Annotated in this window: 59 protein-coding genes, 1 tRNA gene and 1 pseudogene; 58 read left to right on the forward strand and 3 right to left on the reverse strand. The window is 72.6% G+C overall.

The features are described from left to right. The 3 genes and pseudogenes from A6V29_RS10435 to A6V29_RS10445 all read left to right on the forward strand — a co-directional run. Positions 1-212, forward strand: a pseudogene (locus A6V29_RS10435) (IS110 family transposase); the annotation flags it as partial. Positions 213-253: 41 nt separating this feature from the next. Next, a complete protein-coding gene (locus A6V29_RS10440) occupies positions 254-2,179 on the forward strand; it encodes a hypothetical protein (RefSeq protein WP_137160222.1) in 1,926 nt (641 codons plus the stop codon). A 183-nt stretch (positions 2,180-2,362) separates the two neighbouring features. Further along, positions 2,363-3,571, forward strand: a complete 1,209-nt coding sequence (locus tag A6V29_RS10445) for a site-specific integrase (RefSeq protein WP_137160223.1) — start codon at positions 2,363-2,365, stop codon at positions 3,569-3,571. Positions 3,572-3,654: 83 nt separating this feature from the next. Here A6V29_RS10445 and A6V29_RS10450 read toward each other — a convergent pair whose 3' ends face one another. Beyond that, positions 3,655-4,065 carry a hypothetical protein gene (locus tag A6V29_RS10450; protein WP_137160224.1) on the reverse strand — a complete coding sequence of 137 codons (411 nt, stop codon included), beginning with the start codon at positions 4,063-4,065 and terminating at the stop codon, positions 3,655-3,657. Between the two features lie 686 nt (positions 4,066-4,751). Between A6V29_RS10450 and A6V29_RS10455 the strand changes: the two genes are divergently transcribed. The 6 genes from A6V29_RS10455 to A6V29_RS10480 all read left to right on the forward strand — a co-directional run bounded on the left by A6V29_RS10455 (position 4,752) and on the right by A6V29_RS10480 (position 11,291). Continuing rightward, positions 4,752-5,801, forward strand: coding sequence for a DNA adenine methylase (locus tag A6V29_RS10455; RefSeq protein ID WP_137160225.1), 1,050 nt, complete (start codon positions 4,752-4,754; stop codon positions 5,799-5,801). Then, a complete protein-coding gene (locus A6V29_RS10460) occupies positions 5,798-7,972 on the forward strand; it encodes an Eco57I restriction-modification methylase domain-containing protein (RefSeq protein ID WP_137160226.1) in 2,175 nt (724 codons plus the stop codon). Before A6V29_RS10455 ends, A6V29_RS10460 begins: the two co-directional genes overlap by 4 nt. Positions 7,973-7,982: 10 nt before the next feature. Further along, entirely contained in the window at positions 7,983-8,621 is a 639-nt protein-coding gene (locus A6V29_RS10465; protein WP_137160227.1) for a hypothetical protein, read from the forward strand. Continuing rightward, positions 8,608-9,732, forward strand: coding sequence for an AAA family ATPase (locus A6V29_RS10470; protein WP_137160228.1), 1,125 nt, complete (start codon positions 8,608-8,610; stop codon positions 9,730-9,732). Before A6V29_RS10465 ends, A6V29_RS10470 begins: the two co-directional genes overlap by 14 nt. Before the next feature lies 1 nt (position 9,733). Next, positions 9,734-11,011 carry a 5-methylcytosine restriction system specificity protein McrC gene (locus A6V29_RS10475; protein ID WP_137160229.1) on the forward strand — a complete coding sequence of 426 codons (1,278 nt, stop codon included), beginning with the start codon at positions 9,734-9,736 and terminating at the stop codon, positions 11,009-11,011. 207 nt (positions 11,012-11,218) lie between these two features. Then, positions 11,219-11,291: transfer RNA gene (locus A6V29_RS10480), tRNA-Lys, on the forward strand. On the opposite strand, the gene A6V29_RS22155 is transcribed toward A6V29_RS10480, so the two are convergent. Then, the gene (locus tag A6V29_RS22155) at positions 11,253-11,570 is read right to left on the reverse strand and encodes a helix-turn-helix domain-containing protein (protein ID WP_137160273.1); all 318 of its coding nucleotides are present in this window, start codon (positions 11,568-11,570) and stop codon (positions 11,253-11,255) included. The two genes, A6V29_RS10480 and A6V29_RS22155, sit on opposite strands and share 39 nt — an antisense overlap. Positions 11,571-11,651: 81 nt before the next feature. Here A6V29_RS22155 and A6V29_RS10490 point away from each other — a divergent pair, with 81 nt between their 5' ends. From A6V29_RS10490 to A6V29_RS10600, 25 genes are all read left to right on the forward strand, one after another. Continuing rightward, positions 11,652-11,951, forward strand: coding sequence for a helix-turn-helix domain-containing protein (locus tag A6V29_RS10490; protein WP_137160230.1), 300 nt, complete (start codon positions 11,652-11,654; stop codon positions 11,949-11,951). Between the two features lie 87 nt (positions 11,952-12,038). Next, a complete protein-coding gene (locus tag A6V29_RS10495; RefSeq protein WP_137160231.1) occupies positions 12,039-12,278 on the forward strand; it encodes a hypothetical protein in 240 nt (79 codons plus the stop codon). Next, positions 12,275-12,418 (forward strand): hypothetical protein, encoded by a 144-nt coding sequence (locus A6V29_RS20900; protein ID WP_170977821.1) that lies wholly within the window; start codon positions 12,275-12,277, stop codon positions 12,416-12,418. Before A6V29_RS10495 ends, A6V29_RS20900 begins: the two co-directional genes overlap by 4 nt. A gap of 289 nt (positions 12,419-12,707) precedes the next feature. Next, positions 12,708-13,004, forward strand: coding sequence for a hypothetical protein (locus A6V29_RS10500; protein ID WP_137160232.1), 297 nt, complete (start codon positions 12,708-12,710; stop codon positions 13,002-13,004). Further along, positions 13,004-13,390, forward strand: a complete 387-nt coding sequence (locus A6V29_RS10505; RefSeq protein ID WP_137160233.1) for a hypothetical protein — start codon at positions 13,004-13,006, stop codon at positions 13,388-13,390. Before A6V29_RS10500 ends, A6V29_RS10505 begins: the two co-directional genes overlap by 1 nt. Further along, positions 13,387-13,797 (forward strand): hypothetical protein, encoded by a 411-nt coding sequence (locus tag A6V29_RS10510; RefSeq protein WP_137160234.1) that lies wholly within the window; start codon positions 13,387-13,389, stop codon positions 13,795-13,797. Before A6V29_RS10505 ends, A6V29_RS10510 begins: the two co-directional genes overlap by 4 nt. Then, a complete protein-coding gene (locus A6V29_RS10515) occupies positions 13,794-14,078 on the forward strand; it encodes a hypothetical protein (protein WP_137160235.1) in 285 nt (94 codons plus the stop codon). Before A6V29_RS10510 ends, A6V29_RS10515 begins: the two co-directional genes overlap by 4 nt. Positions 14,079-14,083: 5 nt before the next feature. Beyond that, the gene (locus tag A6V29_RS10520; RefSeq protein WP_137160236.1) at positions 14,084-14,362 is read left to right on the forward strand and encodes a hypothetical protein; all 279 of its coding nucleotides are present in this window, start codon (positions 14,084-14,086) and stop codon (positions 14,360-14,362) included. Then, on the forward strand, positions 14,359-14,946 hold the full coding sequence (locus A6V29_RS10525; protein ID WP_137160237.1) for a hypothetical protein: 588 nt from the start codon (positions 14,359-14,361) through the stop codon (positions 14,944-14,946). Before A6V29_RS10520 ends, A6V29_RS10525 begins: the two co-directional genes overlap by 4 nt. Positions 14,947-15,008: 62 nt before the next feature. Beyond that, positions 15,009-15,338 carry a hypothetical protein gene (locus A6V29_RS10530; protein ID WP_137160238.1) on the forward strand — a complete coding sequence of 110 codons (330 nt, stop codon included), beginning with the start codon at positions 15,009-15,011 and terminating at the stop codon, positions 15,336-15,338. Continuing rightward, positions 15,335-15,634 carry a hypothetical protein gene (locus A6V29_RS10535; protein ID WP_137160239.1) on the forward strand — a complete coding sequence of 100 codons (300 nt, stop codon included), beginning with the start codon at positions 15,335-15,337 and terminating at the stop codon, positions 15,632-15,634. The genes A6V29_RS10530 and A6V29_RS10535 overlap by 4 nt, the downstream gene beginning before the upstream one ends. Continuing rightward, on the forward strand, positions 15,631-16,284 hold the full coding sequence (locus tag A6V29_RS10540) for a 3'-5' exoribonuclease domain-containing protein (protein ID WP_137160240.1): 654 nt from the start codon (positions 15,631-15,633) through the stop codon (positions 16,282-16,284). Before A6V29_RS10535 ends, A6V29_RS10540 begins: the two co-directional genes overlap by 4 nt. Beyond that, a complete protein-coding gene (locus tag A6V29_RS10545; RefSeq protein WP_137160241.1) occupies positions 16,281-17,720 on the forward strand; it encodes a ParB/RepB/Spo0J family partition protein in 1,440 nt (479 codons plus the stop codon). Before A6V29_RS10540 ends, A6V29_RS10545 begins: the two co-directional genes overlap by 4 nt. Further along, positions 17,717-18,835, forward strand: coding sequence for a hypothetical protein (locus A6V29_RS10550; protein WP_137160242.1), 1,119 nt, complete (start codon positions 17,717-17,719; stop codon positions 18,833-18,835). The genes A6V29_RS10545 and A6V29_RS10550 overlap by 4 nt, the downstream gene beginning before the upstream one ends. Positions 18,836-19,040: 205 nt before the next feature. Beyond that, positions 19,041-19,370 (forward strand): hypothetical protein, encoded by a 330-nt coding sequence (locus tag A6V29_RS10555; RefSeq protein WP_137160243.1) that lies wholly within the window; start codon positions 19,041-19,043, stop codon positions 19,368-19,370. Next, entirely contained in the window at positions 19,367-20,179 is an 813-nt protein-coding gene (locus tag A6V29_RS10560) for a helix-turn-helix domain-containing protein (RefSeq protein ID WP_137160244.1), read from the forward strand. Before A6V29_RS10555 ends, A6V29_RS10560 begins: the two co-directional genes overlap by 4 nt. Before the next feature lie 106 nt (positions 20,180-20,285). Further along, the gene (locus tag A6V29_RS10565) at positions 20,286-20,612 is read left to right on the forward strand and encodes a DUF6085 family protein (RefSeq protein ID WP_212719234.1); all 327 of its coding nucleotides are present in this window, start codon (positions 20,286-20,288) and stop codon (positions 20,610-20,612) included. Next, entirely contained in the window at positions 20,609-20,833 is a 225-nt protein-coding gene (locus A6V29_RS10570; RefSeq protein WP_137160245.1) for a hypothetical protein, read from the forward strand. The genes A6V29_RS10565 and A6V29_RS10570 overlap by 4 nt, the downstream gene beginning before the upstream one ends. Next, positions 20,830-21,210, forward strand: coding sequence for a hypothetical protein (locus A6V29_RS10575; RefSeq protein WP_137160246.1), 381 nt, complete (start codon positions 20,830-20,832; stop codon positions 21,208-21,210). Before A6V29_RS10570 ends, A6V29_RS10575 begins: the two co-directional genes overlap by 4 nt. Before the next feature lie 187 nt (positions 21,211-21,397). After that, on the forward strand, positions 21,398-21,682 hold the full coding sequence (locus A6V29_RS10580) for a hypothetical protein (RefSeq protein WP_137160247.1): 285 nt from the start codon (positions 21,398-21,400) through the stop codon (positions 21,680-21,682). Positions 21,683-22,004: 322 nt separating this feature from the next. Further along, the gene (locus A6V29_RS10585; RefSeq protein WP_137160248.1) at positions 22,005-22,247 is read left to right on the forward strand and encodes a hypothetical protein; all 243 of its coding nucleotides are present in this window, start codon (positions 22,005-22,007) and stop codon (positions 22,245-22,247) included. Beyond that, positions 22,240-22,458: a hypothetical protein gene (locus A6V29_RS10590; protein ID WP_137160249.1), complete on the forward strand. Its 219-nt coding sequence runs from the start codon at positions 22,240-22,242 to the stop codon at positions 22,456-22,458. The genes A6V29_RS10585 and A6V29_RS10590 overlap by 8 nt, the downstream gene beginning before the upstream one ends. After that, on the forward strand, positions 22,455-22,964 hold the full coding sequence (locus A6V29_RS21265; RefSeq protein ID WP_212719237.1) for a hypothetical protein: 510 nt from the start codon (positions 22,455-22,457) through the stop codon (positions 22,962-22,964). Before A6V29_RS10590 ends, A6V29_RS21265 begins: the two co-directional genes overlap by 4 nt. Positions 22,965-22,971: 7 nt before the next feature. Beyond that, complete coding sequence (locus A6V29_RS21270) at positions 22,972-23,217, forward strand: DUF3263 domain-containing protein (RefSeq protein ID WP_212719240.1); 246 nt, start codon at positions 22,972-22,974, stop codon at positions 23,215-23,217. Then, positions 23,210-24,097, forward strand: coding sequence for a DUF7341 domain-containing protein (locus A6V29_RS10600; RefSeq protein ID WP_137160251.1), 888 nt, complete (start codon positions 23,210-23,212; stop codon positions 24,095-24,097). Before A6V29_RS21270 ends, A6V29_RS10600 begins: the two co-directional genes overlap by 8 nt. Before the next feature lie 5 nt (positions 24,098-24,102). Here A6V29_RS10600 and A6V29_RS10605 read toward each other — a convergent pair whose 3' ends face one another. Further along, positions 24,103-24,348 (reverse strand): hypothetical protein, encoded by a 246-nt coding sequence (locus tag A6V29_RS10605; RefSeq protein WP_137160252.1) that lies wholly within the window; start codon positions 24,346-24,348, stop codon positions 24,103-24,105. 836 nt (positions 24,349-25,184) lie between these two features. Between A6V29_RS10605 and A6V29_RS10610 the strand changes: the two genes are divergently transcribed. The 24 genes from A6V29_RS10610 to A6V29_RS10710 all read left to right on the forward strand — a co-directional run. Beyond that, positions 25,185-25,439 (forward strand): hypothetical protein, encoded by a 255-nt coding sequence (locus A6V29_RS10610; RefSeq protein WP_137160253.1) that lies wholly within the window; start codon positions 25,185-25,187, stop codon positions 25,437-25,439. A 23-nt stretch (positions 25,440-25,462) separates the two neighbouring features. Then, positions 25,463-26,908 (forward strand): hypothetical protein, encoded by a 1,446-nt coding sequence (locus tag A6V29_RS20905; RefSeq protein WP_212719241.1) that lies wholly within the window; start codon positions 25,463-25,465, stop codon positions 26,906-26,908. 11 nt (positions 26,909-26,919) lie between these two features. After that, a complete protein-coding gene (locus tag A6V29_RS20910; protein ID WP_170977823.1) occupies positions 26,920-27,093 on the forward strand; it encodes a hypothetical protein in 174 nt (57 codons plus the stop codon). After that, positions 27,090-28,328 carry a phage portal protein gene (locus A6V29_RS20915; protein WP_170977824.1) on the forward strand — a complete coding sequence of 413 codons (1,239 nt, stop codon included), beginning with the start codon at positions 27,090-27,092 and terminating at the stop codon, positions 28,326-28,328. Before A6V29_RS20910 ends, A6V29_RS20915 begins: the two co-directional genes overlap by 4 nt. After that, a complete protein-coding gene (locus tag A6V29_RS10620; RefSeq protein ID WP_212719243.1) occupies positions 28,325-29,119 on the forward strand; it encodes an HK97 family phage prohead protease in 795 nt (264 codons plus the stop codon). Before A6V29_RS20915 ends, A6V29_RS10620 begins: the two co-directional genes overlap by 4 nt. A gap of 81 nt (positions 29,120-29,200) precedes the next feature. Continuing rightward, on the forward strand, positions 29,201-30,457 hold the full coding sequence (locus tag A6V29_RS10625; protein ID WP_137160255.1) for a phage major capsid protein: 1,257 nt from the start codon (positions 29,201-29,203) through the stop codon (positions 30,455-30,457). Positions 30,458-30,570: 113 nt separating this feature from the next. Beyond that, positions 30,571-30,831, forward strand: a complete 261-nt coding sequence (locus tag A6V29_RS10630; RefSeq protein ID WP_137160256.1) for a hypothetical protein — start codon at positions 30,571-30,573, stop codon at positions 30,829-30,831. Between the two features lie 148 nt (positions 30,832-30,979). Beyond that, complete coding sequence (locus tag A6V29_RS10635) at positions 30,980-31,519, forward strand: head-tail connector protein (RefSeq protein WP_137160257.1); 540 nt, start codon at positions 30,980-30,982, stop codon at positions 31,517-31,519. Further along, positions 31,519-31,992 (forward strand): hypothetical protein, encoded by a 474-nt coding sequence (locus tag A6V29_RS10640; protein WP_137160258.1) that lies wholly within the window; start codon positions 31,519-31,521, stop codon positions 31,990-31,992. Before A6V29_RS10635 ends, A6V29_RS10640 begins: the two co-directional genes overlap by 1 nt. Next, entirely contained in the window at positions 31,989-32,420 is a 432-nt protein-coding gene (locus A6V29_RS10645; RefSeq protein WP_137160259.1) for an HK97 gp10 family phage protein, read from the forward strand. Before A6V29_RS10640 ends, A6V29_RS10645 begins: the two co-directional genes overlap by 4 nt. Before the next feature lie 12 nt (positions 32,421-32,432). After that, positions 32,433-32,732 (forward strand): hypothetical protein, encoded by a 300-nt coding sequence (locus tag A6V29_RS10650; protein WP_137160260.1) that lies wholly within the window; start codon positions 32,433-32,435, stop codon positions 32,730-32,732. 3 nt (positions 32,733-32,735) lie between these two features. Further along, positions 32,736-33,245 carry a hypothetical protein gene (locus A6V29_RS10655; protein ID WP_137160261.1) on the forward strand — a complete coding sequence of 170 codons (510 nt, stop codon included), beginning with the start codon at positions 32,736-32,738 and terminating at the stop codon, positions 33,243-33,245. After that, positions 33,242-33,760, forward strand: coding sequence for a hypothetical protein (locus A6V29_RS10660; protein WP_137160262.1), 519 nt, complete (start codon positions 33,242-33,244; stop codon positions 33,758-33,760). The genes A6V29_RS10655 and A6V29_RS10660 overlap by 4 nt, the downstream gene beginning before the upstream one ends. Positions 33,761-33,786: 26 nt before the next feature. After that, entirely contained in the window at positions 33,787-34,122 is a 336-nt protein-coding gene (locus A6V29_RS10665; protein ID WP_137160263.1) for a hypothetical protein, read from the forward strand. A 32-nt stretch (positions 34,123-34,154) separates the two neighbouring features. Beyond that, positions 34,155-37,148 (forward strand): phage tail tape measure protein, encoded by a 2,994-nt coding sequence (locus tag A6V29_RS10670; protein WP_137160264.1) that lies wholly within the window; start codon positions 34,155-34,157, stop codon positions 37,146-37,148. Beyond that, entirely contained in the window at positions 37,141-38,040 is a 900-nt protein-coding gene (locus A6V29_RS10675) for a phage tail family protein (RefSeq protein ID WP_137160265.1), read from the forward strand. Before A6V29_RS10670 ends, A6V29_RS10675 begins: the two co-directional genes overlap by 8 nt. Before the next feature lie 3 nt (positions 38,041-38,043). Then, entirely contained in the window at positions 38,044-39,210 is a 1,167-nt protein-coding gene (locus A6V29_RS10680; RefSeq protein ID WP_137160266.1) for a Gp37-like protein, read from the forward strand. A gap of 8 nt (positions 39,211-39,218) precedes the next feature. Further along, positions 39,219-39,395 carry a hypothetical protein gene (locus A6V29_RS20920; RefSeq protein ID WP_170977825.1) on the forward strand — a complete coding sequence of 59 codons (177 nt, stop codon included), beginning with the start codon at positions 39,219-39,221 and terminating at the stop codon, positions 39,393-39,395. Beyond that, complete coding sequence (locus tag A6V29_RS10685) at positions 39,382-39,648, forward strand: hypothetical protein (protein ID WP_137160267.1); 267 nt, start codon at positions 39,382-39,384, stop codon at positions 39,646-39,648. The genes A6V29_RS20920 and A6V29_RS10685 overlap by 14 nt, the downstream gene beginning before the upstream one ends. Further along, entirely contained in the window at positions 39,648-40,553 is a 906-nt protein-coding gene (locus A6V29_RS10690; RefSeq protein WP_137160268.1) for a hypothetical protein, read from the forward strand. The genes A6V29_RS10685 and A6V29_RS10690 overlap by 1 nt, the downstream gene beginning before the upstream one ends. A gap of 64 nt (positions 40,554-40,617) precedes the next feature. After that, complete coding sequence (locus A6V29_RS10695; protein ID WP_137160269.1) at positions 40,618-41,574, forward strand: hypothetical protein; 957 nt, start codon at positions 40,618-40,620, stop codon at positions 41,572-41,574. Between the two features lie 25 nt (positions 41,575-41,599). Then, positions 41,600-41,986 (forward strand): hypothetical protein, encoded by a 387-nt coding sequence (locus tag A6V29_RS10700; protein ID WP_137160270.1) that lies wholly within the window; start codon positions 41,600-41,602, stop codon positions 41,984-41,986. A gap of 15 nt (positions 41,987-42,001) precedes the next feature. After that, complete coding sequence (locus A6V29_RS10705) at positions 42,002-42,391, forward strand: hypothetical protein (protein ID WP_137160271.1); 390 nt, start codon at positions 42,002-42,004, stop codon at positions 42,389-42,391. A 42-nt stretch (positions 42,392-42,433) separates the two neighbouring features. Further along, positions 42,434-42,711, forward strand: a 278-nt coding sequence (locus A6V29_RS10710) for a hypothetical protein (RefSeq protein ID WP_137160272.1), incomplete at its 3' end; no start/stop codon positions are given.

Here is a 42,711-nt window from a genome sequence, read left to right on the forward strand (position 1 = left end):
CCCACCCCAGGACGATTCACTTCTGCGCGCTCACCGCCTCACCCGGCGCCCGCGCCTACTACGACACCATCCGCGCCCGCGGCGTCTCCCACCACGCCGCCCTCCGACAGCTCGGCAACCGGCTCGTGGGCATCCTCCACGGCTGCCTCAAGACCAAGACCCGCTACGACGAGGACACCGCCTGGCCCAGGCTCGCCACGGCCGCGGCTTGACGCCAAGGACCATGGGATGTCTGACCTGGAGCACCCTCACGATGCGTACTTCGACACCGCCCGCGACGAGGCCGCGCACTGCCGACGCCGCCTGCCCCGCCTCCCTCGATCCGCCAGGGTCCGTAGCCCGGCTGGTCCTCGCCGACGACACCGCCCCGGCCGAGGTAGCCGCGCTCCTCAACATGTCGGTCGCCGAACTGCTGGCGATGGACAACCTGCGCGCCGGCGAGCGCATCCGCGGCGCAGCGGCACCTGCCATCGACGTGGCCTGCGCGGTGCTGCAGTGGCCGGACCTGGCCTCCTTCGCGCCGGTGCTGCCGAAGCCGAAGTCGGCGGCGGGCACCGGCGGCCGGAAGATGGACTACCCGCCGCTGCTGATGCTGATCTACGCGGTCCTGGAGCGCGTCTTCCGCTCCGGCACGCAGGTCGACGCCGAGATGCGCTACCCGTTCAACTGGCTGCGCTTCCGGATGGCCTACCACCAGCTGACCGGGGTTTGGCTGCGCGAGGAGCCGATGGCCTGGGCGAACTACGAGTACTACAGGAACACGTACCTGGCGCCAAAGCACCGCAAGGGCGAGCCGATCGACACCGGCATCTTCCAGCCGGACAGGCCGACGGTGCTGCAGCAGCTCATCCACCACCTCGGTGTGGTGTCCGTCGAGCTGGTCCGCGCCTTGGGCGGCTTCCCCGACGAGGAGATCGACCTGCAGGACCCGAACCCGCTCAACGCCCTCCACGGGGACGGCTCGCAGAAGAAGTCCAACTCCGGCGTGCGCGAGTTCACCGACATCTTCGCCGACGGCACCACCGAGACCCGGCTGTACGGCTCGCGGGCCAGGAAAGGCAAGCCGCGAGTGCAGCGCGTCTTCACCGATACCGCCGCCGACGGCAAGACCGGTGACGGGCTGAACATGGTCGGCCTGTACTGGCGCCACCCCGAGCTGACCGACAGCCGGGTCGTGCTCTTCGTCGGCATGGCCCCGGGCGCCGAGGTCAACGTCGCGCTGCCGGCGGTGCGGCAGGTGCACGGCCTGATCGGCGACGCACTGCACTTTCTCGTCTACGACGGACTGTTCACCGGGGAGGCGCTCGACGAGCTGCTCGTCCGCTACGGCATCGTCGCGTTCAACAAGGCGCCGAAGGCCGACACCAGCGCCCGCGCCACTGGCCGCAAGGCCAACCCGACCCGGCGGCCGGACGTCGTCCTCGACGAGCTGAAGATCGCCACACACGACGCCGACGGCAAGCCGATCAAGAAGTCGTCGGACAGGGCGCGGCTGCGCACCGCGGAGTACCAGCGGGAGGTGAGTGCCGTTCTGGCCGATCAGAAGCACCGGGACCCGGTCGGTCAGCGCACCTACTTCACCAAGACCGGCAAGGCGGTGCAGAAGCCCACCGAGTACAGCTACCTCGCGCCGGCCCGGCACAAGCGTTCCGACGGCACGGTCTGCGAGCACCAGCTCGTGGCCGACGACACCGCGCTGTGGGAGTGGGAGTTCGACTCGGCCGCCGGGGAGAACGTGAAGCTCACCCGGGAGCCCGTCGAGCGGCTCGCCGCCTCACGCCTGCGTGACACCGCCGGGTACTACCTGCGGTTGGACTACCGCATGCCCTGTGAGCACGGCGACTTCTCGCACCGCATCGAGCTGCGCCCCGCGCTGGGCGCCGCCCGCCGCCCCAACGAGCCCAGCCGGCTGCTGCGGGCACTCCCGGAGGCCTACGCCGAGGCGTTCCACGCCATCTTCGACGTCCGCAACGACGCCGAGGGCGCCAACTCCGCCTACAACGCCACCCTCTACATCCAGGGCCGGGCACAGAGCCTCGACGCCCATGCCCAGCTGCTGGACTGGCTGGCGTGGGCGCTGCTGAACAACGCGCTGACCTACGTCCACCACCTCGGCGCCGGCCTGGAGGCCGGGCACAAGCCGAAGAAGACCCGCAAGCCGGTCCGCACCGCCGCCTGACCGGCACAACCCACGACGGCCGCGGCCGGGGACAGGCCATAGGGCTCCCCGGCCGCGGCCGTCGTGTAGGGCGATGGGGGGACGCCGAAACCGGGCCTGCGCCCGACGCGCGAGCAGGCCCTTCTCAAACAGGCTGAAGACGCCGCCGGGGACCGCCTCCGGCCAGCCCGAGGAGGCCCCATCATGACCGCCGCTCTGCCCGGTGCGCTCGCCACCGACGACCTGCGCCCGACGGCGGCAGCACGACCCCGTGCCCCCTTCACCCTGGTCGGCCTCCGTCCCGGTGCGCCCTCTGCCGCACAGCCCCTGCCCGCGCTGCGGGACATCAGCTACGCCCAGGCGATGACCGCCGCCGCCGGCCACCGCAGCGATCCCAACCAGCCGCTGGCGCCCGCCGACCTGCTGCCCCTCCTGCCCGCTGTGTGGCGCCAGCTTGGCCTGTTCCCCACCGAAGACGGTCGGGCCGCCGCGATCGCCACGCTGACCCGCTTCGCGGCCTGGCTGCCCGTCAACAAGGTCACCGACCTGCGCGACGTGGATACCGCCTGCGCCACTCGCTTCGTCAACGGCAAGTTCGACGGCGAGCCGACCCTCGAGCACAAGCACTGGCGGCGGATGACGCTGATCGTCAGCTGGCTCACCCTCGACCACCTCGGCATCGTCACCGCCGGCGCGGACGACGGCGAGGGCCCCGCGTGGCTGGCCACCGCCCGGTGCCGCCGCGGGCCCGCCGGAGAGATCCCCGCAGCGCAGCTGTTCCGGCTCACCGACCTGCAGCGCACCCGCGCCGCGAAGGCCCGCCGCGCCGGCAAGAAGCCGCAGCCGACCGACGTGCTGCCCGACCGCCCGCTCACCGAGATCGAGATCGTCGCCGGCCGGCTCACCGTCGCCGGCTGGAACCCGGCCAGCCGCGACCAGATCACCGTCTCCTGGGCGCTCGCCGAGGCCGGCGCCGGCACCGGCGAGATCCCCTGCGTGCGCGGCACCGACTTCGACGACCTGGCCGCGCCCACCCACGTGCACCTCGTCGGCACCCGCAACGCCGCTCCGCGAACCGTCGCACTCACCCCCTGGGCGCGCGCACAGGCCACCCGCGTGCTGCGCAGGCTCGAGCGCGCCGCCGTGCCCGCCGGCGCCACCGTCGCCTACACCGGTCGCAAGGACCCCGAGCACAAGGACGTGCAGGCCTCGATCAGCGGCAACCTCAACCGCGTCCTCGACGCCGCCGGCATCACCGGCGATGACGTCGCCCCGAACTCCATCCGCCACTGGGCCGCCCGCCACGCCTACGACACCACCGGCCGGCTGCGCGCGGCCGCCGGCGTCCTCGGCCGTGACTACGGCATCGACTGCCTTCACCAGATCGCCCTCGACCCGGTCGAGGTCGGGTAGCTGCCAGCGCGCCCCTACGCACACGAATCCCCGCCCATCGGTCAGGTGGCGGGGACTCGTGGCACTGCGGCTGTGATCCGGCCTCACTCCGGCGGCAGCAGGTGGCGGTTGACCTCCAGTCGGCGGCGGCCCTTGTCGGTCAGCACGCGGTATCCGCTGTCCGTGCCGCCCTCCCCGTGCTCCACCTGCACGAGATTCGCCTGCACGGTCGAGAAGCCGGCCAGCCCGCGGTTGTCGTACCCGACCGACTGTGCGATGCGGTAGAAGGCGTCCTTGTGCATGCGTCCGCCCGCCTGCTCAAGCGCGTGCAGCACGATCGCCTGCCGACGACGCCTTCCTTCGTTGGTGCTGCCCGAGACGTCGAGCTCGGTCTCCGCCTCGGGCGCCTCGGGCTCGATGCCCTCGGGGTCGCCCAACCGAGCCAGCGCCTGCGCCAGCTCGTGCCAACCCTCACCGATCTTCTGGGCGGCGTCCGCAAGTTCTTGCGTGTTCATCGCGTGTCTCCTTTCCTTCGATAGAGATCACCGGCGATCTCTCGTGAACACATCGTGCTCCCATACGAGTCCGCGTGTCAAGAGGTTGCATGTGTTCTCGTGTGATCGCTCGTAAGACTGGTGATTGGAGTAGGCGACTGACTGTTCCGCGCGGTGCCGCACGGTGCGTCGCGGCGGAACGGGAGCCTGGCGGCAACCGGCCGACCGCACGCACCTCGACAACTCCAGACCGCACATCACGCGCGGGCACCCGCCGTGCCACGCGGCGAGGGTCAGATCGGCACGACAGGAGGTGAACCAGCACCGCCGCGACCCTCGCCGCGGACACGACGGGGTATGAGCGCGTCCAGTAGCAACGCTGTCTCGCTGGCGGCCGCGCGCCTCGGTACGAGGCATGTGGGCGAGCCATGGTTCACGGGCGTGACGGGGTGCGTGCGAGGACGGGGGGTAGCGGCTGGACCCGCCGTGATTGTGTCGGCCCGGCCGTGTACAGGTACGCCGTGATTGCCTCGCAGATTCGCCAAGCTGGGCCGGACCCCCGCTCGGCCACCTCCCTGCATGTGACCCGTAGCCCAGCCGCGACACGTTCGCGGGCTGACCGACCGGCGGACCGCCCGGCCGTAGGGTTCAGTCGATTGCCGCTCGCAGGCCGCCGCGCACGGTACGGGTCGACGAAGGAGGTGGCGGTGGGCCTGCGATACATCGGTTCGAAGGCGCGCGTCGCGGCGGAGATCATCGACGAGCTCGGAGCGCCGGGGACGCCAGAGGGTGTGTTCGTCGACGCGTTCTGCGGGACCGGTTCGGTCGCCGTAGCCGCCGCCGAGGCCGGGTGGGGTGTGCGTCTCAACGACTCGTTGCGCAGCGCCGCGATTACCGCGACTGCGCGGCTCGTCAGCCGGGACCAGGCCCGATTCTCGGGCCTCGGCGGGTACGAGGCCGCGGTGGCGGCGTTGAACGGACTCGGGGGCACCGTCGGATTCATCGCGCGCGAGTACAGCCCCCTCTCGGTGGAGACCGCGGGAGTGGAGCGGAAGTACTTCACCGTCGCCAACGCCCGCAGGATCGACGCGGCTCGCGCTCAGATCGCCGCCTGGTACGGCGCCGGTGAGCTCACCGAGCTGGAGCATGTACTGCTCCTCGCCGACCTGATGGTCGCGGTGAACCACGTCGCCAACACCGCGGGCACCTACGGGTGCTTCCTGCGGGACTGGACGGCCACGGCGATGCGGCCGTTGCGGATGGCGCCTCGACAGCTCGCTGAGCAGACCTTGCGGCTCGAGGTCAGTGTCGGGGACGTGCTCGACGTTGAGTACCAGCCCGAGGACGTCGCCTACTTCGATCCGCCGTACACCAAGCGGCAGTACGCGGCCTACTACCACATCCTCGAGACCGTCGCGGCGGGCGACGAGCCGGACGTCGGCGGAGTGACCGGCCTGCGTCCGTGGAAGCACCTCGCGTCAGACTTCTGCTACCGCAGCCGCGCGCTCACCGCGCTGGACCGGCTCGTCGAGGAATGCGGTGCCGGTCGCATCTTGCTCAGCTACAGCAATCAGGGCCACGTGAGCCGCGCGGACCTCGAGGCGGTCCTGGCCGAGCACGGGGAGCTAACCGTGCACCGGCTGGGCGCGATCGGCCGCTACCGGCCCAACCGCGCCGCGGCCGCCCACAGCTCTGACGTGAACGAGTATCTGTTCGACCTGCGCAAGCCGGTCGCGCATCTGGAGGCCGCCGCGTGAGCCGCCCCCGGACCCACGAGCAGCGCCTACTCGCCGACGCCGCGGCGCTCGTCACGCGGGCGCTCACCGACCTCGACGCGCCCGCCGTTGGCCGGCTCGACCTGCTGGAGGCGACGGCGGCCGGCTACGCCGGCTGGGACCTGGATGACTACCGGGAGCGCTTCAGCCGTCCCGGCCAGGTCCCCGCAGACGACGTGCGCGTCTGGGGTGACAAGCTGCTGCACCTGCTCGACGCGCTCCCCATCCCAGTCCCGCTCGCACTGTCGGCGCTGGCGCACCCCCAGCTCGATCCTGGAGCGCGGCGCACCGCCGGCGCCTACTACACCGACTTCCGCCTCGCCCAGCACCTGGCCGCTCAGCTGCCGCGCACCTACCGCACCGGCGATCGGGTGATCGACCTCGCCGCCGGCAGCGGCATGTTGCTGGTGGCCCTGACCCTGCACGTCGCCGACGGTGACCGGGCAGCGGCCTCGCGGTTCGTCCGTGACGCCGTGTGCGGAGCGGACCTGCACGGCGACGCGCTGGCCTCGACCCGAGCGGCCCTCGCCGCCACCGTCGACGACCTCGACGCCGTGTCGGCCCTGGACGAGCGCCTCGTGATCGGCGACAGCCTCACGCGCCCGCTCGCCGAATGGGAGGCGCTCGCACCTGGCGGCTTCGCGGCTGCGATCGGCAACCCGCCGTGGGAGAAGCTCAAGGTCACCCGCCACGAGCTGCTCACCTCCGCCGGGATCGATCGGCACTACGGCTCGGACTACACGGGACACGACGATGCCGCCTACGACGAGGCCCGGCAGCGGATGCTGGCGTACGCCGACGAGCTCGGTGCCCGCTCCCGGCTGCAGGGCAAGGGCGAGGCCGACCTGTACAAGCTGTTCCTCGAGCTGGCCGCACGCGTCGTCCGCCCCCACGGCCAGCTCGGCTTGCTGCTGCCGGCTGGACTGATCCGCTCCCAGGGCACCCAGCCGCTGCGCGAGTTCCTCCTCGACCACGCCGAGGCGCTGTCGCTCACGGTGCTGGAGAACCGCGCCTCCTTCTTCGCCATCGACACCCGCTTCAAGTTCCTCGCCGTCGTCGCGCAGCTCACCGAGGCGAATGCAGGTTCGACGTTGTCGTTGCATCACGCCGCCGGCACCGGCGCGGGGGTCCTCGCTCAGCCGGCCGTGGAGATCGACCGGACCGAGCTCCGGCGGCTTCGGCCCGATCTCACCGTGCCGGAGGTTCGGACCGCCGACGAGTGGCGGATCTTCGCGCGGATGTCCGAACAGGGCGTGACCCTCGACCACGACAGCTGGCGGCACAGCTACCTGCGCGAGCTTGACATGACGAACGACAAAGCCGACTTCGTCTGCCGCGCCTCGTCGAGCGCGCTTCCGCTGGTCGAAGGTCGCATGGTGCATCAGCACCGCGTTCGGGCGAAGGCGTACCGCTCCGGCACCGGTCGCGCCGCGGTCTGGGAGCCGCTGCGCCTCGCAGCGGCCGCGGTCGCGCCGCAGTTCTGGTACCCGCGCCGGTTGCTCACCCCCGCCCTCGAGGCCCGCACCGGCGACGTCCGCGCGGGGTTCTGTGACGTCACGGGGCAGACGAACGAACGCACCCTGCTAGCCGCGCTGATCCCGGCCGGCGTGGTGTGCGGCAACAAGGTGCCGACGCTCACCTTCGACGTCGACGGCCTGAGCACCGAGGAGGCGGCCACGCTGTGGGTCGCGCTGGCGAACAGCCTGCCGGTCGATTGGGCCGCCCGCCGCGTCGTCACGACGAGCATGAACTACTTCCTGCTGCGGTCGCTGCCCTTGCCGGCCCTGACCCGCGACGAGATCCTCCGCGTCATCGAACTGGCCGACAGGCTGCGCCAGGCGGAGGGCGCGCGCGATGCCGATCTGTGGGCGTTGGGGCAGGACCGGGCGGAGATCGACGCCATCGCCGCCCGCAGCCTCGGCCTGGACCTGGCCGACCTCGAGATCGTGCTCAACGACTTCCGGTTGCTCGACCGGGGTCAGCCCCCGCTGCCCGGGGAGGAGAGGTCCACCGTCACCCGAGACGTTGCACTTTCGGCTCTCGCCTCCGAACTGGGAGAAGATGCTGGTACTTGGAGGGTGCGGGCGGACCGTGCCCAGGCGCAGGGCGCGATGCCGTACGTGCCTTCGGACTACGCCAAGCCGACGAAGTAGGGAGTCGCACGTGTCGAGCGGGGATCTGGAGAGGCCGGTCGGGGTACGCAGGCTCGTCTACAAGGAGCTCCTCGAGGGCGACTACCGGAAGCTCGCGGCCAAGTCCAACGACAGCGACAGCGGTGGCGGAGCTCGCGATCTGCGTTTCCCGTTCAAGGAGTTCGACGGGATCTTCGCCCGGCTTCTCCCGCTCTCGCGTGAGGAGCACCGTCGTCGAAAGGGCGGCCGGGTCGATGTGCCGCTGCGCACGGGACCGGTCTACCTGGACGAGGTGACCGAGACGGGTGGGGAGACGACGACCGAGGCAGAGATGGTGTGGGAGACGCCGACCGACGCCCGTCCTAGCGAGGGACGCATCGCGAAGGTGCACGCCTCCCCGGCCACCCGCCAGCTGCTGGAAGCGCGGGAGGCGATGAAGGACGAGGAGGGCAGGCCGCCGCGGGTCTTCGTGCTGTTCGTCCAGAACGACCAGGGCGAGCTTCGCGTGCACTACGCATACGAGCACGAACTCCGAGCGGGGGAGTGGGCGCCGGCGGTTGCCCGGCGGATGCTCGAGCATCTGGATAACCCGAACCGGCGTCGTGACCGTGCCGTGGCCGGCTACATCGACTTCCAGGACAACGTCCACTACGCGCATGACGTCCGCTAACCCGCCGGCGCCGGTCCCGCAGGACGCCCAGGACGTTCTCGACCTGCTGCGCCTGAACCACAACGTCCTCATCAGCGGCCCGCCCGGCACGGGAAAGTCACGGCTGCTCGGCGAGGTAGCACGTGGCTTCCGACACCAGACCGGTGGCCCGGCCTACGTCCGAACCAGCAGGATCGCGATCCCGGCCACCACGGGCGGCCCGCCGCCGCCTTACCTGCCCAGCCCGTCACGCGGGACGCGGGAGGTGTTCCCGATGCCCATGCACTCCGGCTCCAAGCAGCGCGACCTCCTCCGCGGCATCGTTCCCCGGGTCGATCCGGACTCTGATGTGCTCCGGTTCGAGGTGACGGAGGGGAGCCTGTACCGGGCCAGCGAGCACGCGCTCGCTCCGGACGGCGCCGCGTTGCTGCTCATCGACGAGATCAACCGCGGGCCGGCGGTCGCGGTGTTCGGCCCGTCGATCGTCGCGCTCGACGGCGACAAGCGGTTGGATGACGCTGGCAGCCCGACGAACCGGACGGCGTACTTCGACATCCTCGACGAGCAGGGCCATCAGATCTCCTACGCGCTGCCGAAGCACCTGTACATCGTCGCGGCGATGAACCAGGTCGACACGTCGGTGGAGGCCCTAGACGTCGCGTTCCTGCGTCGCTTCACCCCGTTCCGGCTCACCCCCGACGAGGCAGTTCTGCATCGGCACTTCGGCGTGCACGCCGCGGACGTGCCGGCGGGGACGCCGTCGTCGGCTGCAGAGGTGTACAGCCTGCTCATCGCGGCTTGGCGGCGGGTCAACGAGAAGATCAGCCTGGGCCGCGGGCCCGAGTACCAGCTTGGCCACGGAGTGCTGATCCTCGACGCTCCGCCGCAGCCGCTGCCCGAGGCCGTCATGTACGCCGCCCGCGTCTGGCGGTTGGTGCGCCAGCACGTGGACGAGGTCTTCTTCGGGGACACCCGGGGAGTCGCCGACGTGCTCGCCGCGGATCGTGGGGCCAGCCCGTACCAGCTGGACGAGACCACGTTCGCCGGCCAGCCCGTCGTGCACCTGCGCGGGCCGGAGTACCTCGCCGGCGATCCGCTGCTCGCCGCGCTCCGGGCGATCGCCCAGGCCTGACGTGGCCTCGCTTCAGCGGCTGACCGTTCGGGAGGCCCGCGACGAGCCCGGTGTGGTGCGGTCCGCGGCGGCCGCGCTGGGTGTGCCCCACGACGAGGTTCTCGCGCTGCTGGACCCCGCTGCGCGTCGTCTGCGCGAGCTCTTGCGGCTCCGCAGCAGCCCGTTCATGGTGAGCGCGTCGGGCTCATTGCGGGTCGACGGCATCGCCGGGCTCGTGCGACTGTCACCCGACCTGGAACTGCAGATCGCGCCGAAGTTCCTTGACCCGGACGATCCCGGCTGGCAGGAGGACTTCTTCCTGCTGGCGGTGTTCTCCCGCACCGGCCGGGTGCTGCCGCGTGAGCACATTCGCGCTGGCCATGGTCGCCGCGGCGACCTCGCCACCCTGGTAGGCCAGACACTCGTACAGCTGTTCTGGGAGAGCCACCGGCGTCCGGTCCGCTCGTACCGGACCCGGGAGGTACAGGAGTTCGCCTACGAGGGGGACGTGGATCCGATCGACCTGTTCGTTCCGCCCCCGGACGGCTGGCCGCAACGCGTCCTGCAACTGCGGCGCGACAACGAGCACAACGCGGTGCTCGCCGGCGCGGTGCGGGCGTTGCTGCCCGAGGTCCGCGACTCCGAGACACGGCGGCAGCTGCTGCGCGTTGGGCAGGCGATCGGCCATCAGCCGCCGGTGACGTCGCTGCGCCCGGTTCGTCTTCCCAGCCGATACCGGCAGTGGCAAGTCGCCTACGACCTGTCCCTGCAGGTGCTGCGCGGGTTCGGGGTTCAGTTCCAGGAGGAGCACCTGCTGACGCCCGGGTTCGTGCTGCGGACTTGGGAGACATGGCAGGCGCTAGTCGAGGCGGCGTTGCGCACCGGAATGCCTGCCGAGGTGCTCGGCCAGCAGCCGTATCGGCTCGGAGATCGGTCGACGAGCCCGCTCGACGTCACACCGGACGTCGTGATCGTCGTGAATGGCACGCCGGTCCTCGTCGTTGATGCCAAGTACCGCACCCGTGAGGGCACGCGTCCCTCGATGGCGGCCGACGACATCTACGAGACCCTTGCCTTCATGCGTGCCACCGGGACGACGAGTGCCGTGCTGCTCTACCCCCGACCGTCCGACGTCGGACCCGTCCTTCCCGTCGGGAGTGTCGAGTTGTTCGAGCAGGTGGACGTGGGAGCCGAGCGGATCGTCGCGCTTGCCGTGGAGTGCCGCGGTATCAGCGCCACCGACGGCTACGGCCACTTCGCGAGCAGGCTCTCTTCGGCTGTGCAGGAGCACACCGTCTAGGACGGTCGGTGCAGATGGCCAGACGAACGGCCGTCGCAGACGAGCGTGTGGACTCGAAGGGACTCGAGGCCGAGCACCACCGGGTAGGTGGCCCATCGGTTTCCTGTTCGCGGTGAGCGGCGCGCTAGCCTCGCAGCGGGCCGCAGCCGCCCCCAGTTGTCTCACGCGTTGTGTGGTGCGTCACCTGGAGGGATTTCTGCACCCGCCGGGCCTCTAGCTCAATCGGCAGAGCAGCGGACTTTTAATCCGCGGGTTGACGGTTCGATCCCGTCGGGGCCCACCCAGTGTCACCACCGGCCGGCGGCTGGGGTGACGGCTTCACCCATCCGCGTGGCAGCAGATCGACCGGGTCGCACCCGAGAGCGCCGGCGATGAGCTCCAGGTCGTGCATGTCCATGGACATGACCCCGCGCAACCGCACGCTGATATAGGTCTGGTTGACGCCGACCCTGCGCGCAAGAGCCGACCCGCTCATCCCTCGACGGGCGAGCGCTGCACGTACCTCCGCCGCCACGGCCTCGGAGTAGGTCAGTGGCTGAGCGATCGTCTGTGTCGCCATAGCGCTGAACGATAGCGGTAGCGACACGCCGAACGCGATAGGGACTCGCGCATTAGTGGCAGAGCCACTAACTTGACGGTCGTGACATTCGCTCAGTCGAGGGACACCCAGCCGATGGACGCCTCCGGTCTCGCCTCCACGGTCGCCGCCAACGTGCGCGCCGAGCTCGCTCGCCACGGGATGACCGCGCAGGACCTCGCCACCGCCATCGGTGTCACGCCCTTCTACCTGGGCCGGCGGATCGGCCGGCAGCAGCGCGGCGCGATCGCCATCGACGTCGACGAGCTCGAGCGCATCGCCGCCGTCCTCGGCGTCACCCCGGAGTACCTACTGCGGGCACCCTCGCCCGCCAGCCCTCCAGGCGCGCCCCCGGCCAGCTGACCGGTTCGACCCCGCCACACAGCAGCGCCCCCCTCGCATCGCTTCCCGGCAGCGCGAGGAGGGCACCGTCAACAGAGGAGCCTACCCATGCACCAGGCCCACGCCCACCACTCCGGACCCGGACGTCACCGTCCGCGGCCGCTCGACGCCAAGGCGAAGCGACCCGCCAGGATCGTGGCCGGATACCGGGAAGCGCACCCCGGGCAACTGCGCGCCGTCGGGCGCCGCGAGACCCGCACCGAGCGCGCGAAGGCGGCGCGCGTCGCCGCGGCCCGAGCCCGCTTCCTGGCCGACGTCAACCGCGGCACGGGCCCGGTGACGGCGTGATGGCGCTCGGGATGGCGCTCGGTGGCATGGCCGTCGCCGCCGCGGGCTTCGTCCTCCTCTGGATCGACCCGCCGTGGCTGGAGCGGCTGCTCGCCGACCCCTCGCCCTCCCGCGACGACGCCACCGAGGTGCAGCCGTGATCTCCCCAGCGGTCTACGTCCGGCTGCTCCCGACCCGAGCCAGGGTCGCGACGAGCCCCACCGACGTCGGCACGGTCCCCCTTTCCCCGGGGACCGTTCCGAGCGCGCCCGCGCGGCCAGACGGATGCACTGTCCGTCTGGCCGCCGGGACTCGCCCCTCTGCGCCACGCTGCTCGGGCTGGGCCACACCGCTCCGCGGGCCCTACGTCGCCGACCGTCTCCTCTGCGTCCTGTCACCCGGGCACGCCGGCCGGCACCTCCCGTCGCCCTACCACCGGGGCGCGCGCTGATGGGCGGGCAGATCGACGCTCCGACGTGGCGCGGCGATCCCGCTCTGCTCGTGTACGCCGTCCGCTACGCCCTCACCCGGCAGGCGTCGGGATCCCCTGCGCCGCTGGTGGTGCTGCGCGCCCTGCAGGCCAACCGGAACGACCTGCCGGCCACCGCTCAGCAGGCCATCGCCCGCGACGTCGGCGCGTGGCTGGACGGCCCCGGCGCCGAGCAGGCGCCGGCCGACCGGGGGCCATGGATCATGGCCCTCGCCACCCTCGGTGTCCGCCGCCGACGCGCCCCGGTGGTGGCGTGATGGCCCCCTGCGCCGGCGCCATCCACAAGGCGCCCCTCGGCGGGTCGTGCGCCTGCGGCCGTGTCACCCGCGTCCGCGCTGCTCGCCGGCAGACCATGCCGCCGCCCCGCGTGACTCCGGCCGACTGGCTGCTGCACACCCTCCGCGGCGACCTGGTGGCCATCCACTTCCGCGACCCCGCCCAGCTGCCGGACCGCGCCGCGGCGCGTCTCACCGCCACCACCAGCGCGCTGATCGCCGTCGTCGAGGCCGTCACCTACGAGGCCCACGCCCACGGACAGCCGACCCGCCGGCCGTTCCACGACCCGGCCGCGGCCGCGGCCATCGACGCCCTGGTCGCCGCCTTCCAGGACCGGCCGGGCTTCCGCGAGGAGTGGACGCCGTGACCGCCCCAGCTCTGGCTGACCACGGCCTGCTGTCGGCGCTGGCGATCACCTACGGCGCCGCCGGCCACGACCGGGGCTCCAGGCTGACCCACGCCTCAGCGCACGTCGGCCGGTTCCTGGCCTCGACCGCGGAGCTGACCGTCGAGGAGGCCCGCGCGCTGCGCCGACACGTCCCCCGCTGCGCGCCGAGCACCTGCACGGTCGTCGTCCCGGCGACGCGCACGTGCGGCTGCAGCGTCGGCGGGTCCGCCGGCCACCCGACCGCCTGCGACCCGCGCGGCGTCGGCCGGTACTGCCCACCCTCCCTGTGCTGGTGCGGCTCCTGCCCCTGGTGGAAGCCGGCGGCACCGGTCAACTACGCGGCCGCCCTGCAGCGGCTCGCTGAGCAGACGAGGAGCCCCCGGTGATCAACGACGGCACGATGCAGCACCTCCCTGCCGACCGGATTCGCCGCGCGGCCGAGCGGTTTGAGCAGGACGCGGTCTTCGCGGAGAAGGCCGAGGAGCACCTCTGGATCGTGGCGGTCGCGCACCGCATCAGCCCGGAGAAGGTCGCGGCGGTCGCCGCCGGCGACGAGAGCGCGCTCCTGGACGCCGAGTCGGTGTCGATCGCCGGCCTCGGCTGCTACCGCTGCGAGAAGGCCTACGAGCCCCGCCTGCTCGGCAAGCGCTGCCGGGGGCCGCAGTGACCACGATGACGTGCGCCCATCGGGACTGCGGCTGGTTCGACGGCTACGTGGGCGGTCAGCGCGATGCCTACGCTCTCGCGGCCGCCTCGCTGCGGGCCCGCGCTGCAGTCGACATGCTGCTGCCGGTTGATGCCTGGACGAAGGTGATGGCCGCCGCCGACGAGATGGAAAGCCGGCGGCGCGCCCTGGCCGAGCCGCCGCGCTGCTGGGCACCAGTGTCCACCTCGCCCCGGCGCCGACTGCGCCGCGCCTTCGCTCTCGCCCGTAGGCGGTGGTCGGCGTGAGCGCCCCCCTGGTCCCGGCGGCCACGGTCCTGCGGCGGCTCCCCGGCCGCCGCCTGGTCATCGGCCGCTTCCAGGTCGCACACCTGTACGCCACCTCGGAGCGCGCCCGGTGCGGCTGGCGGATGCCGGCCGATGCTCGGGTGCTCGAGCAGGTCGACGAGGCACCTCCGCTGCGCGTGTGCGCCCGCTGCGTCGGTTCGCTCCCGCCGGCGCAGGTGGACGCGCTGCGCCCCGACGCCACCGAGCTCGCCGCCGTGCATGACCGGGAGGCCCGCCTCGTCGCGCAGCGGTGCATCGACGACCTCGAGCGGATCCGCCGGCGCGCTCGCCTGGACGGCACCGCGGCCGCGATCGTGGAGCTCACCGTCTCCAAGCCGGCGACGCACCCGGCGGCGCCGCGGCCGCGCACCCGCGCCGCCCAGTACGCGCAGAACTCCGGCCACGTCGCCGCCATCGAGCAGACGACCCTCGCGCGGTTGCTGAACCGGCTCACCCCCGGCGGCTACAGCACGGAGTGGCGGATGTTCCTGCTCGACCCGCCGGCGCCGGGCTCCCGAGTCGACCCGCAGGCGAGGCGGGCATGACCGGCCGGCCGCACGACTTCGGCGCGTGGGCGCCCGCTCCCGCGCGTAGGCGCCTCGCTGTCGTGGCCCGCCCTTCCGGCGGCCACACACGCCGCCAGGTCGCGTTCTCCACGGTGCCGCCGGAGTGGATGAGCCAGGGCGCCCGCCAGCTGGAGATCCTACTCGGCCGCGCAGCCGGCCCGACTCGCTGCGGCCCCGTGATCGTGCGGGCGTTCTTCACCGCCGACGACGTCGACCAGGCCTTCACCGACCCGATCCTCGCCGACGTGCCCGACGCCCACCTGTCCCGCGCCCGCGCCACCTGGCTGGCCGCCCAGCCCGGATGGCTGCTGCTCATCGCGCACTGCCGGGTCCTGTGGCGCCAGCCCGCCAGCCAGGTGCAGTACTCGTGAGCACCGGCCTGTGCCGCGGCTGCGGCGCCGACATCATCTGGGCCTGGACCGAGGCCGGGCAGCGGATGCCCCTGGACCCGGCCCGCTACCCGCGCGAGGACACCACCGCGAACGTCGCCGTCCGCACCGACCACACCGGCCGGATCTGGGCCCGCGTCATCTCCAAGGACCGCCCGCTGGCGCCGTTCGAGCACCGCGGGATGCCGCACTTCGCCAGCTGCCCCGCCCGACCCCGCAAGCCGCGCGACGAGCTGGCCGCTCGCCGCCGCCGCAACCGCCCCGGAGGCTCACGATGACCGACCGTCCGATCGTCTTCGTCGACTGCGAGACCACCGCGCTGGGCCCGCTGGCCCGCCCGTGGGAGATCGCGGCTGTTCGGCGGGACTGTTCCGACGCCGACGTGTACGAGGAGACCGAGTACGTCTGGCATGTCGCCTACTCGCCCTTCATCCTGCCGCCGGGCACCAACCAGTCGGCGCTCGAAGTCGGCGGATGGTGGCAGCGCGGCGACTTGATCGGCGCGGCGAACTGGTTGTACGACGCCTACGGCGACAGCGACGTCCGGCTGGCCCGCGCCGCCGAGTGGGCCATCGCCCGCCGCGTCCACGAAGTCCTCGCTGGGGCCGTGCTCATCGGCGTCGGCGTCCACTTCGACGCCGCCGTGCTGTCCGCCATGTTCAGCCGGCACTGCCTCGCCCCCGAGCCCTGGCACTACGCGATCGTCGACCTCAAGGCGGCCACCTGGGGCCAGCTGCAGCAGATGCAGGACTACGGCAACGACGACTCGCTGCACACCGCCCGCGCTCTGCCCATGAAATCGGAGCAGATGGCCGAGGAGCTCGGCGTAGCCCCGCCAACCGCGGAGGAGCGGCACACCGCTCTCGGTGACGCCCGCTGGGCCGCCCGCTGGTTCGACGCCCTCGTCGGCGCCGGGGTGCCGGCATGAGCGCCCTGCCCGCGTCGCAGTGGCGCGACGCCGTTCGCCTGGACGCCGCCCTGCTCGACCCGCACGACCTCGCCCCGCACCCGCGGAACGTCCGCCAGGACCTCGGTGACCTGTCGGGCCTCACCGCCTCGATCGCCGAGCAGGGCGTCATCGAGCCGCTGACCGTCGTCCAGCTCGAGCACGGCGGCTACCAGCTGGTCGCCGGACACCGACGCGCAGCCGCGGCCATCGCTGCCGGCCTGGACCAGGTGCCGTGCGTCATCCGCCGCGACCTGTCCGTCGACGCCGAGGCCGACCACGTCCAGGCCGAGCACGTCGGCGCGATGCTCGCCGAGAACCTCCAGCGCGCCGAGCTCACCGCCGTCGAGGAAGCCCGCGGCGTGCAGACGATGCTCGACCTCGGCGCCGACGTCGACGTCGTGGCCGCGCGCACCGGCCTCGAGCGAACCCGCGTCCTCAAGGCCACCGGCGTCGCCCGCCTCGCACCCGACGCCGCGTCCGCCGTGGAGCACGCCGGTCTCACCCTCGACCAGGCGGCCGTGGTCGCCCGCTTCGAGGGCGACACCACCGTCGTCGAGCAGCTCGTGGCCGCCGCAGGGCTTGGCCCGGGCCGGTTCGCTCACGCCGTCACCCGAGCCGAGCAGCAGCGCGCCGAAGCGGAGGCGATCGCCGCTCGCCGAGCGGAGCTCGAGGCCATGGGCCGCCGCGTCGTCGACAGCGACGAGGACGGCGAGAGGCTCGACGACCTGCTGCACGCCGGCGCCAGCATCGACCCCGAGCAGCACCGCGCCTGCCCTGGCTCCGTCGTCCGCGTCAGCGCCTACAGCGTCGCGGACGGCGTCAGGACGCATGACGTCGAGCTGTGCGCCGACCCGGCCGGCAACGGCCACACCGCACGGTGGAACCGGGACCCCGCCGGCTCGCCGGGCACCTCGATGTCGGACGAGGAGCTCGAGCGGCAGCGTGACGAGCGCCGCGCTGTCGTCGAGAACAACCGGACGATGGCCGCGGCGAACACCACCCGCCGCACCTGGGTCCGCGAGTACCTCGCTCGCCCCAAGGCGCCCAAGGAGGTGCTGCGGTTCGCCGTGGAGGCTCTCGCCACCGACCGGCCTCTCCTCGCGGAGTGGCTCGGTGGGCAGGGCGGCCAGGACGTCGACGACGCCGCGGCCGAGCTCGGCCTCTCTCGCTCCACCTGGCGCGCCACGGCGAAGCCCGGCACGCTCACCAGCGGCCAGCATGTCGTCGACGCCCGGCTGCCCCTGCAGCTGCTCGCGCACGTCGCGGCCGCCCACGAGGGCCGGATCACCCGCGACGCCTGGCGCTGGCGCGACGACCGCCGGCACGCCGCCGCCCGCTGGCTGCGGTTCCTCGCCGGCCAGGGCTACGAGCTGTCCGACGTCGAGCAGCAGCTCGTGGACGGAGCGGACCAGTGAGCCCGCGCCAGGCCAGCCCGGAGCAGGTGGCCCGCAACCAGCGCGTGGACCGGATCGTCGAGCTCTTCGTCGCCGGGTACAGCCAGGACTACGTCTGCGAGCAGGGCGTCACGGGCGGCTGGACCCGCCGCGACGTCCTGACCGTCGTGGCGCAGCGCGGCTGGCCGCTGGACGGCTCGGGCCGACTCCCGCTCCGGATGCGCCCTCAGCCCCAGCGCCGCCGCACCGACCGCCCCTCGCCCCCCGGCCACCAGCGGCCGGGCCCGCGGCCCGTTGACTCGTTGGCCGCGCGCACGCTGGCCGCGGAGGCCCGGGCGTCCGTCACGCTCGACGGCGACACGTACGTCGTGGGCGGCGCCTACACGGCGGCGGCCTCGCGGCCGCGGACCTCCACTGAAGGGACAGCGCCGGCGGACGTCGACGCTGCAGGGACGGCACCGGACTCTGAGGAGCCCGGTCACGGATACGCGGGGCCCGACGCCCAGCCGCAGGTAAGCCCGTCCCGCTCCCACCCCGGAGAAGGCGGGGAGCTCGGCGCGTCGGACGCACCGGCCGAGCCCCCCGCCGCCGGCCAACGGACCTGCGAGCGGTGCGGCAACCCCTGCCCCGGCCGCCGGGCGGACACGAAGTACTGCAGCCGGGCTTGCACCCAGCAGGCCTACCGCGCCCGGGTCGACGAGATGGCTCCGCGCGTCGACCGCGACGGGTCGATCTACGCGCAGCACGTCGCGATCGAGCAGACCCTGCGCGAGAAGCACGGGCACCCGTCGTACGTCGCTGAGCTCGACGGGCCGGGGAAGTTCCGGCCGACCGTCACCCCGCCCCCACCGGTCGGGTCGGACCTACCGCTGGCCGACTGGGAGCGGGAGCTCCTCGACGGGTGGGTGTGGGACCCCGACAGCAAGTCCTACGTCGCGCGCACCGATGCCGTCGAGGAGACAGCCGCGGACGAGATCACGGTCGACACCGGCGAGCAGGTCCCCCCGCCCGCGCACGTGGACCTGCTCGCTGTCGCGCTCGAGCACCGGCACCCCGCGGTGCGGGCGAAGGCGCAGATCGTCGTCAAGGCCGTCGACAAGCTGCTGTCGGCCATGGCCAGGCACCGGGATGCGTGAGCCGTGCAGGTCGGCCTCTGCCCCGAGTGTCGCCGCCGCTACGTCCTCGTCTGGGCGTCCCCACCCTGCCGGTGCGGCCTCGACCACGGGCCCGGCGCCTGCCCGGACGCCAAGCGGGTCCGCGTCGTCCGCGAGCACAAGCCCTGCGGCCGACACCGCCGCCCACGCCCTGACTCCGTTCAGCTCTACCCCTAGGAGATCTCCCGTGCCGTCCGTTCCTCGCGGTGACGAGCTCGAGCGCATCGAGTGGGTCGAAGGACAGGTCCCCCTGCCCGACATGCCCCATGGGCAGCTCGCTGCCGGCGATGCGTCCGAGCTCGGCCGGCTCACTGCTCTCGGCGTCAACCGTGCCGCGGCCGCGGTGCTCGCCGCTGGCCCCGGGCCCCGGCCGAAGAAGACCCGTGAGCTTCCTCGCGAGCACGGCAGCGAGCGCGGCTACCGGCAGCACATCGACCGCGGCGAGACCACCTGCCCGCCGTGCCGGGCCGCGCACGCCGCCTACAACGACGAGCACGTCGTCAGGTGGCCGGCATGAGCGTCAAGGTCTCCAGCTGGGTGTGGGAGCACTCCAAGACCGGCGGCGGCGACCGCCTGCTCCTGCTCGCGATCGCCGACAACGCCGACGACGACGGCGACAACGCCTGGCCGTCGGTGGCCACGCTGGCGCGCAAGACGCAGACCTCCGACCGCACGGTGCAGCGCGGCATCGAGCGCCTGGTGAAGGGCGGCTGCGTCGAGGTGAGCCGCGGCGCCGGCCGCGGCGGCACGCACCGCTACCGGGTCCTGATGACCGCTGTCGCCGCGGAGGGCTGCGGCTGCGACGAGCACGCCGTCACCGACCAGGAGCAGGCGGTCACCGCTGGGGACAACCTGGCCGGAGCTGTGGAGAACCCCTCACAGGGGGGTGTCAATCTGACACCCGTCAATCTGACGGAGGGGGTGACACAGCTCCGTCACCGGGGGGGTGACACAGCTGTGTCACCTGAACGTCCTGAACGTCCAAGAACTCCCCCCAACCCCCCGGCACGCCGGGGGGCGAAGTGCGATCACGGAAGGACCAGCGGTTGCCGCCGCTGCGGCACCAACCCGCGTGCCGCCGAGCACCGCGAGCTCCTGGCCGCCGCCGAAGCGGCGGCCGCCCAGGTCGAACGGGTCGAGCGAGACCGTGACGCGCTGCCCTGGTGCGGCGACCCGGCCTGCTACGAGCCCACCCGCTGGCGCACCGACAGCGGCGGCACGGCCCGCTGCCACGCCTGCCACCCCGACGTCGTCGTCGGCCGCCCCGCCAGGCAGCTCGTCGTCCTGGCCAGCCAGCTCCCCGCCCTCCGCGCCCGGGCCGGCTGATCGTGGCCGTCCCCGTCCCCCGACCGCGACGGCCCCCCGTGTGGATGGCCGCCTGCGACGACTACCGCGAAGCCCACCGACCCGAACCCACGAAGGGAGCCCCACGTTGATCGAGATCACCGGCCACTGCCCGATGGGCTGCGGCCAGACGCTGTTCGTCGGCGACGGCGGGCACGTCACCTGTTCCTACGCGCTGTGCCCTCGATCGGACGCAGTTGACGAGATCCTCGCGGACCGGGAGACCGAGCACGTCGTCGTCCTGGCCGAGGAGACGTTCTCGGTGCAGCACCCGCTCCGGGAGCGCCTGGACGACGAGCTGTTCACCTGCCCGCTGCACGAGTGGCTGCAGCAGCAAGACGGACCACCCGAGGCGCCCGGTCGGTACCGCGTCCGTGAGCCCTACGGCGACTCGATCTGGGAGCCGCTGGCATGAGCGGCTTCGGTGATCTCTTCGGCGCGGCTGGTTTCGCCGGCACACCGTTGGGTCAGGCCGCGGCGGCCGCCCAGCGGGACACGAAGAAGAAGCCGACCCGTGGTGCTCTGCCGCCGATCCGCGGCAAGCGCATCGACGGCGTCCTGTATGTGCGCGCCGACGACGTCGCTGACGCCCTGCAAAGCCAGGTCCCGACGGCGGCGGCGCGAGGCACCCGATGAGCGGCACCCAGAGCGGCCACTTCGAGCGACACCTGTGGGAGGTCGACCACCCGTACTACTCGACCCACGGCAACTACTTCTCGCGCGACTACCACGCCGCCTATGGGTCATGGGTCGAGTTCGTGGAGGACGCGGGAGACGACGACCTCGACATGAACCTCGTCTACCGCTGGGACTGGCAGGTCCCTGACCCGGACGACTACGAGCCCGACGAGGAGATGCCGCCGGAGACCCTGGACCTGTTCTATGTCGGACAGCGCAAGGCCATCCATCGGTCGGTGAGCGTCACCGTGCAGCGCGAGGACGAGCCCGCGATCCGCGACTGGCTGATCGTCCGCGCCGAGCACATGCGCCGGGTTTGGGAGCCGCTGCTGTGACCGCCCAGAGGGGCGAGCCCGCCCAGCGGTACGGAGTCTGTTCCGGCTGCGGCGAGCGGAAGGCACTCCGCGCCAGCGACGGCGCTGTACGCCACCACAAGGGCAAGGGTCGCACAGTCACCCCGAGCGGCGCGTGGGCCGTCTGCTGCTCCGGCTGCGGGCAGCCACCGCGCCTGGCGGTGACCCAGTGACCGGCGCCCAGAGGGGCGAGCCCGCACAGCCAGCGGTGTGCACCTGCGGTCCGGGCGCGTGGGGGACCTGCGACACCTGCGGCGTCGACGCCTGGATCAAGCACCACTGCCCGTTCCCCTGCGACGACGTGACCTGCGAGGGCGGCTCGATCTGCATCGGCTGCCTGACCGGCCGCCCCTGCCCCGTGCACAACGACACCGAGGAGGACGGCCCCGAGTGTCAGCTCCACTGGCCGGACGGCAACGAGGCGGTCTGCGGCTCCTGCGGCGGCCCGCTGTGACCGCCCAGAGGGGCGACTTCGAGCAGGCGGTCGTGGACGGCGGCAGCCGGTGAAGCGCTCACCGCTCGCGCGGTCGACACCGTTGCGTCGGTCGTCGATGCTGGCCCCTGGCCGCGTTCCGCCGCGGGCCGGTGAGGCGAGTCGCTCCATCGCGACCCGGCCGCGGGCTGAGCGACTCGCCGGCTCCGGCTCCGCCAGGGCTGGGGAGATCCCGCCGAGCGCGCGGGCCGCGGTGCTCGAGCGGGACCGGATGCGCTGCATCCGGTGCGGTGTCTCGGTCGAGCACCGCCCCCGCTCGATCCACCACCGCCAGCCCCGCGGCATGGGCGGCACCCGCCTGGCGTCGGCGCACCGGCTGTCGCTGCTCGTGCTGGTGTGCGGCAGCGGCACGACCGGCTGCCACGGCGAGATCGAGTCCCGACGCTCCCATGCCCGCACGCTGGGCTGGCTGATCTCGAAGTTCGAGCCGGCCGACCCGCAGACCATCCCGCTGCACCTGGACGACGGCCGCCGCGTGTGGCTCCTGGACGACGGCACCAAGACCGTGGAGATCGCCGGTGCCTGACGACCGCGCGCCGGGCTGGCACCGCGGCAAGGGCCGCGCCCGCCGCGTCATCGACTGGCGGCTGGCCATGTGGGTGGCGATCGCTGTCGTCTGGGCTGTCGTCACCTACCGGGCCGCCACCTGGGAGATACCTGAGGCGGTCGTGGCCGCGACCGCTGTCACCGCCGCCGGCGCCTTCGCCGCCGGCTACCTGATGGGAGAGCGCGCTTGAGCAGCGACCACACGCAGCACGTCATCGACTCCATCGACGGGGCGCTCGCCGACTGGTCGGTCGGCCCGGACGCCATGCGCTGGTCGCCGAACCGGCCGGCCGCGCACAGCCTGCCGGTCCGGCGTCATGCCGCCCTCTTCTTCGCTCCTGCGGGCACGCCACCACCGGGTCGCGCCCCCTCCGGCCCGTGGCAGCGGCTCGAGGACGCGGATGGGCTCCTACTGCCCGTGGCCGACGCCTTCCGGAGCATGGCCGAGAGGATCACGGAGCTCTTCTCGCTCTCGTCCGCCGAGGCATCCCGCTTCGCGGAGACCCTGGCATCCCTAGCCGCCGACACCACCGCCGACGACGACGTCGATGACCTCCGCACACGGGCGCTTCGGCTGCGCCAGCAGCGCCACACCGGCCCGAACACCGACGTCACCAGGCAGCGGAGGCCCCGCCATCACAGCGCCACCCGATCAGTCGCCCGTACCGCTCCCTTCGCCTCCCGGTCCCGCCGATGACCGTCGTGTGCCGCTCGACCCTGACGACCTCGGCATCCTCCGCTTCGAGCGGCAGCACTGGCGTGATAGCTGGAGCAAGGGGCAGGCCATCGCTGAGCAGTTCGGCCTCACCCCGGTCCGCTACTACCAGCGCCTGTCTCGGATCATCGACACCCCCGACGCCCTCGCTGAGGACCCCGTGCTCGTCCACCGCCTCCGCCGGCTGCGCGCCTCCCGCCTCTCCTACCGCGACCGGCAGGACACCCGTGGCTGACCGCGTCGCCGTCGACACCGGCGACCTGTGGCGCTGGGTCGACCGCCTCACCCGCGCCCGCCGCGAACGCGTGGTCCGCAAGACCCCCGGCGCCCGGGCGCGCATCGAGTACTTCGAGCTGCCCAGCCTCTGGACCCAGCTCATCCGCGAGGTCGACAGCAGCAGCACCGGCGGCGGCCACGGCGCCGGCGGCACAGGCAGCCGGCCGCCCATCAACCTCGAGAAGGTCGCGCTCGCCGCCGAGATCTCCGACCTGGTCACCGACGCGCTCATCGAGCACGGCGAGCGCCCCCGCCTCGAGGTCGACGCTACGACCGACCGCCGCCGGGCCGCCACCCCGCCGGCCCTCGTCGACGACACCGGGCGACCGCTGCACGATCCCGACGTCGCCGGCCGCCTGGTCGAGCGTGCCGCCCGCGCGGCCGCCGACCAGGCCGCCCGCCGCGACAGCGGGCGCCTCCAGCACGACACCGCCTCCGACCTGCGCCACCTCGCTGCTGTGGTCGCCGACACCCGCGAGGTCGAACTCATCACCTGGTGGGCAGACCAGTACCGCTACTGGGTCGCCCGCGTCGAGACCGCCCTCGGCAGCGACGACGAGTCGATCGACACCCGACCCGTCCGCGGCAAGGCCTGCCCCGCCTGCGAGGCCACCTACGCCATCCGCGAGCAGCCCAGCGAGGCCTTCGCCAGCGGCGTCGAGACCTTCCACGACCCGGCGCTCGTCGTCCAGTTCCACGACGGCCGCGTCCGCCACGTCACCTGCCGGGCGTGCGGCGGGGACTGGTGGCGCGGTGAAGGCCTCGAGCAGCTCGGCGAGCAGCTGGGCGGGTCGACGGCCTGGACGACGAGCACGGGCGACGAGCCAGCGGAGGACTGACCAGATCAGTCCAGCGTGCGCAGCTGATCGGCTGGCTGCCAGGTCAGCTCGTACTCCCACGGCGAGCTGTACAGGGTCGCCAGCCCCAGCCACGCACCCGCGGCCGTGCGCATACGCCCCCACAGCCAGCCCGACCGCCCGTCGCTGCAGCCGACCGGCCTGGTCGGCACTACCCGTGACGCGCCTGGCCGGCTCAGCGCGGCGCTGATCTCCCGCTCCAGGTCCTCGTCCGGGGTCGGCCTCCACTGCACCTCTGGAACGGTAGACACGCCGTTGCGTAGCCAGAGCGCACACCGAGAGTGGCGACTGGCTGTACCGTGTGCACCACCGGCGGTGAGCCATGCCCGGAGGCAGGTGACTTCGGTGCCCTGGGATCGCGCCCGACCTCGCTCCTCGGACTACGGCCCGGCCCATGCTCGGGCCCGTGCTGAGGCGGCCAGGCTCCACGACCCCGACGACCCGTGCACCCGCTGCGGGCACCGGCTCGGCCCGATGGGTCCTGGTCTGCACTACGACCACCGCGACGACCGGTCCGGGTACGCTGGGTTCGCCCACGGCTCGCCCTGCCCTGACTGCGGCGTCCGCTGCAACGTCGTGGCCGGTGCCCGGAAGGGCCGCGCCGCGCAGGAGGTGACCCGCCTGGCCTGGTGACCGGCCGGCCTCGGGATCGCCAGGCGTGAGCTCGGCGAAAACAAGGGCGAGGGCCAGCCACCCCGCCAGCGCCGCCCGCGGCTTGGTGACAAGGCGCTGACCTGGGGTTTTGCACCTCGCGGCCGACCGAGATCACCCCAGGGGTGTGGGGGGCGTCCGGATCTCTGGACCCTCACCCCGTTCTGACCCGCCTGTCGAGCTTTCCCCCCCTACGTGGGGCGTTGCAACGTTGCAACGCAGGAGGTGACGGATGGACCGTCACTGTGCGTCATGCCGCAAGCCGCTCAGCTCGACGTCGCCTCGAGCGCGGTTCTGCAACAGCACCTGCCGGTCACGGGCTCACCGGGCCGGCGGGCTGGCAGCCGTCGAGAGCTCCGCGCAGCCGGTCGACCTGGCCACGCGGCGAGCGGCCTCCGCTCCGGCGCCGGCTGGCATCGTGGCCGCGGTCATCGCAAAGCTGACCGAGGCCGACCGGCTGGACACCTGGGAAGGGCAGGCTGCGCTCGACCTGGCGCAGCAGATGGCCGACGCACCAGCGGCCACCCTCTCGGCGCGCGCCGCGGCCAACAAGGAGCTTCGCGAGGCGATGGCCCTGGCGCTCAAGGGAGTCGGCGCGCCGACGTCGTCGGTGCAGGAGATCCGCGACGAGCTGGCCCGCCGCCGGCGCGAGCGTGCCCAGGGCGCCGTGTGACCGCACTGCCACCGGCGACGGAGATGGGCCCCCTGTGGAAGACCGCGCCGGGCTGGTCGGCCGACACCGGATGGGCCCGCACCGACGGCGACCTGGCCGTCCGGGTGGCCAGCGACCTCGGGTTCGATCTCGACGTCGACCAGCAGTGGTCGTTGGACGCCATCCTCGCCGAGGACGACGACGGCCTGCCGGCATGCGGCGAGTTCTGCGTCGTCGGCGGTCGGCAGGTGGTCGGGAAGTCCGTCACGCTCGTGGTGGCGGCCGTCATGGACGTGCTCTTCCTCGGCCATCCGGTCCACATCTGGACGGCTCACCAGTTCCGGACAGCCAGGAAGACGTTCGAGGACCTGGTCAAGCGCCTCAAGCGCCACCCGGACTACGCCGAGCGGATCTCCAACATCAGCGAGTCCCACGGCGACGAGGCAATCGAGTTCGACGACGGCGAGTCGGCGATCGAGTTCCACGCGCGCTCGGGGCGATCCGGCCGAGGTTTCACCACCGGCCGGATCACCATGGACGAGGCGATGTACGTCCAGCCCGGCGACCTGGGGGCGCTCGTGCCGACGCTGGTCACCATCGACGACGCCCAGGTCCGCTACGGCGCCTCCGGCGGGATGCTGCAGTCCGCGCACCTTCGCTCGCTGCGCGAGCGCGGCCGGTCAGGGACCGACACATCCCTGGCCTACATCGAGCACGGTGCCCCGTTCCGGGCCTGCCAGGACGGCGAAACCTGCGCACACCAGCTCGACACCGCCGGCTGCGCCCTGAACGACCGCGAGCTGTGGCGGTGGTGCGCACCCGGGCTGCGCGCCGGCCGGGTCACCGAGCGCTCGATGCTCGGCCAGCGACAGAAGCTGGCCTCCACCCCGCGCGAGTTCTCCCGCGAGTTCTACACCTGGTGGGAAGACCCACCCTCCGAAGACGGTGGCGCCTTCGACTTCAACCGGTGGAAGGACCTCGCCGACCCCGCCGCGGAGCGCGGCCGCGGCCCGGTGTTCGCCGTCGCCACCCCGCGTGACCGGTCCTGGTGCGCGATCGCCGTCGCCTGGCGCCGGCCCGACGGTGCCCGGCAGGTCATGCTCACCTTCGAAGAGGACGGCCCTCTGGACTACCGCCCCGGCACGGCCTGGGTGCCCGAGCGCATCGCCGAGCTCCGGCGCCGATGGAACGGCCGGGTCCTCGTCGACACCAACGCACGCGGGCTGCTGCCCGAGGACGTCGCCGAGGAACCCGGCGAAGCCGACCAGGCCGAGGCGCACAACGCGCTGGCCAACGCCATCGAGGCCCGCAGCGTCCGCCACGGCAACCAGCCGGCGCTCAACACCGCCATCCGCGGCGGCCAGTGGAAGAACCGCGGCGCCACTCGGGCGCTGGACCGAGACGGCGACATCGACGTCAGCCCCGCGGCCGCAGCCGCCATGGCCATGCACGCGCTGCCCGCCGTCGCATCCACGCCGAACATCTGGTGAGGAGGCTGCACATGCTTCCCGCCCTCTACCTCCTCGCCGGCCTTGCCGCAGTCGTCGCCGGCGTCACCGGCCTGCTCAGCGTGTGGGCAGGTCTGATCGTGCTCGGTACCGGGCTCATCACCCTCGGCGTGCTCGAGGCCCGCGGCACAGGCGCGGTCACCGTCGAGGACGGCGAGGCCCGGTGAGGGGAGCCCTCGCGGCGCTCCGCCGCTCGGTGGAGAACCCGAACACCCCGCTCACCGGCGGCCGGCTGCTCTCCCAGATCACCGACGCCGGCGAGGTCTGGTCCGGCAACCCGCTCCAGCGCGAAGGCCCCACCGCGGTCGGGGCCGCGCTGCGGTGCGTGCAGATCATCTCCGGCCTGGTGGCATCCTGCCCACTGCACACCTTCGAGCCGGAGACCCGCAGGACCGTCCGGATCCCCGCGCTCAGCGCCGAGCGGGTCGGGATGACACCGTTCGAGCGGCACGAAATGACGACCGCGCACATCGCGCTGTGGGGCAACGCCTACTGGCGTAAGCACCGCACGCGGGACGGGCGGTTCGCCGAGTTCGTGCCCATCCACCCGGCCCGGGTCGAGGTGGAGATCGTCGAGGGCGAGGACGCAGCCGCCGTCGGCATGCCCTACGTCAAGAAGTTCACCGTCGACGGGAAGGTCCCCCTCACCGAGTGGGACATCATGCACATCCCCGGACTGTCCTTCGACGGCATCAAGGGCGTGTCCGTCGTTGGCCGGCTGCGGCGCACGTTCGAGCTCGCCGGCAGCGCCGAGGCGATGGCCGAGAAGCTGTACCGGCAGGGGATGCTCCTGTCGGGCTTCCTGTCCACCGATCAGCCGCTCGAGGAAGACCAGGCCACCATCCTCAAGGACCGGTGGCGGGCGAAGCTCGCCGGCATCGACAACGCCTACGAGGTTGCCGTCCTCGACCGGAACACGAAGTTCCACGAGCTGTCGATGTCGCCGGCCGACGCCCAGTTCTTGGAGACCCGCAAGTTCTCCACCACCGAGATCGCCCGCATCTTCGGCGTGCCCGGCTGGCTGATCAACGACCAGGAGAAGTCCACCAGCTGGGGCACCGGCATCGAATCCCAGTTCCGAGCCCTGGTCGTGGTCACGCTCGCGCCCTACATGCAGCGCATGGAGCAGCGGATCGACCGAGAGATCCTCGACCCGCGCACCGAGAGCGCGAAGTTCAAGCTCGAAGGCCTGCTGCGCGGCGACTCCAAGGCCCGCGCCGCCTTCTACAACGCCGGCATCACCGGCGGCTGGCTCACCCCCAACAACGTCCGCGACCTCGAGGACATGGAGCACGTCGCCTGGGGTGACGAGCCGTACCTGCCGCACAACCAGTCCGCCGAGTCGCAGCGCCCCGGCCGCGGCGAGTCCGACGACGAAGATCAGGAGGACGACGACTCGTGAGCACCGCGACCCTGCTCCGCACCGCCGGAGCCAGCGAGATCCTCGAGCGCCGCACCCGGCCGCTCACCATCACCGACGCCCGGGTTGTCACCCGCGCTGAGGGCGACAACCCGGCGAAGGTGTTCACCGGGCACGCCGCGGTCTTCGACTCCCGCACCGCGATCGGCAATCCGCTCCGCTGGGGCTGGTACGAGGAGATCGCGCCCGGAGCCTTCACCAAGACCCTCGACGAGGGCGACGCACGGTTCCTCGTCGACCACGACTCCCGTCTGCTGGTCGCCCGCGTCTCCGCCGGCGACCTGCGGCTGGCCGAGGACGACATCGGCCTGGCCACCACCGTCGACCCGCTCGACGAGGAGCTCTCCTATGTCCGGGACCTGGTGCGCAACCTCGAGAAGCGCCGTATCACCGGCATGAGCTTCGGCTTCTACGTCGTCCGCGACGAGTGGTCGACCATCGAGGTCGAGGTCACCGGGCCCGACGGCAAGACCACCACGGAGCAGGCCGATCTCCGCCGCCTGCTCGAGCTCCGCCTCCTCGAGGTGTCCGCGGTGACCTTCCCCGCGTACGAGGACACCGACGCCGGCCTGCGCAAGCTCGCCGACGAGGTCCGCGCCGCCCGCGGGCTGCCCACCGACTCCGCCCACACCTCTGAGGGCGAGCGTCCCGCGCCGGGAGAGACCACCCGGGACGAGAACGACCCCGCGCCGGCTGACGCCACCCGGGGCTCGCAGAGGGAGGACGAGCGCGCCCACGCGCTCGTCGCGCGTTACGGGCTGCCGCGGCAGTAGCGGCGGCCCGCCGAGCCCCACCCACCCGACCGCCCCCCGGCACCCGCCGGCGGCGGCATCAGCCACGCGAGGAGAACCACCATGAAGGCCAGCCTGCGCAAGAAGCTGGACCAGCGCGCCGCGCTGTGGAGCCAGTACCAGGACGCCCGCTCCCGGGCCGAGAAGGACGGCGCCCCCAACGCCGAGGACGGGGAGACCCGCGGCAAGCTGCTCGACGACATCGAGCGCCTCTCCCAGGAGATCGAGGAGGAGGAGCGCAGCGAGCGCGTTGAGCGCCTGTTCGAGGGCTCCGACCCGGGCGAGCAGCGCGGCACCAACCCGCGCGGCGGCGTCGACGAGGACGGCGAGGAGCGCGCCAAGCCCGACGAGGAGTACCGGTCGGCGTTCGACCTGTACGTCCGCCGCGGCCTGGGCCGGCTCGACGCCCGGCAGCAGCAGCTCCTCGAGGGCCGCTTCGAGCAGCTCGACACCCGCGCCCAGGGGGTCGGCACCGACGCCGCCGGCGGCTACGCCGTCCCGAAGGAGTTCGTCGCTCGCCTCGTCGAGGTCGCGAAGGCATTCGGCGGGATCCTCGCCGTCGCCGACGTCATCCCCACCGACACCGGCGCCCCGATGAACTGGCCCACCGAGGACGACACCTCGAACATGGGCGCGATCCTCTCGGAGAACACCCAGGTCACCGAGCAGGACGCCACCCTCGGCCAGGCGTCGCTCGGCGCCTACACCTACACCTCGAAGATGATCCGCGCCTCGCTGCAGTTCCTGCAGGACGCCGGCATCGACGTCGAGGCGTGGCTGGCTCGCAAGGTCGGCACCCGCATCGCGCGGGCGCTGGCCGTGCACCTGGCGACCGGCAGCGGCACCGGCCAGCCGCAGGGCCTGATGACCGGCCTCTCGGTCGGTGCCACCGCGGCCGGCGCGGCAGTCATCAGCTTCGACGACCTCATCGAGCTCGAGCACTCGGTGGACCCGGCCTACCGGATGAACGGCCGGTACGTCCTGGCGGACGCCGCGATCAAGGCGCTGCGCAAGGCCAAGGACGGCAACCAGAACTACATCTGGCAGCCGTCCACCCAGGCCGGCGTGCCCTCGCTGCTCAACGGACGGCCGTACACGATCGACAACGGGATCGCCGCCCCGGCGGCGAGCGCCCGCACCGTCGCGTTCGGCGACATCCGCGAGGCGTACGTCGTCCGGCAGGTCCGCGGCGCCCAGGTCATGCGGCTCACCGAGCGGTACGCCGACTACCTGCAGGTCGGGTTCCTCGGCTTCCAGCGGTGGGACGCCAAGGTGCAGAACGCCGCCGCGGCGAAGGTCCTGGTCCAGGCCGCGTCCTGACCCATCCCGGCGGGAGCGTGACCACCCACGCTCCCGCCGGGTGCCCATCGCACCGCCGAGACCGGAAGCGGGCCCCGTAGTGCCCGCGCCACCCGCATGAGGAGGGACCCACCGTGAGCCAGACCCCCAAGACCGAGGTCGACGTCGTCGCGATGCCGTCGCTGCGCACCGACGGCACCCCCGACCAGACGCCCGGGTTCAAGGTGCTGCACGAGGGCGGTGAGGTGAAGGCCGCCAGCAGCTTCAACGAGTTCCGGGACAAGACCCAGGAGACCGTCGAGGTGCCGGAGGAGTCGGCTGCGGCCGCCACCACCGACGAGACCGAGACGAAGGCCCCGGCCAAGTCGTCCCGGTCGGGCAGCTCGAGCAGCTGACCGCCGTGGCCTCTCGCCCCCGCCGTGCTCCCGTGGATCCGCCGCCGAAGTCGTTGCCCGCGGCGCCGCCGGAGACGCCGGAGCGCGGTGGGGGAGAGGTGGCCGCCACCGTGACCCGCCCCATCGAGCCGAAGGGGTGTGAGACACGGTGAGCGTCGTCGATCTGGCTGACTTCAAGGAGCACCTGAACAAGCCCGCCAGCCCGAGCGACGAAGACGACGAGCTGCAGCGCAAGCTCGACGCCGCGGAGGCCCACGTCGCCAAGCGCTGCGGACCGCTCGGACCGTCAACGGTCACCGTGACGGCGCATCTCTCCGGCGACCACCTCGTGCTGCCGGCCACCCGCCTGGCCACCGTCGCGGAGGTGCGCGACCCCGCCGGGCAAGTCGTCCAGCTCGCGGACGGGGCGACGAACCTCCTGTCCGGCATCATCCGCGTCCCATACCGACGCGCAGGGGCCTGGGCCATCGACATCACCACGACCCGGAACGTGGCCACCGATGAGCGCCTCGCCGATCTCCACGAGGCCGTGCTGATCATCGCCGCGCACCTGTGGGAAACCCAGCGCGTGCCCGGCCGCAGCCCGCGCCCGGGCCAGGCGCCGGAGCCGCCGACCGGCCGCGGCTTCGCGATCCCCAACCGGGCCGCCACGCTGATGGGCCCGTACACGCTGCCCGGGTTCGCCTGATGCCCGACACCGCGTCACCGGCCGTCCGCACGGTCGAGCAGGCCGCGGCCGGCGCCATGGTCGGCGACCTGGACGACGTCGTCGTGCTCGCCGGGATCAACGACCAGCAGGAGTACCAGTCCCGGCAGGTGACCATCGCCGGCACCTGGGATCCGGAGATCGAGTCCCTCACCAGCAACCACACGGTCACCGTGCTGCGCGAGCAGCTCGGTGCCGGCCGCCGGGTGCGCGAGACGTCGGCGATCGCCTGCCTGGCCTTCTCCGGCGACGGCGACCGAGACCTGCAGCGGCACCGCGCTGCCGTCGAGCAGGTCATCACCGCCCTGCACGCGGCCCTGCGTGCCGTCGCCCAACTCGAGGACGGCACGCCGGCGACCGCGCGCATCGACGAGCAGCAGTGGGCCGAGGTCATCGATGAACAGGGAGGCGGCGTCATGTGCCTGTTCACCGTCATCGTCGTGGCGTTGCCGTGACCACCCCGGCGTCGGTGCAGATGGCGCAGCTCGCCCGCGACCTGCACCGCATGGGCGCGGCCGGGCGGCGACACCTGCGGGTCGCGTTCGAGCGCGCCGGCCGGGCCGCCGAGTCGGACGCGAAGTCCCGCGCCGGGTCCTGGTCGACGCGCATCCCGGCCGCGATCTCCGCCCGGTCCGAGGTTCGGCCGGACCGCATCGGTGTGGTGCTGCGCGCCTCGGCGTCGTCGGCGCCGCACGCCCGCCCCTACGAAGGACTGGGGCAGGGCGGCTCCTTTCGTCACCCCGTATTCGGCCGGCGGGATCGGTGGGTCACCCAGCCCACCCGGCCGTTCCTGTGGCCGGCCGTGCGCGGCCGCCGCGCCGACATCGCAGCCGCCTGCGCGGACGCCTACGAGGCCGCCGCGCGTGACGCCGGCTTCCGCTGACCAGGAGGACCCATGGCACTGATCCCCGCCTTCCACGAGGTGTACGGCTGGCAGCTCATCCCCGAGAGCCGTCAGCGCCTGCACCCCGACGAGTGGTCGGTCTACGACCCCGCCGCCCACAACGCCGACGACGTCGTGAAGTACCTCGCCGCCGCCGGGCCCCGCGAGCGCGCCCGCGTCCTCGCGCTCGAGCGCGACGGCAAGGCCCGCAAGACCGTCCTCGCCGAGGACCCCGAGACCCCGGTCGCCGTCGGCGCCGGCGAACCTACCAGCCCGGCCGGGGACGACCCGGGCCAGAACCAGGAGGACTGACCCATGCCCGAGATCGCCGACGCCACGGCATTCTTCCAGCCCACGGTCTCCGAGATCGTGTGGATGGAGGACATCGCCGACAAGGTGAACCTCGTCCCCACCGCCGCCGAGATCGCCAGCGGCCTGCGGCTGATGAACGAGCTCTACGACGTCACCGGCTTCACCGGTGAGCAGTCGTGGATCACCCGCCGCAACGGCGGGTCCCGTGTCGACGGCCAGCTCGCCGGCAAGTACACCCTCGCCGCCTCGTCCATCACCTTCACGATGGACAAGGAGGGCACCGACGCCGCCGCCGAGTTCGCCGTCGACCCCGAGGGCGACGAGGCCCTCGAGGGCTACCTGCTGTACGCGATCCGCGGCCTGGTCACCGCGCGGCCGGCGAAGACGTTCCACTGCGAGGTGGCGCCGGCCATCGACGTGCCGTCGTGGGACGGGTCGGACTACCCGCGGATCACGATCCCGTTCGGCATCCACAAGGTGAAGGACATCGTCATCCCGACCCTCACCCCGTGACCAGCCTCCGCGACCGGATCGAGGCCAAGGCCCGGCGGACGGCGACGATCCCCCTGCAGGTCGGGGACATCGCCGCCGCCGCGGCCGAGGTGGCGACCGCCCGGGCGGCGCTCGACCTGCACCTGGGCAGGGTCAAGGGCCGCACCGAGGCCGAGGGCGGCCCGCAGACCGACGACGAGCAGAAGCGCACGATCGTGCTGCGCGGCGCGCTGAAAGAAGCGCTCGCACGGGAAGCCGGCTGCGTCGTCGACGTCGAGCTCCAGGCACTGCCCGACGACGAGTGGGACGCGATTCTCGGCCAAGCGCCCGAGGACGAGGCCGGCGACATCGACCTCGACGATGTCCGCGCCGCGCTGCTCGCCGCCTCCTGCATCGACGAGACGCTGCGCGACGAGCAGTGGTGGACCGAGCAGCTCGCCCGCCCGGAGTACTCCAAGGGCGACAAGGTGCTGATCAACAACACCCTGCTGCGGCTGAACCTCAACACCCCGGACGGGCGCCAGGGAAAAGGCTGAGGCGCGACCAGCTACACGCCGCCCGGATGGCGTACTGCGGGCCGCGCGGCATCCCCCTGTCGGTGTTCCTCGGACGGGTCGTCGGACCGGGCGACCCCGCGTGGCTCCGATCGGACCGCGACGCGGCGGTCGAGTGGGCCGCCCACGAAGCCCGCCGGTGCGGGAGCTGCGGCACCCACCCCGACGACTGGGCCGACAACCGGCACGCCCACCACGCGCACCTGTCCGATCAGTGCCCCGGCTGCCTGCAGAAGCACCGCCGCACCGAGGCCGTCGGCAAGGACGGGCTCCCTCCCGGTGTGCACGTGATCCTGCCGCGCGGCCCGGCCGCGGCCTGCCCGCGCTGCAAGCCCCGCGACTGACCGGCTGACCAGCGAGGGGGGGGGTTGCAACCATGGCCCTCTCCAAGGACGTCGTCATCCGCATGCTCGGCGACTCCAAGTCGGCCGAGCAGGCGATCAAGGCTGCGGCCGACGCCGCCGAGGTGTCGGTCACCGCCTACCGGCGGGCGGAACGGGAGCACGCGAAGCAGGCCAAGGCAGCCGAGGCCGCGGCCGCCCAGCAGCGCGAGGCGATGGCCTCGGTCGGCCGGGCGGCGATGACCGCCGGAGCGGTCATCGCCGCCGGGCTCGGTATCGCGGCGAAGGCGGCGATCGACTGGGAGTCCGCCTGGGCCGGCGTCGTCAAGACCATCGACGGCTCCCCCGAGGAGTTGTCCGCCCTCGAGGGCGAACTCCGCCAGCTGGCCACCACCCTGCCAGCCACGCACGGCGAGATCGCCGCCGTCGCCGAAGCAGCCGGCCAGCTCGGCATCGCCCGTCAGGACGTCGTCGAGTTCACCAAGGTCGCCATCGCCATGGGCTACTCGACCAACCTCGCCGCCGAAGACGCCGCGACGAGCATGGCCCGGTTCTCCAACATCATGGGCACGTCCTCCAGCGACGCCGACCGGCTCGGCTCAGCCCTGGTGGAGCTCGGCAACAACGGCGCGAGCACCGAAGCCGAGATCATGGCGATGGGCCTGCGCATCGCGGCCGCCGGCCGCCAGGCCGGCATGACCGAAGGCGACGTTCTCGGCCTGGCCAACGCCATGTCCTCGGTCGGCATCGAAGCCGAAGCCGGCGGCACCGCGATCTCCCAGGTCATCAAGGATATGAACAGCGCGGTCCTCAGCGGCGGGGAGCAGCTGGAGAGGTACGCCCGCATCGCCGGCGTCAGCGCATCCGAGTTCGCCAAGGCGTGGCGCGACGACGCCGCCTCCGCGCTGCAGACGGTCGTCGCCGGGCTACAGCGCGCCCAGGCGGGCGGCCAGGACGTCAACGCCACCCTCGGAGACCTCGGCCTGTCCGGCATCCGCGTGTCGGACACCCTGCTCCGTCTGGCCGGCGACGCCGACAAGCTGGGCGGGCACCTCGCGACCGGCAACCGGGCCTGGGCTGAGAACAACGCCCTGATGAACGAGGCCAACAAGCGGTACGAGACGACCGCCTCGCAGTTGCAGATGGCCCGCAACCAGATCACCGATGCCGCGATCGACATCGGCGGCACGCTGCTGCCGGTGGTGGCGAAGGGCGCCGAGCTGGTGGCGGACTTCGCGCGAGGCTTCCAGGAGCTCCCCGACTGGATGCAGTCCAGCGTCGTCATCATCGGCGCGCTCGCCGCCGGCATCGGCCTGCTCGGCGGCGCCGCAGCGATCGCCTACCCGAAGATCCTCGCCTTCCGGGCCGAGATGCAGATCCTGGCGACCTCCGGCACCGCCGCCTCGACCGCCGTGGGGCGCTTCGGGCTCTTCATGACCGGGCCCTGGGGCGCGGCGATCGGCGTGGCCACCCTCGCCCTCGGAGGCCTGGTCACCTGGCTCGGCAACTCCTCCCGAGCCAGCGAGTCGGCGGCGAACTACCAGCGCGACCTCGCCTCCGCGCTCCGCGAGTCCGGCGGGGTGATCAACGAGAACGTCCGCGCCCTCGCAGCGCAGAAGGCAGAGAGCGAGCAGGTCGCCAACCGCTCGCTGCTCGAGTGGGCGAAGGATCTCGGCATCGCCCTGCCCCGGGTGACCGACGCCCTGCTCGGCCAGCGCGACGCCTACGAGGAGATCGTCGGCGCCGCGCAGAAGCGCCTCGACCAGATCGAGGCCGAGATGAACACCGGCCTCGACGGCGACTCCGACCGCTTCTACCAGCTCGACCGCGAGAAGCGAGAGCTCCAGCAGGTCATCGGCGCCTACGAGGACCTGGCCAACGGCATGGGTGGCGCCGTGGCCGAGAACGAGCGCATGGCCGCCGCCGCCGCGCTCACCGGTGACGCCGCGATCAAGTCCGGCGACGCCCTCAGCGGCGCCGCGGACGCGGCCGGTGAGCTGGGAGGCGCCACCTCCGACGCCGCGTCGGCCGCGGAGGACCTCGCCGACGCCCTGGACGCCCTCAACGGCCCGACGCTGGACCTCCGCGACGCCACCCGCAAGTACGAGGCCTCCATCGACGCCATCACCAAGGCCATGGGCGAAGAGGGGTGGAAGCGCACCCTCGACGCAACCACCGAGGCCGGCCGCCAGAACCAGGAGATGCTCGACGACCTGGCGAAGGCGGCGATGGACCAGGCCAACGCCATCCTCGCCAACGGCGGCTCCTACGACTCCTTCCGCTCGTCCCTCGAGGCGGGGCGCGGACAGCTGGTGCAGGCCGCACTGGCGATGGGCGCGACCGAGGAGCAGGCGTGGGCGCTGGCGAACTCCATCCTGCAGATCCCCGACGCCGCCACCGTCGACATCCAGCTGCCCACCTACCAGCAGACGATGCAGCGTCTCGCTGAGGTGCAGGCCAAGGTGCTCGGTCTCCCCCCGGGGCACACGGTCAACGTCGGAGTGCTCAGCGAGCAGGCCATGCAGAAGCTGCGCGACCTCGGCTTCACCGTCAACACGCTGCCCGACGGCACGGTCGAGGTCAGGGCGAACACCCAGGAGGCCTACGACGGGCTGAACGCGTTCCTCCGGGCGCCCGCCGTCAAGACGGTCCGGATCATCACCGACGACTCCGGCGCCACCGTCGGCCGCGACTTCGCCAACGGCAGCAAGGCCCGCGCCTCGGGTGGCCCTGTCTGGCCCGGCCAGCGGTTCCTGGTCGGCGAGAAGGGACCCGAGCTGGTCACCTTCGGCCAGTCGGGCTACGTCACCCCCGCCGACCAGACCGCGCAGATCCTCGCCGCCCTGCGCCAGCCGGCCCCCTCCGCGGCGCAGCTGGCCTTCGCTGCCCCCGCCGCGCCGGCGGTGTCCAACTCGAGCACCAGCTACTCGCGGACCTACGCCCCGAACGTGGTCGTCCGGACCGCCCGTCCCATGGACGAGCGGAGGCTGGTCGCGCTCCTGGCCGACGAGGAGTTCCTGCATGGCTGAGCGGCTGGTCTGGACACCCGCCGACGGCTCACCGCCTCTGGATCTCTCCGACGAGAGCGCCGGCTTCGTCTGGCAGGCCGAGGGCACCCGCGGCCTGCGGTCGGTCGTCTACTCCTTCACCTCCCAGTCCTACGCCGGCATCGACGGCGACGAAGTGCAAGCCGTCCGGGCAGAGGCCAACCACCCCTCAATCGGCATGCTGGTCCGGGCCCGCAACGTCGACGAGTTCCGGGCCCGCACCCGGGCCCTCGTCCACGCACTGCGCCCCAAGGCCGGCCCGGGGACGCTCACCGTCACCACCGAAGACGGCCGTGCCCGCCGCCTCGTCTGCTTCTACGAGGGCGGCGCGGAGGGCGACGAGTCCGACGAGACGACGATGCCGGGCCGCTGGTGGAAGCTCATCCTGCGCCTGTACGCGCCGATGCCGTGGTGGCTGGGCGACCCCCAGCGCGTCGAGCTCGGGCTGGGCGCCCCGACGACGTTCTTCCCGATCTTCCCGCTGGTCCTGTCACCCTCGACGATCCAGGGCCAGTTCACCGTCGACCTCAGCGACACCGACGCGCCGGCCTACCCGGTGTGGACGATCACCGGCCCCGGCAGCTCGATCGAGCTGACCAACCAGACCACCGGGCGCAGCATCCTCGTCGACACCGCCCTGGGCCCCGGGGAGTCCATGCGGATCGACACCCGTCCCGGCGCCCGCTCCGTGCGCCGCCTCGTGGACAGCCCCGAAGGCCCCGTCCCCGGCGAACTGCTCACCGGCGCGCTGCAGGGCGACCCCGCGCTGTGGCCCCTCATCGCCGGCGTCAACCGCGTCACCGCCGCCCTGGCCGGCGCGACGGCCGACTCCCGCATCACCGGAGAGTTCGAGCCCCGCTACGCGGGGGTGTGACCGGTGGCCGACTGGTCGATGTGGGCTCGCGACGCCGCCTACGGCCTGGACCTCGAGCTGCCGATCACCTCGGCCCGAGCCGTCCGGCGGTGGCTCGGTGTGGACACCGCCATCATCGAGACCCCGTTCACGCCTGAGGCCATGGACCGGCTGCAGCCCTCCCACGGGGTGGAGCTGTGGCGCGACGGCCGCCAGGAGTTCGCCGGGCTGGTCGAGGAGCTCAACCCGACCTGGAGCGCCGAGACCGGCGAGGCCGTGCTCAAGGCATCCTGCGTCGGGGACGCCGTCCACCTCGCTGACCGCCTCGTCTTCCCAGACCCGCTGCGCGCCGCGGACGACCAGACGGTCAACGACCACTGGACCACCAGCGGTGTCGCCTCCACCGCGATGCAGCAGCTCATCTCCGACCAGGCCGGCCCCACCTGCCGGGCCGACCGGCGCGTGCCTGGCCTGGCCCTCGGAGCGGACCCCGGCGTCGGGGTGTCCCGCCCCTGGTCGGGCCTGTTCAACTCGGTGCTGCAGCAGCTGACCCTCATGTCCGTGGTGTCGGGCGCCAACCTCGGCGTGCGGATGCGCGCAGCGCCCGGCCAGCTCACCGCAGACGTCGTGGCCCCGCGGAACCTGGCAGACGACATCCGATTCTCGGCAGACCTGTCGAACCTGGCCGGCATCGACTACCGCATCACCGCGCCGTCGCTCACCCACGCACTCGCGGCCGGCCAAGGCGACCTGCGGCTTCGGCTGCGCCGGCTGGCGGTCACCTCCGACCCGCTGGCACTGGCCTGGGGCCGGCAGATCTGGTCCTACATCGACCGCCGCGACACCGCCGAGGTGGCCGAGCTCGTCCAGGCGGCCGAGGACGCCCTGGCCGACGGCGGGCCGACCGTGTCCCTGGCGGTGACGCTGCTCGACACCGACGCCGCCACCTACGGCCGCGACTGGGACGTCGGCGACCTGGTCACCGTCTACGTCGGGCTGCCCGGCCAGACCAAGGTGGCGACCGTCTCCGACGTCATCCGCGAGATCCGCCTCGACGTCGCCGCGTCCGGCGCCGAGTCCATCCGCCCGGCCATCGGCTCCTACGACGCCAAGGCCACCGTGCCCACCCCGACTCAGCAGCAGCTCGCCGCCGTCGGGCTGTCCCTCGCCGGCCTCATCACCAGGAAGTGACCCCGCACATGGACGAGACCCCCGCACCGGCCGCGCTCACCGCCCTGGAGCTGGACCGGGCGATCATCGACGCCTCCCGCGAGTACATCGCGGCCCAGCGCGCCCGCCCCCGCGACCAGGAGCGCATCGACGACGCGAAGGCCGAGCTGGACGGGCTGATCGCCCTGCGCGATGCCGGCATCTGAGCGGTACGTCTTCGACCTGCACACCCCGCACCCCAACGTCGACATCGACACGATGCGGCAGGCCATCGTGCAGGCCATCGCCGAGGTGGAGACCAACGCCGCCGGGCTCGACGACACCTACTGGCTGTCCGACCTGCTGTTCACCCTGCTGGGCAGCGCCCTCGCCGAGGCCGCGCAGCTGCGCGCCGACCTGTCCGCCCTGGCCGACCGGCTCGCCGAGCTGGAGCCAGCACCCCCGACCGAGGAGGCATAGTGCCGGACGTCTACGGCCCGTTCGACGGGACGCCCTGGGCCCAGGCCCAGTGGTACCGGCACTCCCCGACCTGGGCGCCGTCCGGCGTCCTGGGCGCACCAGCGGTGTCGCCGACCACCGGGGGGCTCGCGTTCGGGTCGTCGGGGCTCAACGTGTCCGCCGGCCCCGGCCGGGCCGAGGTGCGGGGCGCCGGCTTCGAGCGCACCGGCACGCCGCCCCTGCAGCCGGTCGTGCCGAACACCAACTCCTCGCTGTGGCGCCGCGACCGCCTGGTCCTGCGCCGCGACGTCATCGCCAAGACGGTCACGACCGTCGTCCTGCAAGGCGCGCCGTCGGCCTCGCCGGCCGCGCCGGCCCTGCAGCAGAACGAGGACGGCCAGTGGGATGAGCCGCTGTTCAGCTTCCTCGTTCCGCCGGACAGCGGAACCGCGATCAGTGGTGTCGTCGACGAGCGGTCGTGGGTGTCACCGTCCGGCGCCGGCCACTACACCGCCTGGCAGCCGTTCACGCCCACCCTGACGTCGTCCGGCGGCAGCCAGCCGTTGATGAACGCGGCCAACCGGATCGGCCGGTACCGCCGCATCGACGCGCTCACCATCGAGTGCGAGATGCACTTCCGGTGGGTGTCTCTGGGCCTCGGCGAAGGCCTCGGCTCGGGCGACTACCGGTTCGGGCTGCCGGTGCCGGCCGCCGCCTGGTACCCGGCCGAGTTCACGCTGGGCGTCGCGACCTACGTGGACGCGGGCACCGCCGTGCACGCCGGTGTGGCCAACCTGGACTTCAGCGGGTCGAGGTCCAACGTGCAGATCGTCGTCGGGCCCCGCGTCGGGGCGTCCCTGCCGACCATCCCGGCCAACGGCGACCTGTACACGGCGAGCCTCACCTACCAGGCCGCCTCGCCCTGATCCGTCCCCTCGCCACCCGGCCGCCATCCGGTGGTCGGGCCGCCGCCATGCCCAGGAGGTGCCCGTGGCAGCGTTCCTCACCGGCAAGAAGCTCGGCACCACGCAGTGGTACCAGGAGCGCCGCGACCCGCTCACCGGGTGCACGGTGCTGCATACCTCCGAAGGTGTGATGGACACGATCGGCCCCGACACCGGCGCCGAGGCCCTCGCCGAGTACATCCGCGGCCGCGCCACCGCCGGCTCCTACCACGACGTCGCCGACTCCGACTCCAACCTGCAGCTCGTCGAGTACGTGCACGGGGCGTTCCACGACGCCACCGGCTCCAACAACTGGGCGCTGTCCATCAGCTTCGCCTGCCGAACCACCGACTGGGCGCGGATGAGTCCCGAGCGGCGGCGCGGCTTCCTGCGGCAGGGCGCGCTCGCGTTCGTCCGGCAGCAGCAGTACCGGCGCAGCGTCGGCGCTCCGCTGACCCGCGTCCGACTGATCACGAAAGCGCAGTCCGACCGCGGCGAGTCCGGCTTCACCTACCACGGCTACCGCGACCCCGGCCGCCGCACCGACCCCGGCACCACGCAGGCCGCGCCGTTCCCGGTCGACGAGTTCTTCCACGAGTGCCGGGTCGCGCTCGCCGAGCTCATGCCCGACCACCCCGACGCCGGCCGCGCCGCGGCCGGCAGCACACCCACCCGCGTCCTGGTCCTGGAGGACCCCATGCAGATCCCCGCTGGCGAAGGCGTCCACCTGACCGTCCCCTACGTGCCGAAGGACCACAAGGCCGTGCTGACCGTCACCGGCGACTCCGTGTCCGGGGCGGTCGTCTACTCCAAGGGCGTCCGCGGCGACGGCACCGGCCACCCGCTCATCACGGCGGACAACGGCTGGAAGCAGTGGCTCGCCCCAGGCTTCCAGGCCGCGCTCGACGTCACGTGGTTCACCGCCGTCACCCTGCACAACCACGGGGCGGAGACCAAGCCGGACGCGATCGCCAGCGCCGCCATCGTCGTCGTCCCCGCCTGACCCCACCGGACGACCGGGAGCTGAGGTGACCGTGCCAGTGCAGCGGGGAGACCGTGACGGCCCCACCGTGGACAGCCTGATCCTCGAGAAGATCGACGATCTGAAGTCCCACGTGGTGAGGCTGGAGACCGGTCTCGGCAACCGCGTGGAGCAGCTCAGCCAGCAGTTCGTACCGCGCGCCGAGTACGAGTCGCGCCATTCCGACGTGCGCAACGAGATCACCAAGACCGACGCCCGCGTCGAGGCGGTGAAAGCGGAGCTCGCGTCTCGCATCACCGCCGAGAGCGCCGAGCGCAAGACGCTCGAGGAGAAGCTGGCGGCGGCTCGCCGCTTCGCCGTCAGCACCTCCATCGCCGGCTTCGGCTCGGTCGTCGGCCTGCTGTCCCTGATCCTCACCAACCTGCCGAGCTGACCGAGGAGAGCCCCCATGCTGGACCGGATCAAGAGCGCGCTGCAGCAGCTGCGCTACACCGAGCCCGCGCTGCTGCGCGCTCGCTACGTGCAGATCGCCGGCATGCTCGCCGCCCTCGGACTGACGGTGCCCGGCGTCGTCCACCACTGGGTCGGCGTCGGCCTGGCGGCCGCGGCGATCGCCGCCCCCTACTACCAGGGGCGGAAGACGCGCGCCGACGTGTGGTCGCCGGCCACCGTCGACGACCTCGCGGCGATCGCCGCGCTTTTCCCTGGCCTCATCGGCCGCGCGCGGCAACTCCTCGGCGCCGGCATGCCCGCGGCCGCGGTGATCCGCCAGCTCGAGCAGGAGTCGCTGGCCGACGACCCGCCCGGGCAGCACGCCGCCGACCCCTCGCCCCGCTGACCGCTCGCACGCCCGCCACCCCCTCGACAGGAGTCTTCTCGCATGGCACAGGTCATCGTCGGCCACCCCGACGCCACGTTCAGCGGCTACCTGCGCGTCGCCGGCCGCGGCCTGCTCTTCATGCAGGGGTTCACCGAGCCGATCAGCCTGAGCCCCGCCCAGCAGGCCGAGCTCATGGACAGCGGCTTCACCGTGGACGGCCAGCCGCCCACCCCGGTGCCCGACCCGTTCCCGCAGTACCTCACCGTGCCGCGGGCACGCCAGCTGGTCACCACCGACGAGGAGGTGCTGGCGTCCCAGAGGGCGGCCTCTGAGCTGCT

The sequence above is a fragment of the Blastococcus sp. CCUG 61487 genome (assembly GCF_005222955.1).
In the GTDB taxonomy this organism is placed as follows: domain Bacteria; phylum Actinomycetota; class Actinomycetes; order Mycobacteriales; family Geodermatophilaceae; genus Blastococcus.

Excerpts from the sequence above, each read along its gene's own strand:
- A6V29_RS22155 (WP_137160273.1), bottom strand. The coding sequence starts at position 11,570 with ATGGCGACACAGACGATCGCTCAGCCACTGACCTACTCCGAGGCCGTG.
- A6V29_RS20910 (WP_170977823.1), top strand. The coding sequence starts at position 26,920 with ATGCTTCCCGCCCTCTACCTCCTCGCCGGCCTTGCCGCAGTCGTCGCC.
- A6V29_RS20905 (WP_212719241.1), top strand. The coding sequence starts at position 25,463 with ATGGGCCCCCTGTGGAAGACCGCGCCGGGCTGGTCGGCCGACACCGGA.
- A6V29_RS20920 (WP_170977825.1), top strand. The coding sequence starts at position 39,219 with ATGGACGAGACCCCCGCACCGGCCGCGCTCACCGCCCTGGAGCTGGAC.
- A6V29_RS10440 (WP_137160222.1), top strand. The coding sequence starts at position 254 with ATGCGTACTTCGACACCGCCCGCGACGAGGCCGCGCACTGCCGACGCC.
- A6V29_RS10445 (WP_137160223.1), top strand. The coding sequence starts at position 2,363 with ATGACCGCCGCTCTGCCCGGTGCGCTCGCCACCGACGACCTGCGCCCG.
- A6V29_RS10560 (WP_137160244.1), top strand. The coding sequence starts at position 19,367 with ATGAGCGTCAAGGTCTCCAGCTGGGTGTGGGAGCACTCCAAGACCGGC.
- A6V29_RS10575 (WP_137160246.1), top strand. The coding sequence starts at position 20,830 with ATGAGCGGCACCCAGAGCGGCCACTTCGAGCGACACCTGTGGGAGGTC.
- A6V29_RS10540 (WP_137160240.1), top strand. The coding sequence starts at position 15,631 with ATGACCGACCGTCCGATCGTCTTCGTCGACTGCGAGACCACCGCGCTG.
- A6V29_RS10625 (WP_137160255.1), top strand. The coding sequence starts at position 29,201 with ATGAAGGCCAGCCTGCGCAAGAAGCTGGACCAGCGCGCCGCGCTGTGG.
- A6V29_RS10470 (WP_137160228.1), top strand. The coding sequence starts at position 8,608 with ATGACGTCCGCTAACCCGCCGGCGCCGGTCCCGCAGGACGCCCAGGAC.
- A6V29_RS10655 (WP_137160261.1), top strand. The coding sequence starts at position 32,736 with ATGCCCGAGATCGCCGACGCCACGGCATTCTTCCAGCCCACGGTCTCC.
- A6V29_RS10665 (WP_137160263.1), top strand. The coding sequence starts at position 33,787 with ATGGCGTACTGCGGGCCGCGCGGCATCCCCCTGTCGGTGTTCCTCGGA.
- A6V29_RS10685 (WP_137160267.1), top strand. The coding sequence starts at position 39,382 with ATGCCGGCATCTGAGCGGTACGTCTTCGACCTGCACACCCCGCACCCC.
- A6V29_RS10505 (WP_137160233.1), top strand. The coding sequence starts at position 13,004 with ATGGCCCCCTGCGCCGGCGCCATCCACAAGGCGCCCCTCGGCGGGTCG.
- A6V29_RS10705 (WP_137160271.1), top strand. The coding sequence starts at position 42,002 with ATGCTGGACCGGATCAAGAGCGCGCTGCAGCAGCTGCGCTACACCGAG.
- A6V29_RS10450 (WP_137160224.1), bottom strand. The coding sequence starts at position 4,065 with ATGAACACGCAAGAACTTGCGGACGCCGCCCAGAAGATCGGTGAGGGT.
- A6V29_RS10650 (WP_137160260.1), top strand. The coding sequence starts at position 32,433 with ATGGCACTGATCCCCGCCTTCCACGAGGTGTACGGCTGGCAGCTCATC.
- A6V29_RS10585 (WP_137160248.1), top strand. The coding sequence starts at position 22,005 with ATGGGCGGCACCCGCCTGGCGTCGGCGCACCGGCTGTCGCTGCTCGTG.
- A6V29_RS10545 (WP_137160241.1), top strand. The coding sequence starts at position 16,281 with ATGAGCGCCCTGCCCGCGTCGCAGTGGCGCGACGCCGTTCGCCTGGAC.
- A6V29_RS10500 (WP_137160232.1), top strand. The coding sequence starts at position 12,708 with ATGGGCGGGCAGATCGACGCTCCGACGTGGCGCGGCGATCCCGCTCTG.
- A6V29_RS10675 (WP_137160265.1), top strand. The coding sequence starts at position 37,141 with ATGGCTGAGCGGCTGGTCTGGACACCCGCCGACGGCTCACCGCCTCTG.
- A6V29_RS10520 (WP_137160236.1), top strand. The coding sequence starts at position 14,084 with ATGACGTGCGCCCATCGGGACTGCGGCTGGTTCGACGGCTACGTGGGC.
- A6V29_RS10570 (WP_137160245.1), top strand. The coding sequence starts at position 20,609 with ATGAGCGGCTTCGGTGATCTCTTCGGCGCGGCTGGTTTCGCCGGCACA.
- A6V29_RS10640 (WP_137160258.1), top strand. The coding sequence starts at position 31,519 with ATGCCCGACACCGCGTCACCGGCCGTCCGCACGGTCGAGCAGGCCGCG.
- A6V29_RS10495 (WP_137160231.1), top strand. The coding sequence starts at position 12,039 with ATGCACCAGGCCCACGCCCACCACTCCGGACCCGGACGTCACCGTCCG.
- A6V29_RS10670 (WP_137160264.1), top strand. The coding sequence starts at position 34,155 with ATGGCCCTCTCCAAGGACGTCGTCATCCGCATGCTCGGCGACTCCAAG.